This window comes from Nocardia sp. NPDC057227 (assembly GCF_042669725.1).
Lineage (GTDB): Bacteria > Actinomycetota > Actinomycetes > Mycobacteriales > Mycobacteriaceae > Nocardia > Nocardia asteroides_A.
In genome coordinates this window covers 55,120-101,395 of the sequence record NZ_JBHUXA010000025.1, presented here as the reverse complement: position 1 = coordinate 101,395, position 46,276 = coordinate 55,120, and the positions used below count along the sequence as shown (strand labels likewise).

The following is a 46,276-nucleotide window of genomic DNA, read 5'->3' as shown; positions in this document are numbered from 1 at the left end:
GCGGGAGACGAACCGGACACCCTCGCAAGCCGGGGGCGGGGGGGGGGGGGGGGCGGGGCGCCCGGCGGGGGGGCCCCCCGCCCCCCCCCCCCGCTGCCGTCACGTGGCGTTGATCACTCCGTGCTCTCGGTGCCGTACGGCTCGTCCTCGACGAGCTCCGAGGACGGCTCCTCCTCGGCCGGTGTGCTCGGCTCCAGGGTGAGTGTGCGGGTGCGCGTGGTGGTCGGCTCGGCCTCGCGGGGACGGGTGGTCGGGGTCCTGGTCCTGGTGGCGGACTCGGTGGCCGACGGGTCGTCGGACGGGTCGGCCGATGGGTCGACGACGAGGGTGTACCCGGCCGGGCGGCGCGGCGGCCCGGCGGGGGCGATCTGCCAGCTCGGCGAGGGCGGAATGGTGATCCGCGGGACGCCGCTGCCGGTCTCGCCGCCGTCGTCGCGCACCGGTGCGCCCGCGTACGGATCCGACTTCAGCGGCGGCGGGGCGACGTAGGTGTCCTCGCGCTCGATGCCGAACATGCCGATCAGCACCAGCCCCACCGAGACCGCGCCTGCCGCGACCGCGGGACCGGCGATCCTGGCTCTGCTGCTCTCCATCGGTGACGCTCCTGTGGCTGGATCGGATGGCCTCACCCTAAACGAGGCCGGTGGGTGGAGCCAGGTGAGCAGCGGCACCCCCGGGGCAGAAACACAAAACTAAACGCTAGCATTTCAGATATCGAAATGGTATCGGAGGCGTGTCGCGGGCACGTGTCGTAGTAGAACAGCCGAGTGTGGTCGTAGCGTGATCGAAGTTACGCGTGAGGCGCCTGTAACCACATGAGAGACGTGAACGGTCGTCGCGCACAGCGACTTCCGGCGTCGGATTGTTCTCTGATCGGCGTCAACGAGGAGTAGATGATGGGAGCTTACTCGGCCATTCCGCTGGATGCCTCGTCCAACGGCGCCGAATCGGTCACCGCGATATCCGCGGTACCGGACTCCGCCGCCGGCGAATCCACATCCATCGCGACCGAATCGGCAGCCGCCGATCCGGACGGCACGGGCACCGGGGAATCGGTGCCGCCCTACGCGACGGCCCCCCGCGAACGCACCCCCGCCACCACGCTCGCGCGTGGCCTCGGCTGGCTGTTCTTCGTCGGTGGCCTCGTCGGTGCGGTACTCGGCATCGCTGGACTGCATGTCGAGATCACCGTGGCCGGCCTCATCCTGGCCTGCACGGCCGGGCTGATCCTGCTGAAACTGCGCTCGGACAGCGTCGTCCGGGAACCGGATTTCTGACGATCGGAACTACCGTCCGGAAAGGGCGGTTCACCGCAATGGCGCGGTGCTCCACCAGTTCATGAATTCCGTACGCGTGGCGATGAATCCGATGCTGTGCAGCACGAACCGCGAGCGCTCGGAATCACCGGAGAACTCCGTGACCATGCGCGGCCGCAGCGACGAGAAGTCCTCCAGCACGATATTGCTGTAGGACTGCCCGCTATTGGTGTCGCTCTGCCTGGTGCCCGTGGGCAGCGCCGCCACCGCCGCGGCGGCCTCCGCCGGGTTGGCGTAGGCGTAGAACTCGTAGTTGGCCTTGTTCTGGCCGCCGAAGCAGTACCAGACGGCGGTCCACGCACCGAAATCCGGCCCGGTCGCGTCCAGCCCCGAGCCGTCCGAGCGGTCCTTGCCGAAGCAGGTCGCGCCGTTCCAGCCGGGGTCGCTGAAGACGATGTCGTCCTCGTCGGCATCCGGGACCATGCGGGGAAAGCTGTTGTGCAGTGCGGCGAGGCCCTCGATCATCGCGGACTCGTCGCTGGCCGTCGTCGTCGTGGTCGGCCTGCGGGTGGTGGTCTCCTCGTCCGCGATGTCCTGCGGTTGTTCGTCGGTGCCGGTCGGCAGGGTGGTGCGGGTCGGGGCGGCGGTGGGGCCGGCCGAGCCGCGGTCCGCGCCGACGAAGGCGATGCCCGCGATCAGCGCGGCCGCGAGCAGGGCGCCGACGCCCGCGCCCGCGAGCCCGCGGTAGCGGCGCGGCGGTTTGCCGCCCAGGCCGCCGTGCGGGGCCGCGCCGTGCCCGGCGTAGTTCGTCGGGGTGTGCTGGATCGAGTGGCCCGGTGCGGAATACGGTCCCGCGTGCATCGGGTGCCCCGGAGCGGACGGGCCGTACCCGCCGCCGCCGGCCACGCCGTACCCGCCCGCAGGCGTACCGCTGCCGGCCACGCCGTACCCGCCTGCGGGCGTGCCACTGCCGGCCACGCCGTACCCGCCTGCGGGCGTGCCGTAGCCGGGTCCGCTGTACCCGCTCGCGTACGTGCCGGGGCCGCTCGACCCGTACCAGGCCCCGGGCGGACCGCCGGGGAATCCCGTTGCCACCGACGGCGTCCCACCGGACCCGGGAACGGCGTGCGGCCCGCTCGCGACCCCGGCGAGTGCGTGCCGCGCGGCCGTCGCGAACTCGGCGCAGCTCGCGAAGCGATCACCGGGGTGCTTCGCCAGGGCCCGCAGCAGCACGGCGTCCAGCGCCGCGGGCAGCCCGGGGCGCACCCTGCTCACCGGCGGCGGCGCGTCGTTGAGGTGCCCGTGGATCACCGCGACCGGATTGCTCGCCTCGAACGGCACCGTGCCGGTGAGCAGCCGGAACAGCGTCACGGCGAGCGAGTACTGGTCCGAACGGTGGTCGAGCGACCCGCCGGAGAGCTGCTCCGGCGAGGCGTAGGCGAGCGTGGCGGTGAAGGTGCCGGTCCTGGTCAGGTGCCCGGTGTCGTCACGAAGCCTGGCGATCCCGAAGTCGGTGAGGAAGATCCGCTCCTCGGCGCCGTCGCTCACCCGCTCGATCATGATGTTCGCCGGCTTGACGTCCCGGTGCAGCACACCCTTGCCGTGCGCGTAGTCCAGCGCCGCCGCCGTCTCCGCGACGATCCGCACCGCGCGGGCAGGAGGTAGCGACCCCGGCTCCAGCGACGCCGCGTCCATGCCGTCGACGTAGCGCATGGAGATCCAGAGCTGCTCGTCCTCGACCCCGCGGTCGTACACCGGCACGATCCCCGGATGGTCGAGCCGGGCGACCAGATCGGCCTCCCGCTCGAAACGGGCCCTGATCTCCGCGTCCGCGAAGAGCTCCCGGTTCAGCAGCTTCATCGCGGTCAGCCGGGGCAGCCTCGGGTGCCTGGCCAGGTACACCGAACCCATTCCGCCCCGGCCGAGCAGACGTTCGATCGTGTACCCGGCGAATACCTCGCCGGTTCTCAGCATGACATCAGTTCAACGGCGCCGAACGCCACCAGCTGAGCACTTCCTCCGGTGTGCCGTACCCGTCGGTGAACATCAGGAACTGGCTCCGGTCCGGATCGCCGCTGAACACCGTGATGATCTTGTTCCCATTGTCGCTGTACTTGTAGTTCGTGTACTGCTTGCCGCCGTTGGTATCGGTCGACTTGGTGTTCGCGGGCAGCCCGGCCACCACCGACTGCACGTCGGCGGCCGAGTTGTAGGCGTAGATCCGGTAGAACGGGTCGTCGCTGTCGCCACCCCCGTAGCAGCGCCACTGCCAGGCCCACGAGCCGAACTCCGGGTCGCCGTCGTTCGGGCTCGGGGTGTAGCTGGTGTCGGTCTCCCAGCAGGTCGAGTTGTTGTACCCGGTCTCCTCGTCGCTGGTGGCGGGCACCATGCGCGGGAACTCCTTGCTGATCGCGTCCGCGGACGGCGTGATCTTCGGGCCCGAGGCGGCGGTGGTCGTCGTGGTGCCGCCGTTGCTCGCGGAGTTCTGGCTCGCCACCACGCCGATCCCGATCACCGCGGCGAGCAGCACGACGACGCCGACGATGATGCCGACGATCAGCGTGCTGTTGTTCTTCCGCGGCGGCTGCTGCTGCGTCGGGCCGTACTGGGGATAGGTGTTCGGCGGCGGCGGGACCGGGTTGTAGCCGACCGCCTGCTGGTGTGTGTAGGGGTTGCTCTGCTGCGGGTTCTGCGCGGTGAGCGGCGGCGCCATGGCCGGGCCCGCGGTGAGCGGGGCGGCGCCGCTGGCGTACGGGTTGTGCTGGGTCGGGTACGGCGCGCCGGTCATCGGGGCGCCGGTCATCTGGTTGCCGGTGACCGGGCGCGGCCCGGTGCTCTGCGGGTGCGGCACCGGCCCGCCCACCAGCGGCAGCGACGGCGTGCTCGGGTTGCTCAGCGCGTGCTGCGCGGCGGCGGCGAAGGCGGAGCAGGACTCGAAGCGGTCGTCCGGGCGCTTCGCCATCGCCTTGGCCAGCACGCCGTCCAGTGCGTAGGAGAGCCCGGGGCGGGCGCTGCTCAGCGCGGGCGGCGCGGACTGCAGGTGGCCCTGGATCACCTGCGCCGGATTGGTCGCCGCGAACGGCCCGCTACCGGTGAAGAGCCAGAACAGCGTGCAGGCCAGCGAGTACTGGTCCGAGCGGTGGTCGAGGGTGGCGCCGGTGAGCTGCTCCGGCGAGGCGTAGGCGAGGGTGGCGGTGAAGGTGCCGGTCTGGGTGAGGTGGCCGGTGTCGTCCCGGAGCCGGGCGATGCCGAAGTCGGTCAGGTACACCCGCTCGCCCCGGCCCGCGGTGGAGCGGGCGAGCAGGATGTTGGCCGGCTTCACGTCGCGGTGCAGCACACCCATGCCGTGCGCGTAGTCCAGCGCGTCGGCGGTCTCCTTGATGATCTGCACCGCGCGCTCGGGGGGCAGCGTCTGCGGCTCCACCGAGGCCGCATCGATGCCGTCGATGTACTGCATCGAGATCCACAGCTGTTCTTCCTCGATGCCGCGGTCGTACACCGTGACGATGTTCGGGTGGTCCAGCCGGGCGACCAGGTCCGCCTCCCGCTCGAACCGCGCCCGCACCTCCTTGTCGAAGAACATCTCGCGGTTCAGCAACTTCAGCGCGGTCATCCGCGGCAGCCGCGGATGCTTCGCCAGGTAGACCGAGCCCATGCCACCGCGGCCGAGCTGCCGTTCGATGACGTAGCCGGCGAACACCTCACCGTTGGCCAGCATTGTCCGCTCCATCTCCCGCCGCGGACCGGGACCCACCGGCGCACAGGCGTACAGCACGAGAACGCGCGATCAGGCCAGGCCCGTGCGCGGAAACATCGAAACCATAGCAGTAGTCGGGCGGGTGCCCGGCCTCCGCCGAGGCGTGCCGGGCGCGGGATCCGGGGTGCATCTCAGCCGTCCCCCGCAGGGGTCTCGCCGCCCGTTTCGGCCCCGCCGGGGCGCACCCGGCCGCCGGGCGGATCGATCGCCGCCGGCCGCCCGCGCCGCCGCGGCGCCGGGCCCGCGGGCGGCGGTGGAGCCGGGATGACGGTGGGGTCCTCCGGGCGTACCGGTTCGCGGGCGCCCGGGTTCGGCGTACGGCCCGCAACCGGGTGCGCGCCGGAGCGTTGCCCGGGGTTCGGGGTGGCGTTGGTGCCGGATGGCGGTTGGTTGCCCGCTGTACCGGGACGGGCGTGTGTGCCGGACGGCGGTTGGCTGCCCGGTGCGCCGGGACGGGCGTGTGCGCCGGACGGCGGCTGGGTGCCTGGCGCTCCCTGGCGGGGGTTTCCGTTCGGGTTCGCGGCGCCGGGCCGGAGGTTCACGCCGAAGCCCCCGCCGGGGCCGGGGCCTTGCGGTCGCGCGTGGGTGCCGGAGCCGGGGCTTCCGGCCGGCGGCCGGGAAGCGTTGGCGCCCGATGGCGGCTGGGCGCCGTAACCCTGGTTCTGGCCGGAGGGCGGACGGGCGGGCTGCCCCCAGGACTGCCCGGGGTAGGGCGGTTGCCCCTGCTGGGGCCGCGCGTTGGGGTACGGCCGCTGCGGGTTCGAATAGGGGCGCGGCGGCGCCGGGTACTGCGGATAGGGCGGGCGCGGCTGCGCGCTCGGGTACGGCCCCTGCGGGTACGGCCGCGGCTGCCCGGTCGGATAGGGCTGCGCGCCGGGGCGCGGCTGCGCGGTGGGGTACGGCTGACCCGTCGGGTAGGGCGGCACCCCCGGATAGCCGGTCGGCGGCCCGCCCTGCGGCTGCACCGACCGGTGCGGCCCGCTGCGCGCCCCGTCCAGCGCCGCCTTCGCCGCCGCAGCGAAGGCCGCGCAGGTGTCGAACCGCTCGGCCGGATCCTTGGCCAGCGCCCGCATGACGACCGCGTCGAAGGCGGGCGGGAGATCCGGCCGCGCGGTGCGCGCCGACGGCACCGGCAGGTTGAGGTGCCCGTTGATCACCGCGGCCGGGTTCGCCCCCGGGTACGGCGCGGAGCCGGTCAGCATCCAGAACAGCGTGCAGGCCAGCGAGTACTGATCCCCCCTGTGGTCGAGCGAATCCCCGGCGAGGTGCTCCGGCGCGGCGTAGGCCAGGGTGGCGGTGATCGACCCGGCCGAGCCGAGCGTGGTGTCGGCGTCGCGCACGCTGGCGATGCCGAAGTCGGTGAGCAGCACCCGCTCCGGCTGCCCGATCGGGGCCTTGGCGAGCAGGATGTTCGCCGGCTTCACATCCCGGTGCAGCACCCCGTTGACGTGCGCGAAGTCCAGCGCGGCCGCGGTGTCGGCGATGATCCGCACCGCCCGCGCGGGGGGAAGCACCCCGACGTCGACGCAGGAGGCGTCGGCGCCTGCGACGAACTGCATGGAGATCCAGAGCTGATCGTCCTCGGCCCCGCGGTCGTACACGGTGACGATATTGGGGTGGTCCAGCTGCGCGACCAGATCCGCCTCGCGCTCGAAGCGCTTGCGGATCTCGGTGTCCGAGTACAGGTCGCGGCCGAGCAGCTTGAGCGCGGTGAGCCGGGGCAGCCGCGGATGCCTGGCCAGATAGACCGTGCCCATCCCGCCGAACCCGAGCACCCGCCGCACGGTGTAGCCGGCGAAGGTGTCGCCCTTCTGCAGCACTTCCGTCACTCCACCCCCCTCTCCGGGTCGCGCGCCTGGTCCTACCGATCTATCTCCGGGTGGCCCCGGCGCGCAACATCGCTCTCGGCGGCCCCGCGTGTCGGTGCCGATCGTTAGGGTGAGTCCTATGCGCATTGGAGCACACGTTCGCCTGGACAGCGATCCGATCGGCTTCGGTGAGAAGCTCGGCGCCGAGGTCATTCAGCTTTTCGTCATCGATCCGCAGAGCTGGGACAAGCCGCAGCCGCACCCGCGCGCCGAGGAGATCAGGGCAAGTCCGATCGATGTCGTCGTGCACTCGTCGTACCAGATCAACGTCGCGAGCCTGAACAACCGGCTGCGCATGCCCTCGCGCAACGCGGTGGCGCAGCAGGCGAAGGCCGCCGCCGAGCTCGGCGCCTTCGGGCTCGTCGTACACGGCGGGCACGTGCGCTCGGACGCCGAGATCGACGCCGGTATCACCAATTGGCGCAAGCTCTTCGAACGGCAGGAGGAGAAGGGCGGCTTCGCGGTGCCGATCCTGATCGAGAACACCGCGGGTGGCAACCACGCCATGGCCAGGCACTTCGACTCCATCGCCCGGCTCTGGGACGCGGTCGGCGAGTTCGGCGCCGGCTTCTGCCTGGACACCTGCCACGCCTGGGCGGGCGGCGAGGAGCTGGTCGGCGTCGTCGACCGGATCAAGGCCATCACCGGCCGGATCGACCTGGTGCACCTGAACTCCTCCAGGGACGAATTCGACTCCGGCGCCGACCGGCACGCCAACCTCGCCGACGGCACCATCGACCCGGAGCTGCTCGCCGAGGTGTGCCGCACCGCGGGCGCGCCGGTGGTGCTGGAGACGCCGGGCGACAGTCTCGCCGAGGATCTGGCCTACCTGCGCGAGCACGTGGGATGAGCATCCGGCCGCTCGACGGTGTGCGGGTACTGGAACTCGGCAACTACATCGCGGCGCCGACGGCGGCCCGGATCCTCGGCGACTTCGGCGCCGAGGTGATCAAGGTCGAGCGCCCCGGCGTCGGGGACGAGCTGCGCAACTGGCGGCTCTACGGTGGCACCACCTCGATGCTCTACCGCACGGTGAACCGGAACAAGAAGTCGATCACGCTGGACCTGCGCACCGAGGCGGGCAGGCGCACCGTGCTGGCCCTGGTCCGCGAGTGCGACGTGCTGCTGGAGAACTTCCGCCCCGGCATGCTGGAGAAGTGGGGGCTCGGGCCCGAGGAGCTGAACGCGGCCAACCCGGAGCTGGTCGTCACCCGCATCTCCGCCTACGGGCAGACCGGGCCGCTCGCCGCGCGGCCCGGCTTCGCCGCGGTCGCGGAGGCGGTGGGCGGGCTGCGCGAGCTGGTCGGCGACCCGGATCGGCCGCCGGTGCGGGTCGGGGTCTCCATCGGGGATTCGATCGCCGGGATCTACGCCGCCTTCGGCACCGTCATGGCGCTGTTCCAGCGGGAGCGCGCGAGCGGTGCGGTGCCGCTCGAGCAGCGGATCATCGACGTGGCGCTGAACGAGGCCATTCTCTCGGTGATGGAGTCGCTGGTGCCGGACTACCTGGCCTACGGCATCAACCGGCAGCGGGTCGGCGGGCGGATGGAGGGCATCGCGCCGAGCAACGCCTACCCGTGCGCCGACGGCACCAGCGTCATCATCGGCGGCAACGGGGACGCCATCTTCCAGCGCTACATGAAGGTCATCGAGCGCCCCGACCTCGCCGCCGACCCGGAGCTCCAGGACAACGCGGGCCGCTGGCGGCACCGCGAGCGGCTGGACGCCGCCATCGGCGAATGGACCGTCCAGCGCACCCGCCCCGCCGCGCTCGCCGTCCTCGAGGAGGCGGACATCCCCTGCGGCCCGATCTACACCGCCGCCGACATCGTCACCGACGAGCAGTACCTGGCCCGCGACATGATCCAGCACTTCCCCGTCGACGTCGGCGAGCCCGAACCCAAGCAGGTCGGTTTCCCCGGCATCGTCCCGGTCATCGGCGCCCAGTCCCTCCCCATCCGCACCATCGGCCCCGACCTCGGCGAACACACCGACGAAGTCCTCACCGCCCTCGGCCTCACCCCGGACGAGATCGCCGAAGCCGCAGGCATGTCCGCCCCGCGCGAAACCGCCGATCCCACCCCCGCCCCGGGCAAAACCGCCGGTTCCACCCCCGCCTCGGGCGAAATCGCCGGTTCGTCGCTTGCCTCGGGCAAGACGAGTCGAGCCGCCGCAGGCGACGCGAGAGTCACCCCGACGGAGCCGCAGCGATGAACGACATCATCCTGAGAGACGTCACCCTCAGAGACGGCCTCCAGCTCACCGGCAAACTCCTCACCGTCGAACGAAAACTGGAAATCGCCAGAAAACTCCTGGCCCTCGGCGTTCCAGCCCTGGAAATAGGCTCCCTCGCCAGGGGCGACCTGGTCCCACCCATGGCCAACACCCTGGAACTGATAGCCGAACTGACCCCGGAGGAACGCACCCACTGCTGGGTGTGGGTAGCCACCCCCCGCCACGTGGAAAAGGCAGCCGAAGCAGGAATCACCCACTTCCAGTACTGCTTCTCCGTCACCGACGAACACAACCGCGCGAACATCGGCCGCGACACCGAGGCCAGCATCGCCGCGATGCCGGACGCCGTCCACCTCGCCGAACAGGCGGGCGGCGACATCCAGCTCACCCTGGCAACCAGCTTCACCTGCCCCTTCACCGGCCCGGTCGACCCGGCCCGAGTCCTCGCCATCGCCACCGACCCGCGCACCGACGGCGCCGCCGACATCGTCCTCGCCGACACCCTCGGCCAGGCGGGCCCGGCCGAGGTCGCCACCCTGGTCGGCGCGGTCCGCGAGCACACCCCGCACCGCCGCATCGTCTTCCACGGCCACGACACCTGGGGTATGGGCGTCGCGAACACCCTGGCCGCGATCGAAGCGGGCGCCACCGTCGTCGACGGCGCGCTCGGCGGCCTCGGTGGCTGCCCGTTCGCCCCCGGCGCGGGCGGCAACACCGCCACCGAGGACATCCTCTTCGCCACCCGCCCGTCCTGGTTCACCCCCGCCACCCTGGCCGGGCTGGCCGATCTCACCGACGGCCTGCTCACCGAACTCGGCGAGCCGAACCGCTCCCGCACGGTCACCGGCGCCCGCTCCACCACCACCGCCTTCCCCTGGGTGGCACCCGTCCCCGGCTGACTCAGCAAGTCGGGCCCCATCAGGCGGCGCGGAGCAGCATCACCGCGCCCACGCCTCGGTCGGCGATCTCGGTGAAGAACCGGGTCAGTGCGCGGAGGGATGCGAGGAGTACCGCGGCGTCGGCGGGATCGATGCCCTCGTCCGCCATGCGGATCGGATCGTGCAGTTCGGCAAGCGCTTCCGCGCCGACCGAGGACAGCGCGGCGGCGACCTCGGCGACCAGCTCCGGGTACCAGGCGGCGAGCGTCTGCCCGGCGTCCAGCGGGTCGCCGTCCACCCGCAGGTCCACCGGCACCCCGGCCGCGTCAAGCAGATATTGCACGGCGACCCAGCGGGCTCCGAGATCACAGCCGACGCGCACGGAGCCGCGCAACCACTCGGGGTCGGCCACCCCGTGGTCCAGCTCCATGCTCGTCGCCGCGGCGAACGCCATCCTCGTACCCATCCGGGCGGACGATACCGCCGCGGGGCATACACCCGGAGGTGGTCCCTCCGCTCCGGGGATTCCCCGATGGCGTGCGCGCCCGAACGCGGGAACACTGGTTGCCATGACATCGCACGCCGTGAGCGCCGAACCGACCGAGCCGGGCACCGCGACCTCCGTCGCGGCCCGCGCCGTTGACCTGAGCAAGGTCTACGGCGCCGGAGACACCAGGGTCACCGCGCTCGACGAGGTGTCCGCGGATTTCGCCAGGGGTGAGTTCACCGCCATCATGGGGCCGTCCGGGTCCGGCAAGTCCACGCTCATGCACTGCCTCGCCGGGCTGGATTCGGCCAGCTCCGGCACGGTCCGGATCGGTGACACCGACCTGACCGACCTCTCCGACGCCGAGATGACCAAGCTCCGCCGCGATCGCATCGGCTTCGTCTTCCAGGCGTTCAACCTGGTCCCGACGCTGACCGCGCTGGAGAACATCACGCTGCCGCTCGACATCGCGGGCCGCGAGGTCGACCGCGGCTGGCTGGAGACGGTGCTCGGCAGGCTCGGCCTCGCGGACCGGCTGGAGCACCGCCCCAGCGAACTCTCCGGCGGGCAGCAGCAGCGGGTGGCCTGCGCCAGGGCGCTGGCGGGCAAACCGGACATCATCTTCGGCGACGAGCCCACCGGCAACCTGGACTCCCGCTCCTCCGGCGAGGTGCTCTCCATCCTGCGCGCCGCCGTCGACGACTTCGGCCAGACGGTCGTGATCGTCACGCACGACCCGCGCGCCGCCTCCTACGCCGACCGGGTGATCTTCCTGGCCGACGGCCGGGTCGTGGACGAGCTCCGCGACCCCACCGCCGACTCGGTGCTGGACCGGATGAAGGCGCTGGAGAACTGATGGCGGGCAGTCCCATGCGCAAGGTCGCCTTGCGCAATCTCGCCGCGCACAAGGTGCGGCTCGCGCTCACGCTGCTCTCGGTGGTGCTCGGCACGGCGTTCATCGCCGGCTCCTTCGTCTTCACCGACACCCTGCAGCGCACCTTCGACGGCATCTTCGCCAGCCAGGCCAAGGGCGTCGACGTGCGGGTGAGCCCGAAGAACCAGCAGTCCGTCGGGCTGCCGCAGACCGTGGTGGACAAGATCGCCGCCCGCCCGGACGTGCGCGCGGTCGCGCCGGGTGTGAACGGCCCGGTCGTGCTGCTCGACCCGGCGGGCAAGACCGCCGTGCAGACCGGCGGCGCCCCCAGCTTCGGCGAGTCCTATCTGCCGCCCGAGCGCGCGGTGGCCGAGCCGCTGGACTTCACCAGGGGCGGGCCGCCGACGCAGCCGGGCCAGTTCGCGATCAACACCGGCGGCGCCGAGCGGGCCGGGCTCCAGGTGGGCGACCGCACCAAGGTGCTGATCCCGTCCCGCGGCGAGCCGATCGAGGCCACGCTGAGCGGCGTCTACGAGCTGCCTGGCGGCACCGGCGGGCTGGTCGCGCTGCAGTTCCCGGAGGAGCAGGCGAAGCAGCTGTTCACCGACGGCACGCACGTCGCCTACCTCGACATCGCCGCGGCCGGGGTGCCCGCCGACGACCTGCGCGACCGGCTCGCGCTGGAGTACGGCGGCGAGTACAAGGTGCAGAACGGCGACCAGGTGCGCGAGGACATGAAGGCGCAGGTCACCGATGCGCTCAACTTCCTCAACTACTTCCTGCTCGCCTTCGGCGCGATCGCGCTGATCGTCGGCACCTTCATCATCTACAACACCTTCTCCATGATCGTGGCGCAGCGGCTGCGCGAGCTGGCGCTGCTGCGCGCGGTGGGAGCCAGCAGCGGGCAGGTCGGGCGCTCGGTGGTGGCCGAGGCGCTGGTGATCGGCGTGCTCGGCAGCGTGATCGGGCTGGCGGGCGGGGTCGGGCTGGCGTACGGGCTCTCCGCGCTGCTCAATGCCTTCGATGTCGGGCTGCCGACCGGGACGCTCACGCTGCAGCCGCGGACCGTGCTGATCGGGCTCGCGCTCGGGCTCGCGGTCACGGTGATCAGCGCCTACGCCCCCGCCCGGCGGGCGGCGAAGGTGCCGCCGGTGGAGGCCATGCGCGCCGAGTTCGCCAGCTCGGGCGATTCGCTGCGCAACCGGACCATCGCCGGCGCGCTGCTCGCCGTCGCCGGGGTGGCGCTGGTGGTCGGCGGCGCCCAGTACACCGGCGGCACCGCGGCATCGACGGTCGGGGCTGGTGCGCTGGCGCTGATCCTCGCGGTGCTGCTGGCCGCGCCCGCGCTCTCCCGGCCGGTGGTCGGCGCGCTCGGCGTGCTCATGCGCCCGTTCGGCGCGGTCGGCGCCATGGCCCGGAACAACGCGCGGCGCAATCCGCGCCGGACCGCGGCGACGGCCTTCGCGCTCACCCTCGGGCTCATGCTGGTCACCGCGATCGGCATGCTCGGCGCCTCGGCGAAGGCCAGCATCGGCGGCCTCGTGGACAAGGACGTGACCGCCGACTTCGTGCTGGCCGGGCCGCCGCAGATCGGGGTGCCGCTGGGCGCCACCGCCGCGGTGCGCGACGGGGTGCCCAGCGCCGAGCAGGTGGTCGGGTTCCGCGGCGCGGTGGTGCGGATCGACGGCGACCAGGTGCCAGGCTCCTCGCCGGAGGGGCCGTTCGACCGGGTCATGCGGGTGAACCTGACGGCGGGCACGAACACGCTCGGCGAGCGCGACATCCTGGTCTCCGAGAAGGAGCGGGAGGAGCGCGGCTGGCGCCCGGGCCAGGAAGTCACCATCAACGGGCTGGACGGGACGGCGCTGCCGGTCACCGTGCAGGGCGTCTACCGGAACAGCCCGCTGCTCGGCGAGGTGATCCTCTCCCCGCAGCTCTACGAGCGGACCACGCCGGTCGCCTTCCGGGCCAATGTGGTGCTCCTCGTGCAGGCGAAGCCAGGCACCGACCCGGCCGCGCTCCGCGCCGACCTGGAGCGCGCCACCGAGCAGTTCGTGGTGGTGCAGGTGATGGACCGCGAGGAGTTCAAGGGGGAGCAGGGCAGGCAGATCGACACCCTGCTCGCCATCCTCTACGGCCTGCTCGCGCTCGCCGTGGTGATCGCGGTGCTCGGCATCGTGAACACGCTCGCGCTCTCGGTGGTCGAGCGGCGCAGGGAGATCGGCATGCTGCGCGCGGTCGGCATGCTCCGGCCGCAGGTGCGCCGCACCATCTACCTGGAATCCATGCTGATCGCCATCTTCGGCGCGGTGGTCGGGCTGCTGCTCGGGCTCGGGCTCGGCATCGGGTTCCTGCGCACGCTCCGCGATTTCGGGCTCGATCAGATCGCGATCCCGTGGGGCCAGCTGGTGCTGGTGCTGGTCGGATCGGCCGTGGTCGGGGTGCTCGCCGCGCTCTGGCCCGCGGTGCGGGCGGCGCGCACGCCGCCGCTGGCGGCGATCGCCGACGTGTGACGCCGGGGCGGCGCGGGCTTCCGGCCCGCGCCGCCCCGCTCAGCGCGTGGCGCCCGCCCAGCGGCTGATATCCCTGCGGTCGAGGGCGTCGGCGAGCAGGTCGGGGAAGTGGTCGGGGGTGCAGGCGAAGGCGGGGACGCCGAGCGCGGCGAGCGCGGCCGCGTTGTCGTGGTCGTAGGAGGGCGCGCCCTCGTCGGAGAGCGCGAGCAGCACCAGCACCTGGATCCCGGCCTCGGTCATGGACCGGACCCGGCGCAGCATCTCCTCGCGCACCCCGCCCTCGTAGAGGTCGGAGATCAGCACGAAGAGCGTGTCGGTCGGCTTGGTGATCAGCGACTGGCTGTACGCGATGGCCCGGTTGATGTCGGTGCCGCCGCCGAGCTGGGTGCCGAACAGCACGTCGACCGGATCGTCCAGGTGTTCGGTCAGATCCACCACCTCGGTGTCGAACACCACCAGCGAGGTGCGCAGCGAGCGCATGGAGGCGAGCACCGCGCCGAAGACCGAGGCGTACACCACGCTGGCCGCCATCGAGCCGGATTGGTCGATGGCGAGCACCACCTCGCGGTGCACCGCCTGGCTGCGCCTGCCGTAACCGATCAGCCGCTGCGGCACCACCGTCCGATGCTCGGGCAGGTAGTGCGCGAGATTGGCCCGGATGGTGCGGTCCCAGTCGATGTCCCGGTGCCGGGGCCGGGCGATCCGCGCGGCCCGGTTCAGCGCGCCGGAGACGGCGGCGACGGTCTTCGCCGCGATCCGCTCCTCGATCTGTTTCACCACCGCCGCGACCACGGTGCGCGCGGTGGCGCGGGTGGTCTCCGGGATCACGCCGTTGAGACTGAGCAGCGTGCCGACCAGGTGCACGTCCGGCTCCACCGCCTCGAGGAGCTCCGGCTCCAGGAGCAGCTGGGTGAGGTCGAGGCGCTCGACCGCGTCCCGCTGCATGATCTCGACCACGCTGGTCGGGAAGTAGGTGCGGATGTCGCCGAGCCAGCGGGCGACCCGTGGCGCCGAGGCGCCGAGCCCGCCGGAGCGCGGGCCGGACGGGTCGCCCGCGTCGTACAGCGCGCCGAGGGCGCGGTCCATGGCCTGCTCGTGCTGCCCGCCCGGCGAGCCGAGTTCGGACTCGGCGGCGGCGCCGAGCAGGAGCCGCCAGCGGCGGGCGTGCGCGTCGTCGGTCATGGGATGGCTCCTGCTGGTTCGGCGGCGTCCGCGGGGCGCGGGGCCGCCGCGAGAATGGCGAGGGCGGCGCGCAGCGCGAGTTCGCCGCGTTCGAAATCTATGGCGCCGCGCACGCCTTCGGCGCGGGCTCCGCCGCGGATCGCGCGGCCGATAGCGCGCCGCTCGGGTTGCTCGAAGGCGCCGAAGGTGCGGCGGAGCAGCGGAAGTACCTCGGTGAACTGGTCGTCGCCGAGGCCGCGGACCCACTCGTCGACCAGGCGAAGCAGCTCGCGGTCGTGCACGAGCAGCAGCCCGCGCCCGCCGAGGAAGCCATCGATCCAGGCCGCCTTCGCCTGCGCGGTGCGCCCCACCGAGAGCGCGGCGCCGAGCCGAAGCGCGGACTCCGCGTCGTCGATCTCGCCGACATCGGCGAGCAACCGGACCGCGCGGCCGGCCAGCGCGCCGTGCACGTCGTCCCGGTCGGCGACCACGCGCAGCGCGGCCTGCCACCGCTCGATGCCGTCGGTGCCGGTGCGCAGCGCGGCGTTGGCGGCGTCGATCTGGTCGCGCAGGTTCTCGGCGGCCTCGGTGTCCAGCCCGGTGACGGCGCCGGGCAGCCCGGCGCAGATCCGGACCAGCAGGCCGTCCGCCACCCGGCCGAGCGCGCTGACGTCGGTGCCGCGGACGTCGCCGTAGCGCCGCGTGCGCAGCAGGCCGGGCAGCACGCCGAGCAGGTGTGTGACGTCGTGGTCGAGCGCGGCGACCTCGTCGAGCCGGGCGATCAGCCCGTAGGTGGCGGCGCCGAGGTCGGCGAGCAGCGCGGTGTCGAGCGCGGTGGCCAGGTCGGCCAGGGTGATGTCGGCGTCGCCGACGTGGTCCAGGATCCTGGCCTCTGCGGCGGTGCGCAGGGTGGTGCCCCAGCGCGAGGCCTCGATCACCGCGAGCGCGTACTCCGGCTCCCAGCACAGGGTCCAGGTCTCCCGGAAGGTGCCGGTGCCGCGGACCTGGCTCTGCGCGGGCACGCCCCACTCGATGCCGAGCACGCGGAGCCGGTGCAGCAGGTGCGAGCGGCGCAGCTCGCGCTCCTTGCGCAGGTCGAGGTCGAGGCTGCGGGCGCTCGGCTCCTGCTTGAGCCGGAGCGAGCGGGCGGTGGCGGCGAGGTCGGCGGCGAGCGGGACCGTCGGGGTGTCCGCGGGGACGGCGCCGAGCGCCTCGCCGATCACCAGCTCCTCGGCGATCAGCCGGACCAGGGTCTCCTCGCCGCCGCACAGCACCGCGCGCACCGCCTCGGTGACCTCGGAGAGCCCGGCCAGCGGGCGGGCGCGGAGCGCGGCGAGGGTCTCGGCGAGCCGGGCCGCCTCGATCACGTGCGCGCTGGATACCGGGAGGTCGTGTGCGCGGAGCACATTCGCCACCCGGGTCAGCCAGCGCACCACCGGCTGCTCGGTCTCGGTGAAGAGGTGGTGGTACCAACCCGGCGAGGTGATGCCTGCGCCGTAGCCGGAGGCGGTGGCGAGGCGGGAGTGTGTCCACGGCACCCAGGTGCTCGCGGTCTTGACCTTCGGCAGGCCGGTGAGCAGGCGGGTGTCCGGGGCGGCCGGGCCGAGTGGGCCGTCGAGGGCGGGGGCGTGCCAGGCGCCGCAGACCACCGCGAGGCGTTGGGCGCCTTCGCGCAGGGCCTTGCGCATGGTCTGGCGCATGTACGCCTCGCGGCGCAGGGTCTGGGTGTCCACCGGGATGGAGTGGAGAACGCGGGGCTCCGCCCCGCCCCCCGGCGCCTCTGCGGCGCCCGCAGGTGCCTCGGCGCCACCCGCGGGAGCGGCGGCGCCACCCGCCGGAGCGACGGCCTCGACTGCCGGAGCGGCGGCCTCGGCGCCCGCGGGCGATTCGGCGGGGCCACCGGACGTGGTCGCGCCCGTGTGTGTGGAGGGCTCGGCGACTTCCGCGCCGGGCGGGGCGGGTTCGCGGAGGGCGCGCATGGCTTCGGTGATGGCGTCGAAGGCGCCGGAGTCGGCGGCGGACTCGACGACCGCGTCCCACCAGCGCTCGGCGTCGTCGTAGCCGGCGGCGGCGGCGAGTTCGGCGAGCGGGTCGCGGTGTTCGGCGGGTTCGTGCTCGCGGGCCGCGAGCACGTGGGTGGAGGGCAGGTCGCAGAAGCGGACCGGGACGCCGTGCTCGGCGCCGTGGCGCAGCGCCTGCCACTCGGGGGAGAAGGAGGCGAAGGGCCAGAAGGCGGCGCGAGCCGGCTCGCCCGGCACGTAGGCGAGCAGCGCCACCGGCGGCGCCATGCCATCGGCGGCGACGTAGCCGACCAGTGGATCGGCGTCGGCGGGCCCCTCGATCAGGATGATGTCCGGCCGGAACTCGGCCAGCGCCGCACGCAGCGAGCGCGCGGAGCCGGGCCCGTGGTGCCGGATGCCGAACACCCGGGTCACGGCGGCGCTCACCCGGACACCTCGCGGCAGGCGCGGTAGAAGTCGGCCCACTCCGGCCGCTCCCGCACCACGGCCTCCAGGTACTCGGTCCACACCACCGAGTCCGCCACCGGATCCTTGATCACCGAGCCGAGCACCGCGCCCGCGATGTCGGAGGCGCGCAGCACCCCGTCGCCGAAGTGCGCGGAGAGCGCGATGCCGTTGGTGATCACCGAGATCGCCTCGGCGGTGGAGAGCGTCCCGGACGGCGACTTGAGCTTGGTCCGCCCGTCCGCGGTCACCCCGGCGCGCAGCTCCCGGAACACCCGGACCACCCGGCGGATCTCCTCGGCCGCCGCGGGCACCGGCGGCAGCTCCAGCGCCGCGCCGAGCTCGGCGACCCGCCTGGTCACGATGGCGACCTCCTCGTCCTCGCCCGCGGGCAGCGGGAGCACGACGGTGTTGAACCGGCGGCGCAGCGCGGAGGAGAGGTCGTTGACGCCGCGGTCCCGGTCGTTGGCGGTGGCGATCACCGTGAAGCCCTTGGCCGCCTGCACCTCGCTGCCCAGCTCGGGCACCGGGAGCGTCTTCTCGGAGAGCACCGTGATCAGCGCGTCCTGCACATCCGACGGGATGCGGGTGAGCTCCTCGATCCTGGCGATCTTCCCTGTGCGCATGGCGGTCATCACCGGTGACGGCACCAGCGCGGCCTCGCTCGGCCCCTCGGCCAGCAGCCTGGCGTAGTTCCAGCCGTACCGGATGGCCTCCTCCGCGGTGCCCGATGTGCCCTGCACCAGCAGCGTGGAGTTGCCGGAGACGGCGGCGGCGAGATGCTCGGAGACCCACGTCTTGGCGGTACCGGGCACGCCGAGCAGGAGCAGCGCGCGGTCGGTGGCGAGCGTCGAGACCGCGACCTCGAGCAGGCGGCGCGGGCCGATGTACTTCGGGACGATCGCGGTGCCGTCCGGCAGCACGCCGCCGAGCAGGTAGGTGACGACGGCCGAGGGCGAGAGCTCCCAGGACGGCGGGCGCGGTCGGTCGTCGGCGGCGCCCAGCGCGGCCAGCTCGGCCGCGTAGGTCTGTTCGGCGTGCGGGCGGAGCAGGCCGGTGTCGGTCGTCGGTGCGGTCATTGCAGCTCCTCGAGCATGGTCGAGCGGATGGTCAGGTCGCGGGCGAGCCGCTGGAAGGCATCGCCCCAGGCCGCGTCGGTACAGCGGTGCGCGGTGGCGGCGACCACCGGGGCGGCATCGGGTGGCAGGTGCGCGGCGGCAACGGCGAGCAGCGAGCGGAACGCGGTCGGCATGGCGCCGGAGGCGCCCGGTCTGCGGGCGGCCGTCCGTGCCCGCTCGTGCAGCAGCAGCAGGACGTGGTGCGACACCTGCTCCGGCCACGGGTGCTCGACGGCGGGCAGCAGCGCCTCCAGCTCGGAGAGCCAGGCGCCGTCCAGCCGGAGCAGCCGGGTGATCCGCTCCGCCGCGGGGAGCAGCGCGAAGAGTTCGCGCCTGCGCAGCAGCGCCTGGTCGGTCGGCACCCCGGCGTCGAAGAGCGCCGCGGCCCACGCGCCGTCGCCCGCGGCGAGCGCGGCGTCCATCCAGCCGTCGAAGAGCGGCCTGCGGAACCGGTCGTCCAGCACGGTGGCGACGGCCCGCACCGGCGAGCCGAACGCCTTCTCCCAGTGTGCGAGCGGGGTGGCCGCGACCAGCCTGCGCAGCAGCGCGGCGGTGTCGTCCGGGCCGCCGGACCAGCGGTAGCCGAACTCGGCGCCGCTCTCGGCGAGGCCGTCCCGCTTGGCGTCCGGCGGGAGCTCCGCAGGCAGCGCCGGTTCCAGCTGCGTGCCGCCGCGGACCGGTAGCCACAGCTCGGCGCGCTGCCGCATGCGCTCGGTGAAGGCCGAGCCGGGCAGCCGGGCCAGCAGCGCGGCGGCGGTGCGCCGGACGTCACCGCGGCGCCCGGCCAGCGCTGTCTCCAGCAGCCCCTCGTCGGCCGGGTCGAGCCCGTCGCCGATCACCGCGAGCAGCTCGGCGGCCTGCGCCCCCGACTCGGTGGCCCAGGTGCTCGCGAGCAGCTCGCGCGCCCGCACCGGGTCGTCCCGGCGCAGTTCGCGCAGCAGGTTCCGCCGCGCCGCGGGCTTCCCGTAGGCCCAGACCTCGGCGACCTCGGCCGACGAGGTGCGGAAGTCGTTCCAGCCCGGGTGCGCCGCCGCCAGCCAGCGGCCGCGCGGCCCGGCCAGCCGGAGCAGCGGGCCGCGGTACTCGGGCAGCGTGCGGGCGTACTCGAGCAGCTGGACGCCGAGCGCGTCCGGCGCGCGGAAGTCGTGCGGCGCCGCCGCCGCGAACCACTCCGGCAGGAAGGGGGAGCGGCTCCCGAGCAGCTTGGCCAGCCGGTCGGCGGCCGCGCGGGGCAGCAGTGGACGCTCGTCCTCCGCCGCCGGTACCGGCAGCACGGCGGTGCCTGCCCTGACCCCGCCGCGCTCCAGCAGGTCCTGCAGCGCGGCGGCCGCGAGCAGCGCGGCGGCCGGATCGTCGACCCGGGCGACGGCCCCGGCCACCGGGGCGGGCAGCCGCCCTGAGTCGAGCCCGCGCTGCGCGGTGCCGAGCAGCGCCACCGAGACCAGCTCGGCCGTCTCCGGCGCGGGCTGCGGCGGCTCCGGCGACGGCACCGACGGGCCGAGCGGCTCGTCGGCCCGGTGCACCTCGCCCGCCGCGAAGACCGCGACCGGGACCAGCCCCTCCGCGGTCCAGTCGCCGATCACGGCGACCGGATGCCCGCCGGAGATCGCGAGCAGCCGCCACGGCTGCTCGCCGGGCGCGATCGGCAGCGCGGTGCCGTCCGATTCAGCCAGCCACCAGCCGGTCTCGCCGGGCACCGGGACCACCTCGGTGAGCAGCACGGGCTGCGCCCGCAGCCACGGGTCGTCGGCCAGCGCCGCCGCGTACGCGCGCAGCGTCGCGTCGATCCGGCCCGCGCCGTCGGGCAGCGGCAGCGAGGTGACCGGGGTGTCGGCGCCGTGCCTGGTGCCCCACTGCACCCTGAGGTTTCCCGCGCCGGGGTAGTAGTGCAGGCTCGCGTCGGCCATGGAGCCGAGCCGCGGCGCCGCGCTCGCGAACACCTGGCCGCCGAAGTTGTGCTCGACCAGCATGGCCCAGCGCCCGGAGTGCCTGCCGCGCAACCAGGTTCGCCTGGTGTGCAGCCGCTCCTCCTCGGTCGCGCGGGTGCCGAGCACCATCCAGTCGTCGCGCACCGCGGGGCCGGAGCGCACCAGCTCGGCGGCCATCGGGTAGCCGATGTGCGCCCTGACCCCGGCGGCGAGCGGCTCGGGCAGCTCCGCGAGCCCGCGGTGCGCGGTGGCGAGCAGGTGCAGCCTGGCGTACTCGCGCAGCACCAGCCGGGGCCAGTCCGAGCGGCCGGCGGCGACGGCGGGCAGCCGGCGCAGCGCGGACGCCACCGCAGGCGCCTGCGCGTCCACCATGCGGGCCGCGATGGCCTCGAAGCCGCGCACCCGATCGGCCCTGGCCAGCCCGGTGCGTACCTGGTCGGCGAGCCAGACCTCCAGCTCGGCCAGCCCGGCGGCCACCCGCGCACGGCGCTGCTCGGTGCCCTCCGGATCGGCCGGGCGGGCGGGCGCCGCCGTCGCCCGCGCGGCGCGGCCTGCCAGCCACTCGGTCGCGAAGGGCGGCAGCTCACCGCCGTCCGGGACCGCACCGGCGGACCAGGCAAGCAGCAGCGCCAGCGCGTGCTTGCAGGGGAACTTGCGGCTGGGGCAGGAGCAGCGGAAGGCCGGACCGGCGAGATCGACAGCGACCCGGTACGGCGTGCGCCCGCTCCCCGCGCAGGTGCCCGCCAGCGCGCTGCCCTGCGCGACGGCGTCGCCGAGCTTGCCTGCCAGCTTCCGCGCGGCGGCGAGCGAACTCTGGTCCGGCGCCGCCGCGGCGACCTGCTCCTCGCTCCAGGGCGTCGTGCCCACGCGGCTGCCTCCCGTGATCGTGCTCATCGGTATCCCCCCGATCCGGCCGACCGGCGGGTGCCGATCGCGTCGTCGGAAGCAGTTCTATACCAGTGCACCGACAGGCCGCGGAGCTCAGTACGCGCGGCCGAAGATCACCCGTTTGCCGTACGCCGACGGCGCCCCGCAGCGCACGCAGACCCCGCTCGCGGGCTCGCCGTCGAGCGGGACACAGCGCGGGGTCGCGGCGGTCTGCGCCTTGATCTCGTCCTCGCAGGCGGACGTGCCGCAGTGCAGTGCGAGCGCCCAGCCGGTGCCGACCGCCGCGGCGAAATCGGCCCAGCCGTCGACCGCGTGGGTGTGCTCGTCCCGGAAGGCGGTGGCCCGCGCCAGCAGGAACTCCTGGAACTCGTCCAGCACGCCGGGCAGCACCGCGGGCAGCGCGTCGATCGGCACCGCGCGCTTGCCCCGGTCGCCGAGCCGCTCCACCAGCACGGCGCTGCCCGACTCCAGATCGCGCGGGCCGAGCTCCAACCGGATCGGGACGCCGCGCAGCTCCCACTCGTTGTACTTGAAACCGGGGCTGAGCTGCGGCCGCGCGTCCACGTGGGTGCGGATGCCAGCGGCCCGCAGCCGGACTGCCAGCTCGTCGGCCGCCTGCTCGACGGCGGTGTTGCCGCCGCGCGTGGTCGGCACGACGACCACCTGGTACGGCGCCAACCGAGGCGGAAGCACCAACCCCCTGTCGTCGCCGTGCGTCATCACAATGCCGCCGATCATCCGGGTGCTCATGCCCCAGGAGGTGGTGTGGCACAGCTCCTCCCGGCCCGCGTCGCCGGTGTAGCGGATGCCGAAGGCCGAGGCGAAGTTGGTGCCCATGTAGTGCGAGGTGCCCGCCTGCAGTGCGCGGCCGTCGCGCATCATCCCCTCGATGGTGTAGGTGGCCACCGCGCCCGCGAAGCGCTCACCCGCGGTCTTCTCGCCCGCGATCACCGGCATGGCGGCGAGATCGCGCGCCACCTCCTGATACAGCCCGAAGGCGAGCAGCGTCTCGCGCCTGGCGTCGGCCTCGTCGACGTGCGCGGTGTGCCCCTCCTGCCACAGGAACTCCGTGGTGCGCAGGAACATCCGGGGCCGCAGCTCCCAGCGCACCACGTTCGACCACTGGTTCAGCAGCAGCGGCAGATCGCGGTGCGAGGTGATCCACTTGGCCATCATCTCGCCGACGATGGTCTCCGAGGTCGGCCGGACCACCAGCCGCTCCTCCAGCTCCTTGCCGCCCGCGTGCGTGACCACCGCCAGCTCCGGCGCGAAGCCCTCTACGTGCTCGGCCTCGCGGGCGAGGAAGCTCTCCGGGATGAACAGCGGGAAGTAGGCGTTCTCGTGGCCGGTGTCCTTGATCCGGCGGTCCAGCTCCTCCTGGAGCCGCTCCCAGAGGCGGTAGCCGTACGGTCGGATGACCATGGTGCCCCGCGCCGGGCCGCGGTCGACGAGTGCGGCCTTGACGACCACCTCGTTGTACCAGGCCGCGAAGTCCGCACTCTGTGCGGTCACACCACGCTCATCCCGTGTCATGGACGCACAGACTAGCGCCCGCGGCGGGCGCCGCCGCGGGCCTACCGGAAACGGCTGCGCACGAGCGGGTTTCGGCGGCGATCGGTGATCTTGCATCCGGACGGCCGCTCTGGCATTCTGACCTGTTCGGCTGTGCCGGACCACCCGGTATCTCTCGGCCCGGGTGCGGACACATCGAGCTGCCCGCCGGGGCTGGCGAGGGGTGGACATCGAGCGCGGTCGCGTCGTTCGATGGCCAACTCCAGCTCCGCGCGGGCGGGTTCGTCCCCGCGCATCGCCGCTCCCCCCATCGGGTAGCGTTCGGCACGATTCCGGTCGTGCGGGAGGGGGCGGGATGCGAACCGAGACGGACGACGCCACGGGGTCGCTCGCGCGCCTGCTGGAGGACGGGCCCGCTGCCGACCCCGAGGTCGTCGCCGTCGTCCGGACCGCGCTCGACGACATCGAACAGCCGGCCCCGGCGGCGGGAGCCCCCCGGCACGACGGAATCTACCTGCGCGGCATCGCCGTTCGCGGGTTCCGCGGGATCGGCAGGGAGAGCGTGCTCCGGCTCTCGCCCGGCCCGGGGCTGACGCTGGTGGTCGGGCGCAACGGCAGCGGCAAGTCGAGCTTCGCCGAGGCCGCCGAGCTCGCGCTGACCGGCGCCAACCGGCGCTGGGAGGGGCGCTCCGCGGCCTGGCGCGAGGGCTGGCGCAACCTGCACGCCCCCGGCGAGACCCGGATCGCGCTCGACCTGCTCACCGCGGGCAGCCCGGCGGAGATCCTGGTGCGCGCCGCCTGGCCCGCCGAGGCCGAGCTCACCGCGCCGGAGTGGACCGAGCAGCGCGGCGCCGCCGATCCCGCGCCGTTCGATGTCGAGGCCTGGTCGGCACTGCTCGCGCTGCACCGCCCGTTCCTCTCCTACAGCGAGCTCGGCTCGCTCATCGACGGCAGGCCCAGCGACCTCTTCGACGCGCTGCACCGGCTGCTCGGGCTGGACGAGCTGACCGCCGCGCAGGAGCGCATCCGCGCCCGCAGGCTGACGCTGGAGCGCGCGGCGCGGGCCTCGCGCGCGCTGCGCACCGAACTCGCGGGCGCGCTGGAGCGCACCGCCGATACCAGGGCCGTCGAGCTCGCCGCGCTGCTGCGCACCCCAGACCCGGAGGTCGCCGCGGTGGAGGCCGCGCTGACCGGCGCCGACGACACCGCCGACGTGGCCGGGCTGCGCGGGCTGGTCCGGCTCGCGGTGCCCGCCCCGGTGGTGGTGCGCGCGGCGGTGCAGCGGCTGGAGCGGGCGGGCGCCGAGGTCGCGCGGTACGCCACCGGGAATGCCGAGGCCGACCTGCGCACCCTGGAGCTGCTGCGCCGGGCGCGCTCGCACGCGGGGGACGCGGACTGCGTCTGCCCGCTCTGCGGCGCCGGGCAGCTGGACGCCGCCTGGCGCGCCGCCACCGACATCGCCGTCGGCGAGCTCGCGGCCAGGGTGGCCGGGCTCGCCGACGCCCGCGCCGAGCTGCGCCGGGCCGCCGCGGCGCTGCGCAGCCTGCCGCAGCCGGTGCCGGACGAGCTGGTCGCGCCCGGCCGCCGCCCGGTGGACACCGCCGCGGTCGCCAGGGCGTGGACCCGCTGGGCCGCGCTGCGCTTCGACGACGGCGCGGACGACGACCCGGCGCTGCCGGAGCGGGTGCGCACCGCCTACACCCGGCTGGTGGACGAGCTGGAGCACGTGCGCCGCGGCACCCGCACCGAGCTGGAGCGGCTGGACGAGGTGTGGGCGCCGCTGGTGCCGAGGCTCACCGCCTGGATCACCGGCGCCAGGCTGGTCGAGGCGGACTCCGCCGAGCTGCGCACGGTCAAGCGCGCCGAGGAGTGGCTGAAGGCGGCCGCCGGCGTCCTGCGCGACGAGCGGATGGCGCCGCTGCAGGAGACGGCGCGCTGGGTCTGGCAGACGCTGCGCCAGCAGAGCAACGTCGAGCTGGGCGCGGTCCGGCTGCAGGGCAGCGCGGGCACCGCGCGCCGGGTGCTGCTCGACGTCACCGTCGACGAGGTGGACGGCGCCGCGCTCGGCGTCATGAGCCAGGGCGAGCTGCACGCGCTCGGGCTCTCGCTCTTCCTGCCGCGGGCCACCGCCGAGCGCAGCCCGTTCCGCTTCGTGCTGATCGACGATCCGGTGCAGGCCATGGACCCGGCCAAGGTGGACGGGCTGGCCACGGTGCTCGCCGAGGTCGCGCGGAGCAGGCAGGTCGTCGTCTTCACGCACGACGAGCGGCTGGCCGAGGCGGTGCGGCGGATGCAGCTGGACGCCAGGGTGCTCGAGGTGCAGCGCCGGGAGCGCTCGGTGGTCGAGGTGCGCACCGTGAGCGATCCGGTGCGCCGCTACCTCGCGGATGCCCGCTCGCTCATGCACACCAGGCAGCTGCCGCCCGCCATCGCCACCGAGCTGGTGGCGACCTGCTGCCGCTCCGCGCTGGAGGCGGCCGGGCTGGCCAGGGCGCGGCGCACGCTGCTCGCCGAGGGAATGGGCCATGCCGAGGTGGAGCGCCGGGTCTCGGCGGCGCAGACGACGCGGGCCATGGTCGCGCTCGCCGTCATGGGCGTGGACGGCAAGGTCGACGACCTGAACGCGCACCTGGCCGCCACCGAGGGCGGCTGGGCGGTCGACGTGCTGCGCGACGCCACCGCGGGCGCGCACGTCCCGATCGACCGCGGGATGCGGGCGCTCATCGCCGACACCGAGCGGCTCATCGCCCGGCTCGCCGCCGACCTCGACGGCAGTGCCGACCGCCCGCCCGGCCGCCGGGCAGCGTCGAACGGCGGCGGGCAGCGTGCGGAAGCCCGGACCCGCGGCCGCTCGGAGCGCGTGCAGCCCGAACCGCCTGGCGGCCGGCAGCGGCAGGACCGACGTCCGGGCGCGGAGCAGGACGGTGGCGTTGCGCGCGATCGGGGCGGCCGCGCCGGTGGGCAGCAGGGCCGGGCGGACGCGGGGGAGCGCGGTGCCAACGGTGCGCCGAGGCGAAGGCCGAGCCCGCCGCGGACGCGATGACCGGCGAACCCGCGCGCCGCAGTCGGCAGCGCGCGCGGAACCGGGAGCGCGGTGCGGCCCGGCCGACGATCGCGGAGCGCTTCGAGGCCGCCGACCACCTGCTGGCCGGCACCGTGACGGATGCGGGCGGCGTCTGGTCCCGCGCCACCTCGTGGATCCTGCGGCTCGCCATCGAGCAGGCGGTGGACGAGCTGTGGGCGCGCCGCGAGCCCGCGCTCGCCCGCTGCCCCATGCGCGCGCAGCTGCTCGCGCTCCGGCTGCACGCGGGCTCCGAGCTCGCCGCCCGGATCGCCGCGGTCTGGACCGCGCTCTCCCGCGCCGCGCACCACCACGACTACGAGCTGGCCCCCTCGGTCACCGAGCTGCGCCGCTGGCGCGAGCAGGCGGAGGAGTTCGCCGACGCCCTCGCGGCCCTGCCCGGAACCGCCGCCGTGCGACGATGACCCGCATGGCGAGGCGATGCCCGTGCGGGCGCGGCGAGGCGTACGACCAGTGCTGCGGCCCGGTGCTGGCCGGCGAGCGCGCGGCCGCGACCGCGGAGGCGCTCGTGCGCTCCCGCTACACCGCCTTCGCCGTCGGCGACGGTGCCTACCTGCTGCGCTCCTGGCACCCGCGCACCAGGCCGGACGCGATCGACCTCGACCCGGAGACCCGCTGGCGCTTCCTGGAGATCGTGCGCACCGAGCGCGGCGGCCCGTTCGACGACGACGGCGTTGTCGAATTCGCGGCGCACCACCGCGATCCGGACGGCAGCCACGTGCTGCGCGAGGTCAGCCGGTTCGCGCGGGTGGACGGCGCCTGGCACTACCTGGACGGCAAGGTCGGGTAGCGTCGGGCCGCATGGCGCGCGTGGCGATCGAGTACTGCACCCAGTGCCGCTGGCTGCTGCGCGCGGCCTGGATGGCGCAGGAGCTCCTGAACACCTTCGGCACCGACCTGGACGAGGTCGCGCTGGTACCCGGCACCGGCGGAATCTTTCGGATCACGGTGGACGCCGAGCAGATCTGGGAGCGCAAGGCCGACGGCGGCTTCCCGGATGTGGCGCAGCTCAAGCAACGGGTGCGCGATCGGGTCGCGCCGGACCGTGATCTCGGCCACCTGGACCGCGACCGGAACTCCTGACCCGGCTATCGGCAGCAGCCACCGCCGCAGCACCCGCCGCCGCTCGGCGCGGCGGGGATCGGCGCCGGCGCGCTCGACGCCCCGACGGTCCCGAAGGTGGTGAGCAGCTTGACCGTATCGCCGTGCCCGGCCGGGCACTCGGCCGGATCGCCGGAGCGCGCCATCGGGCGCGAGACCTCGAAGGTGTCCCCACAGCTGCGGCAGCGGAACTGGTAACTCGGCATAGCGCAAGGGTAACGGGTGGCGCGAGTAACCGTTTGGAACTGCCCTCCGGACGTACCCTCGAAAGGACGATCATGTCTTTTCGGTGATCGGCGCAGGTCAGGAGGTACAGAGCATGACAATGGAGATCGAGACCGGCCGGGAGTACGCGGCCGCCGGTGCGTTCGAGGCCACCGTCGACCATCCGCCCGCCGAGCCCGTCGCCCGTACCAGCTACGGCGCGGTCCGCGGCACCACCGCCGGACCCGTCGCCGTCTGGCGCGGCATCCCGTACGGCGCACCGGTGACCGGGCCGGACCGCTTCCGCGCCCCCCGCCCGCCGGAGCCGTGGTCGGGGGAGCGCCCCTGCACCGAAGTCGGCGACGTGGCGCCGCAGGCCATGGGCCCGATGGTCCCGGTCGCGGGCAAGCTGCGCATGGGTGAGAACCCCCTCTGGCTCAACGTTTTCGCGCCCCGCGTCCCGCACCGGGACGCCCCGCCGCGCCCGGTCATGGTGTGGCTGCACGGCGGCGCGTACTGCCTCGGCACCGCGGCCCAGGAGATCTACGACGGCCGCAGGCTGGCCGAATCCGGTGACGTCGTTGTGGTCACGGTGAACTACCGGGTCGGCGTGCTCGGCTTCCTCGACCTCTCCGCGCTCGGCGCCGGCTTCGTCCCGAACCTGGGGCTGCACGACCAGATCGCCGCGCTGGAGTGGGTGCGCGCGAACATCGCCGAGTTCGGCGGCGACCCGGGCAACGTCACGCTCTTCGGCGAGTCCTCCGGCGGCGGCTGCGTCACCGCGCTGCTCACCTCCCCGCGCGCGGACGGCCTCTTCCACAAGGCCATCGCGCAGAGCCCGCCCGCGACAACGGTCTTCGGGCAGGAGCGCGCGGCCAAGGTGGCGCACCGCTTCCTCGAGCTGCTGGAGCTGCCCGCGGGCCGGGCCGCCGAGCTCACCGAGCTGCCCATCCAGCGGCTCGCACAGGTGGCGGGGACGCTCTTCGACGAGGTGCCGGTCGCCGAGCCGGGCAGGCTGGCCGCCGCCCCGGTCGTGGACGGCACGCTGCTGCCCGGCTACCCGGTGGAGCGCTTCGCGCGCGGGGAGTCGCTGCGGGTGCCGCTGGTGATCGGCAGCAACCGGGACGAGTCCTCGCTGTTCCGGCTCTTCCGCTCGCCGATCATGCCGGTGACCCCGGACGCGGTGAACGCCATGCTGCGCGACATCTCCGCGGGCCACCCCGACCTCGGCCCCGAGCGGCTGGCCGAGATCACCGCCGCCTACCCGGACATCGCGACGGCCCGCGGCGCGCTCGCCATCTCCACCGACGCCGCCTTCCGAATGCCCGCGCGCTGGGTGGCGGACGGCCACGCGCAGCACTCGCCGACCTTCGTCTACCGCTTCGACCACGCCACCCCGATGCTCCGCGCGGCCCGGGTCGGCGCTGGCCACGCCACCGAGCTGCCGTACGTCTTCGGCAATTTCGGCACCTTCGACCACGACCCGACCTTCTGGCTCGGCGGCAGGCGCGCGGCGCAGGCGGTCTCCGGCCGGATGATGCGGCGCTGGACGGCCTTCGCCGAGCACGGCGTCCCCGCCGCGCTGGACGGCTCCAAGCACTGGCCGCCCTACCACCCGGAGACCAGGCCGACGCTGCTCATCGACGCCATCGACCGCATGGTCGACGACCCGGACGGCCCGTTCCACACCGCGTGGGGGCCGCAGGCCGTCGGCTTCAGCTGACCGGCTGCGGCACCTCGCGCGGCGCGCGGTGCCCGAGCCGCACCGGCAGCGCCCGGTACCCGTGCAGGGTGTAGAGCTGCCGGTGCCGCAGCGTGCCGTCCAGCGCGAGGTCGGGGAAGCGTTCGAAGAGCGAGCGCAGCGCGAAGACGCCCTCCATCCGGGCCAGGCTGGCGCCGAGGCAGACGTGGATGCCGTTGCTGAAGGTCAGGTGCTCGCGCGCGTTCTCCCGGCTCACGTCGAAGCGATCCGGGTCGGTGAAGACCGCCGGGTCGCGGTTGGCGCCCGCCAGCGAGACGACGACGGTGGCGCCCGCGCGCAGCTGCACCCCGCCGACCTCGACGTCCTCCAGCGCGGTGCGTGCGGTGGTCTGCACCGGCGGGTCGATGCGCAGGATCTCCTCGATGGCGTTCGGCCACAGCTCCGGTTCGGCGCGCAGCCTGGCCAGCTGCTCCGGGTGGGTCGCCAGCTGCACCACGCCGTTGCCGATCAGGTTCACCGTGGTCTCGAAGCCGGCGCCCATAAGCAGGCTCGCGGTGGCGGCGAGCGCGTAGTCGTCCAGGTCGCTCGTGCTCACCAGGGTGCTCAGGATGTCGTCGCCCGGGTTCGCGCGCAGCTTGGCGATGTGCGCGCGGAGGTAGCCGTCCATGACGTTCATGGCGCCGAACGCGCCGCGGTAGTCGCGCCAGGAGATGCCGATGTCGAGCAGCGGGGTCATCCGGTCGCCCCACTCCAGGAAGAGGTCCTGGTCGGAGTCGGGGAAGCCGAGCATCTCGGAGATGATGGCGATCGGCACCCGGGAGGCGAAGCTCGCGATCAGGTCGGTGCGGCCGTCGTCGGGCAGCCCGTCGAGCAGCTCGACGGTGACCTTCTCCACCCGGTCGCCCAGCTTGCGCACCGCGCGCGGGGTGAAGGCCGACGCCACCGGCTTGCGCATCCGGGTGTGCTCCGGCGGGTCGATGACCAGCATGGAGGGCGGCTCCACCGGGTTCGCAGGCACGTGCGCCGCGTCTTTGATCCACTGCAGCGCCCGCGGCGTGGTGAAGCCGACGGGGTTGCGCACGCCGAACCGGCTGTCCCGCAGGATGCTCCGCACCACGTCGTGGTCGAAGCTGGCCCAGGCGATCCGGGTGCGCTGCAGCGGGCCGTCGCCGCGCATCCGCTCGATCAGCGGGTACGGCTCGCTGACCCCGGCGGGGCCGCCGACCAGCTCGGCGAAGCGGTCGCCCTGCTTCGCTGCGGCGCGCACCGCGTAGCGCGGCACCCCGTGTTCGGAAAGCCACCGGAACCAGTACTGGGGCTTCATGGTGCGACCTCGCAATCACCTCGACGTGGTGATCTCCACCGTACGAGAACCGGCAACAGCGCGGAACGTGCCCGAGGCGGACCGCGCTCTCCTACCGGGGGCGGAGAGCGGCGGGTCAGCGGCGGGCGGTGACCCGCTCGGTCTCGGCCCGCCGCTCCTGCTGCGCCGGGTCCGGGTTGACCACCTGCACCAGCGAGGCGCCGGCGGCGAGCACTGCGAGGAAACCGTCGATGAGCTCGGCGGGCGTCTCCCACGGCGTGCTGGAGAGCACCCGGTCGCCCTCGGCGAAGCCCTGCCTGCGCGCGGAGCCGCGCGCCTCGGCCAGCACCTCGGCCACGGTCAGCCCGTCCAGCGCGGTGCCGAGCCCGCCGGGGAGGAACTGGTCGCCGTGCACCCGCACGGAGGTGGCGAAATCGGTGACCCCGATCGGCAGGTCGCGCACCGGTGCGCCGAGCGCGTCCAGCGAGAGCGCGGCCACCTCGGGCACGCCGTCGGCGTCGTCGAGCCGCTGCGCGGTGACCAGCGCCAGATCGGCGTCCGGGTCCGGGCGCAGTACCACCTCGACCCCGGCCCACCAGCAACCGAGCAGCACCGCCGCGGTCTGCCAGTGCGCGGGCAGCAGCACCGCGACCCGCGCGCCCGGTGCAAGGCCGAACTCGTCGCGGATCAGGTTGGCGGTCTTGGCCGCCCAGTTGGCCAGCGTCAGCCCGGAGAGCTCGATCCGGGCGCCGGTGGCGTCGTCGTACCAGGTGACCCGCGGCGCGGCGGGCTCGCGGGCCAGCACCGGGTCGAGCAGGGCCTCGGTGAGGGTCAGGGCGTCTCGCATCAGTTCACGCATTTCGGTCCGGTGTTCCCTGCGGCGATCGGAGGGGCGGGTGGCACGGGCGTCGCGGTCGCCGCCGCCGTCTCCGAGAAGTCGAACACCCCGGCCGCGGACGAGCCGGGACCAGAATAGTCGCTCGCCAGCACCACGCCGATCGCACCGGGCAGCACCGCCGCGTCGGCGCGCACCGGGAGCCCGCCGAGCGCCTCCGCGACGGCGGCGGCCTTCGGGTCGTCCGCGTCCGCGGCGACGACCGTGCTGGCGAGCGCGGTCTCCCCGGTCCAGTTGCCGATCTCGCCGGGGCGGAACCCCTTGCCGGTGAGCGCCTCCGAGACCTGCCCGGCCAGCCCGGCCACGCCGGAGGAGTTGTAGACGTCCACCGTGACCGCGGCGGGCAGCACCGCGGGCTCGCCCGCGCCCTGCTCGCCGACGAGCGAGGCCACGTACTTCTTCACCGTCTTCGGCTCCACCTTCACCACCGCCTCGCCGTACGCGGTCATGCCGTTCAGGTCGGCCACCGGGATGGTCTCGAACCGCACCTGGCCGGCCGAGAGGTCGCGCAGCTGGCGCAGGAAGGCGAGCACGTCCCAGTCCTCGTCCAGCACGACGGTGCGCCCGACGGCATCGCTGAGCTGCTGCAGCCGCCCCGGGTTGCCGAGCGTGCCCGCGCTCAGCATCTGGCCCACCAGCTGCGCCATGAACACCTGCTGGCGCACGATCCGGTCCAGGTCGCCGCGCGGCAGGTCGTGCCGCTGCCGGACGAAGCTGAGTGCCTGCGGCCCGTCCAGCTTCTGCACCCCCGCCGGGAAGTCGGCGCCGGACATCCACTCGTCAACGGCGTTGGTCAGGCACACCTCGACGCCGCCGACCGCGTCGGTGAGCAGCACGAAACCGAGCAGGCTCACCTCGGCGTAGTGGTCGACGGTGATGCCGGTGAGGTTCCCGACCGAGGAGATCAGCGCCTTGCGCCCGGCCTGGGTGGAGCGGTCCTCGGCGGCGGACTCGGAGACGCCCTGGTTCAGCAGCTCCAGCCGCTCGGTCTCCTTGGTTGCGCCGTACGCCGAGTTGATCTTGCCCTTGCCGAACTCGGGGATGTCGACGTAGGAGTCGCGCGGGATCGAGATCGCGGTCGCCGAGCTGCCGTCGTTCGGCACCCGGATCAGCACGATGGTGTCGGTGTTGGTGCCCACCTCGTCTCCGGCGTGCAGCATGGCGCGCTCGTCGTCGGAGAGCGGGTCGCCGTGCGCGTCGGTGCGGCTGTCCACCCCGACCAGCAGGATGTCGACCGCGCCGTCCCGGCCGCCGCCGAGCGCGAGATTGTCGATCCGCTCGATGTCGGAGACCAGGGAATCGACGCCGTGCCAGCCGTAGCCGGTGATCGCGAAGGTGGCCACCGCGACCAGCGCGACCAGCACTCGCACCGGGCCGAAGATGGCGGGCCGTGGCTTGTCTTCCGCGACGGGCGCCGGGGGCCGCACCGTCCCGCGCCGCCGCTCCGACCGCTCCGACCGTGGCTTCCGCTCCGACCGAGGCTTTCGCTCGGATCGCGGCTGCTTCTCCGATCGCTGCGGCCGCTCCGATTGTGGCTGCCGCTCCGACTGTGGCGTCCGCTCCGATTGTGGCTGCCGCTCCGATTGTGGCGTCCGCTCCGAGCGTGGCTGCCGTTCCGGCCACGGCCGCCGCTCGGCAGCAGGCCGTGGCGCGCGCTGACCGGCTGCGCGCCGGTCGCGGCCCGGTTCCTGCTCGTCGTACCCGCGCTGCGACACCTGTGCGTCCTCTCCACGAATCGAGCGCAGTGCTCGCTACCGGCAAGTCTTCCGTACGGCGAGCGCTCCCCGCGCCCCGGCCGCTCGCGCCCCGGTCCGGAGACCTCAGGCTAACCAACGGCAACCGGCACGGCGCCGAGCCACGCCAGCCCGGCGTGCCACACTGGCGGCCGTGACCGACGCGCCGGAAGCAGCCGCCACCGCCCGCACCCCCCTGATCGTGACCGGGGCGAACGGGCAGGTCGGCCGCGAGCTGCTCCGGCTCGCCCCGCACGCGCGCGGATACAGCAGGCACGAACTCGACATCCGGGATCCGGACGCGGTGTCGGCCGCGCTGGAGCCGGGTGCCGTCGTGCTGAACTGTGCCGCCTACACCGCGGTGGACGCCGCCGAGACCGACGCCGCGGCGGCTTTCGCAGGCAACGGGACGGGACCGGAGGTGCTCGCCGCGGCCTGTGCCCGGGCGGGGGCGAGGCTGGTTCATCTCTCGACCGACTACGTCTTCTCGGGTACCCGCTCGGCCTCCGGCGACACCGTGCCGTACGACACCACCGACACCCCCGACCCGGTCACCGTCTACGGCCGCTCCAAGCTGGCCGGGGAGCAGGCCGTGCTGGCGAGCACCGCCCGCGCGCACGTGGTGCGCACCGCCTGGGTCTACTCCGCGGGCGGCGCCGACTTCGTCAGCACCATGCTCCGGCTGGAGCGCGAGCGCGACACCGTCGACGTGGTCGCCGACCAGATCGGCAGCCCGACCTTCGCCGCCGACCTGGCCGCCGGGCTGCTCGAGCTGGTCGGGCGCCCGGAGGCGCCCCGGCTGCTGCACGCCACCAACGCCGGGCAGGCCAGCTGGTTCGACCTGGCCCGCGCGGTCTTCGCCGCCGCGGGCGCCGACCCGGAGCGGGTGCGGCCGGTCGACACCGCGGCCTTCCCGAGACCCGCACGGCGTCCGGCCTATTCGGTGCTCTCCCCCCGCTCCTGGGCCGAGGCGCGGCTCACGCCGCTGCGGGAATGGCAGGTCGCGCTGCGCGCGGCGCTCGCCAGGGCCGGGGCGGGCGCGGGCGCGGCCACCGGCGACTAGGCTGAGCCGCCGTGAGCGCAACCGAATCCGCTGCCCCCGGTGGGCTCGTGGTCGTCACGGTGACCTATTCACCTGGCGAGCACCTCGAGCACTTCATCACCACCCTCGCCACAGCGACCGATGAGAAACCACAGGTCATCCTGGCCGACAACGGCTCGACCGATGGCACACCCGAACTCGCCGCCGAGGCGAACGCGCACGTCCGGCTGCTGCGCACCGGCGGCAACATCGGCTACGGCGGGGCCATCAACATGGCCGTCGCCCAGATCGACCCCTCGGTCGAGTTCGTGGTGATCGCCAACCCGGACATCCGCTGGGGCACCGGGGCCATCGACGAGCTGCTCGCCGCCGCGCAGCGCTGGCCGCGCGCGGGCGCGGTCGGGCCGATGGTCCGCGAGCCGGACGGCAGCGTCTACCCCTCCGCGCGCCGGGTGCCCGGCCTGGCCGACGGCGCGGGCCACGCCATCCTCGGCGCCGTCTGGAAGGGCAACCCCTGGACCCGCCGGTACCGCAGGGAGAACGAGGAGATCTCCGAGCGCACCGTCGGCTGGCTCTCCGGCTCCTGCCTGTTGGTCCGGCGCGCCGCCTTCGACAGCATCGAGGGGTTCGACTCCCGGTACTTCATGTACATGGAGGACGTCGACTTCGGCGACCGCATCGGCAAGGCGGGCTGGCACAACGTCTTCGTGCCGTCCGCCGAGGTCACCCATGCCAAGGGGCACGCGGCGGGCAAGCACCCCGAGCTCATGCTGCCCGCGCACCACGCCAGCGCCTACCGCTTCCAGGCGGACCGGCATCCGCACTGGTGGCAGCTGCCTTTGCGGCTCGCTCTGCGCGCCGGACTTGCGGTTCGCTCCCGGATTGCGGTTCGATCTGCGCTGCGCGCGCAAGGCCGCGAGCGCTAGGAACTCTCGACAGGGGAGCTGATGGCAGGCAACGAAGGTACCGACGCGGTCATCCTGGTCGGCGGAAAGGGCACCCGGCTGCGGCCGCTCACGCTCTCCGCCCCCAAGCCGATGCTGCCGACGGCCGGGCTGCCGTTCCTGACGCACCTGCTGGCCAGGATCAAGGCGGCGGGCATCACGCACGTGGTGCTCGGCACCTCCTTCAAGGCCGAGGTCTTCTCCGATTATTTCGGGGACGGCTCCGAGCTGGGGCTGGAGATCGAGTACGTCTACGAGAGCGAGCCGCTCGGCACCGGCGGCGGCATCAGGAACGTGCTGCCCAAGCTGCGCGCCGACACCGTCGTGGTGTTCAACGGCGACGTGCTCGGCGGCACCGACCTGCGGGAGGTGCTGGCGACGCACCACACCACCGGTGCCGACGTCACGCTGCACCTCGTCCGGGTGAGCGACCCGCGGGCGTTCGGGTGCGTGCCGACCGACGATGCGGGGCGGGTGCAGGCGTTCCTGGAGAAGACGCAGGATCCGCCGACCGATCAGATCAACGCCGGGTGCTACGTGTTCCGGCGGGAGTACATCGAGAAGATTCCGGAGGGGCGGCCGGTCTCGGTCGAGCGCGAGGTCTTTCCCGCGCTGCTCGCCGAGGGGGCTCGGGTGCAGGCGCACGTGGACTCGTCGTACTGGCGGGACATGGGCACCCCGGAGGACTTCGTTCGCGGCTCCGCCGATCTCGTTCGCGGGATCGCGCCCTCGCCCGCGCTGCCGGGTCAGCGGGGAGAGTCGCTGGTGCATCCGGGGGCCGGCGTCGCGCCGGGGGCGCTGCTCATCGGTGGCACCGTGGTCGGGCGCGGCGCCGAGATCGGGGCAGGGGCCCGGCTGGACGGGGCCATCGTCTTCGACGGCGCGGTCGTCGAGGCCGGGGCGACGGTCGAGCGGACCATCATCGGCTTCGGCGCCCGGATCGGGCCGCGGGCGCTGGTCCGCGACGGCGTCATCGGCGACGGGGCGCATGTCGGCGCCCGCTGCGAGCTGCTCCGCGGTGCCCGGGTGTGGCCGGGCGTCGTGATCCCGGACGGCGGGATCAGGTTCAGCACCGACGTCTGACGGTCACGCCTTCCAGATGTAGCGGCTCTTCGGGCGGCCTGCCTTGCCGTAATCCGACCTGCGGTCCACCAGGCCGTCGTCGGCCAGTTTCTCCAGGTAGCGCCAGGCTGTGATGCGGGAGACGCCCACCGTGGAGGCGGTTTCGGTGGCGGTCACCCCCTGGGGGGTGGTGCGGACCGCCTCCGAGATCTCGCGGAGGGTCTGGGGGGCGAACCCCTTCGGGGTGGTGGCGCGCTGGTCGCTGGTGCGGAGGATGCCGAAGGCTCGGTCGATCTCCTGCTGGGTGGCGGCGGATTGGCCCTCGGGGAGGGCGTGCCGGAATTCGCGGTAGCGCTCGAGTTTGTCGCGGAAGGCGGCGAAGGTGAAAGGTTTCAACAGGTAGAGGACGACGCCGGAGGCCACGGCGGTGCGGACCATGGTGAGGTCGCGGGCCGAGGTGATGGCGATGACGTCGGGGCGGGGGGTCAGGCCCGCCATGGCGGTGGCCAGGTCGAGGCCGCTGGCGTCGGGGAGGCCGATGTCCATCAGCACCAGGTCGATGGGGGCATCGTTGGCCGACGCCTCGGCGACGGCCCGCATCCCCTCGCGCGCGGTGTGCGCGACCCGGACCGCGGTGAATCCGGTGAGCCGCTCGACGTAGGCGCGGTGCGCCTCGGCGATGAGCGGTTCGTCCTCGACGATCAGAACTCTGATCACTCCGGCTGATCCTTTCGCGGAATCGTCACCACCACGGCGCTCTCGGGCGCCCGGTCGGTCCGGATTGTGCCACCGTGCCGCGAAACCAAACGATGCACCAGGGCGAGACCGATCCCGTGGTGGTCGCTCTTGGTGGTGTACCCGCGCTCGGCGGCCCGCGCGAACAGCTCCGCCGACATGCCTGGCCCGCTGTCCGTCACCCGGACCTCCAGTACCTCGTCGTGCCGCCCGATCGTCACCTCCACCCAGCGGTCGGAGGAGGCGGCAGCAGCATCAATGGCATTGTCCACCAGGTTGCCGACCAGCGTCACGCCCTCGTGCGCGGAGAGCGGCTCGACGGTCTCCAGCGCGGTCTCGTCGCTCACCGTCAGCTCCACCGAGCGCTCGGCCGCCTGGTTCACCTTGCCGAGCAGCAGCGCCGCCAGCGCGGGATCGCCGACGGCCGTGAGCATCCGGTCCACCAGCGCCTGCGAGAGCTCCAGCTCGGCGGTGGCGAACTCCACCGCCTCCCGGTAGCGGCCCAGCTCCACCATGGTGACCACGGTGTGCAGCCGGTTCGCCGCCTCGTGCGCCTGCGCGCGCAGCGACTCCGCGAAGTTCCGCACCGAATCGAGTTCGCCGAGCACGGTGCGCAATTCGGTGTGGTCGCGGATGGTCATCACGGTGCCGATCGGGCGGCCGGCCCAGGTCACCACGTCCTGGTTGACCAGCAGCACCCGGTCCTCGGTGACGTGCGTTTCGTCGCGCACCTCGCCGCTTCCGGTGCGGCGCAGCGAGACCGGCAGGTCGTCGCGCAGGACCGGCCCCGCCGGCAGGTCGAGCAGCCTGCGCGCCTCGTCGTTCACCACGTCGGCGCGGCCGTCGGCGTCGAAGACCACCAGCCCCTCGTGCACCGAGTGCAGCACGGCGTCGTGGTGCTCGTACATGGCGCGCAGCTCGGCGGGGCCGAGGCCGTGCGTCTGCCTGCGCAGCCTGCGCCCGATCAGGAACGAGCCGCCCGCCGCGGTGGCGAGCCCGGCGATCGCGACGGCGAGGATCGAGCTCAGCTGCGCGCCCACCTCGTCGCCGATCCGCGCCCTGGTGACCCCGGCGGAGACCAGCGCGACCACCGTGTCGCCGTCGTACACCGGGGTGACCGCGCGGATGGAGGGGCCGAGCGTCCCGGTGAAGGTCTCGGTGAAGGTCTGGCCTGCCAGCGCGCGGTCGATGGTGCCGGTGAAGGCCTGGCCGATCCGGTCCGGGTCGGTGTGTGTGTAGCGGGTGCGGTCCGGGGCCATGACCACGATGAAGTCCATCCCGGTCTCGCGCCGGATCTGCTCGGTGACGGGTTGCAGCCGCAGCGTCGGCTCCGCCGAGCGCACCGCGTCGACCAGCCCGGGGGAGCGGGCCAGGCTCACCGCGACGTCCACCACCTCCTGCGCGGTGGCGGAGTCGCTGTCGTGCCTGGCGTCGACGACGGCGAGCACCGCGCCCGCGGCCACGATCAGCGCGACCACCGCGAGCTGCAGCACGAAGGCCTGCCCGGCCAGGGAGAAGCCGGTTCTGTTCCCTTCGTGCCCTTTGTTCCGTTGTTGTCCGCCGTAAAACCGCACCACCTGAACGTAATGCACCAAACAGTGACCCATGTCACTGGCGGGGAACATCCTGAGCACACGGGCGGCATCGGTCGTCATCGCGGGGGCACCGACAGAAGGAACATCGCAATGAGCGACACCACGCATCCGGCGGTCCCGGAGACGGAAAGCCCCCCGGCGGCCCGCAGGGACCGCACGCACTGGCTCTACATCGCGGTCATCGTCGCCGTCGTCGGCGGCATCCTGGTCGGCTGGCTCGCGCCCGGCACCGGCAAGGCGCTCGGCCCGCTCGGCACCATGTTCGTGAACCTGATCAAGATGATGATCGGGCCGGTGATCTTCTGCACCATCGTGCTCGGTATCGGCTCGGTGCGGAAGGCGGCCACCGTCGGCAAGGTCGGCGGCCTGGCCATCGGCTACTTCCTCGCCATGTCCACGGTGGCGCTCGGCATCGGCCTCGTGGTCGGCAACCTGCTCGACCCGGGCAGCGGCATGAACCTCGGCCAGGACGCGGGAGCGGGCGCGCAGTACGCCGACCAGGCGCACGCGGGCGGCGGCACCGTCGAGTTCATCCAAGGCATCATCCCGGAGACGCTGCTCTCCGCGCTCACCGAGGGCAGCGTGCTGCAGGCGCTCTTCGTGGCGCTGCTGGTCGGGTTCGCGGTCCAGGCCATGGGCAGCGCGGGCGAGCCGGTGCTGCGCGCCGTCGGGGTGCTGCAGAAGCTGGTCTTCCGGATCCTCTCGATGATCCTGTGGCTGGCCCCGATCGGCGCCTTCGGCGCCATCGCCAACGTGGTCGGCCGCACCGGGCTGGACGCGGTGCTGCAGCTGGCCACGCTGATGATCGCCTTCTACCTCACCTGCCTGCTCTTCGTCTTCGGCATCCTCGGCACGCTGATGTGGAGCGTCTCCCGGGTGAACATCTTCAAGCTCTGCCGCTACCTGGCCCGCGAGTACCTGCTCATCGTCGCCACCTCGTCCTCGGAGTCGGCGCTGCCCCGCCTGATCGCCAAGCTCGACCACCTCGGCGTCGAGCGCACCACCGTCGGCGTCGTCGTGCCGACCGGCTACTCCTTCAACCTGGACGGCACCGCCATCTACCTGACCATGGCCTCGATCTTCATCGCCGACGCCATGGGCCAGCCGCTCACGCTCGGCGAGCAGCTCGGGCTGCTGGTCTTCATGATCGTCGCCTCCAAGGGCGCCGCCGGGGTCACCGGCGCGGGGCTGGCGACGCTGGCGGGCGGGCTGCAGAGCCACCGGCCGGACCTGCTCGACGGCGTCGGGCTGATCGTCGGCATCGACCGCTTCATGTCCGAGGCGCGGGCGCTCACCAACTTCTCCGGCAATGCCGTCGCGACCGTGCTGATCGGCACCTGGACCGGCACCATCGACAAGGCGCGGGTGACCGAGGTGCTCGACCGCAAGATCCCGTTCGACGAGCAGACCATGCTCGACGACGAGCACGGTGCCACCGGGTCCGCGGAACCGGAACCCACCGCCGACAAGAAACTGGTCACCGCCTGACCAGCCGGAAGGGGACTCCGTCCGCGGGGTTCCCTTCCCCACGTCCGGGGTTGCGCCGCCGTGCACCGGGTAGCGTCTGAATATGGCAGATGTTGTTGTCGTCGGCTCCGGGCCCAACGGGCTCGCCGCCGCCGTCGTACTGGCGCGGGCCGGGCTCTCGGTCGAGGTGTACGAGGCGTTCGAGGCGGCGGGCGGCGGCTCCCGCACCGCCGAGCTGACGCTCCCCGGCTTCCACCACGACGTCTGCGCGGGCGCGCACCCCATGGCGCTGGCCGCCCCCTTCTTCCGCGCCTTCGACCTGGCCGCGCACGGCGTCGAGCTGCTCGCCCCCGAAGTCTCCTACGCGCATCCCCTCGACGGCGGCACCGCCGGGCTGGCCTGGCGCGACCTGGACCGCACCGTGGCCGGGCTCGGCGTCGACGGCCCCGCCTGGCGCCGCCTCTTCGCCCCGCTGGTCCGGCAGTGGCCGGAGGTGGTCGAGCTGGCCATGTCGGACATGCGGCACCTGCCCATCGCCAGGGCGAGCACCATCCGCTTCGGGCTGCGCATGCTGGAGCAGGGCAGCCCCGCCTGGAACCTGCGCTTCCGGGAGACGGCGGCCCCCGCCCTGCTCACCGGCATCGCCACGCACGCCATCACCCCGCCGCGCAAGCTGCCCGCGGTCGGCGCGGCGCTGCTGCTCGGCACGCTGGCACACGCGGGCGGCTGGGTGATCCCGCGCGGCGGCAGCCAGGCCATCGCGAACGCCATGATCGCCGAGCTGGAGCGGCTGGGCGGCCGGGTGATCACCGGCCACCGGGTCGATTCGCTGCACGACTTCCCGGACGCGAAGGCGGTCCTGCTCGACACCGCTCCCGCCGAGCTGCTCCGGATCGCCACCACCGAGCTGCCCGAGCGCTACGCCGCCACGCTGCGCCGCTTCAAGTACGGCGGCGCCGCCTGCAAGGTCGACTTCGCGCTCTCCGGCCCGGTGCCGTGGCAGGCCGAGGGCTGCGACCGCGCCGGCACCCTGCACGTCGTCGGGACCAGGGCCGAGGCGATGGCCGCCGAGCAGGCGGTGGCCGCGGGCAACCACGCCCCGCGCCCGTACGTGCTCGCCATCCAGCCCGGCGTGGTCGACGACACCCGCGCGCCCGCGGGCAAGCACACCTTCTACACCTACGCGCACGTCCCGCACGGCTCGACCAGGGACGTCAGCGAGGACATCATCGCCCAGATCTCCCGCTTCGCCCCCGGCTTCCGCGACCTGATCCTGGACAAGCACGTCTACACCGCCGCGCAGCTGCCCGCGCACAACGCCAACTACGTCGGCGGCGACATCTCGGCGGGCGCGATGAACCTGTGGCAGACCGCCTTCCGGCCCGCGCCGCGCTGGAACCCGTACCGCACCCCGCTGCCCGGGGTGTACCTGTGTTCGTCCTCGACCCCGCCCGGCCCCGGTGTGCACGGGATGTCCGGCATGCACGCCGCCGGCCACGCGCTGCGCGAGCGGTTCGGCATCGAGACCGACCCGCTCGCGCTACTCGGCGATCAGGCCGGCGCCGGCGTCCGGTAGAGGTCCGGCTCCAGGTAGATCACCCGCGCCGCGGGCACCGCGGCCCGCACCCGCTGCTCGGCCGCGTCGATGGCGGCCGCGATCTGCTCGATGTCGAGGCCGGGGGTGACCGCGATCTTCGCCGCCACCAGCAGTTCCTCCGGGCCCAGGTACTGGGTCTTGAGGTGGATCACGGTGTCGATGCGCTCGCCGTCGACCAGCCCGGCGCGGATCGCCCTGTCCTCCTCGGGGGTCGCGCCCTCACCGATCAGCAGGCTCTGCATCTCGATGATGAGCACGATCGCGATCACGCCGAGCAGCGTGCCGATGCCGAGCGTGCCGATGCCGTCCCAGATCGGGTCGTCGGTGACAACGGTGAGCCCGACGCCGCCGAGCGCGAGGATCAGGCCGATCAGCGCGCCCGCGTCCTCCAGCAGCACGACCGGCAGCTCCGGGCTGCGCGAGTTGCGGATGAACCGCCACCAGCTCGCCGAGCCCTTGAGCGGGCGGGACTCCTTGATCGCGGTGCGGAAGCTGAAGGTCTCCAGCCCGATCGCGACCAGGAGGATCACGATCGCCACGATCGGCGAGTTCAGCTCCTCCGGGTGCTGCACCTTGTGGATGCCCTCGTAGAGCGCGTACACCGAGCCGAGCGTGAAGAGCACCAGCGCGACGACGAACGAGTAGAAGTACCGGTTCCGGCCGTAGCCGAACGGGTGCAGCTGGTCGGCCTCCTGCGCGGCGCGCTTCTGGCCGAGCAGCAGCAGCCCCTGGTTCGCCGTGTCGGCGACCGAGTGCACGCCCTCGGCCAGCATGGACGCCGACCCCGTGATCGCGGCGCCGATGAACTTCGCCACGGCGATGCCCGCGTTCGCCGCCAACGCGGCGATGATCGCCTTCCTGCCACCGCCAGCCGACATCGTGGCCCCTTCCCCTCGCGATACCCGCGCCGCTCCGGCACGGTGCGCTGTGCGCGGGACTCAGACTAGGCCAGCCCGGCCCGCTGCTCCGGGCGGACCGGGACCCGGAGCCCGGCGGTGCTGCCGACGCAGGCGCAGAACACCTGGGCCCGGCCCTCCAGCGCCTGCGCGCGAATGTCGATGTCGGCGGCGGAGACCCAGGCCGCGCCGCCGCGCGCCAGGGTGACCGCGGCGCCGTCGCGGTCGTGCAGCCGCACCCGGCCCGCCGTGCAGAGCACGATGCCGGGCCCGGCGTGCGTGAGCGGCACGTGTGCGGCGCCCGCGGCGAGGTCGAAGCGGCGCAGCGCGAACTCCGGCGCCGGGGTGCGGTAGCGCACCGAGCCGTCGCCCGCCGGTTCGGGCAGCACCACCGGCAGCGCGATCGGCTCGAAGTCGAGCACCCGCAGCAGCTCGGGGACGTCGACGTGCTTGGGGGTGAGCCCGCCGCGCAGCACATTGTCCGAGTTCGCCATGATCTCGACGGCCAGCCCGCGCAGGTAGGCGTGCAGGTTGCCCGCCGCGAGGAACAGACCCTGCCCCGGCTCCAGCGTGATCCGGTTCAGCAGCAACGCGGCCAGCACCCCGGCGTCGCCCGGGTAGGCCTCGGCCAGCTCCAGCGCCGTCTTGGCCTCGGCGGTGAACGGCCGCGGCCCGGCGCTGGAGAGGTAGCGCACGCAGCCGTCGAGCACCGCGGGCAGCAGCCCGGCGAGCGCGTTGTGCGGCAGCGTGATCCAGGTGGTGAAGAGCATGCGCAGCCCGGAGGCGTCCGGCTGCGCCGCGAGCAGCTCCGCGTAGTGCGCCAGCTCGCCGACGTCGAGCGCGCGCAGCAGCTCGACCGTCCTGGTCGGCTCCCGGAACCCGGCCAGCGCCTCGAACCGCTCCAGCGCGACCACCAGCTCCGGCTTGTGGTTGTCGTCCCGGTAGTTGCGCAGCGGTGAGTCGAGCGCGACCCCGGTGGCGTTCTCCCGGCCGAAGCCTGCCAGCGCCTGCTCCCGGCTCGGGTGCGCCTGCAGCGAGAGCGGCTCCTCGGCCGCGAGCAGCTTCAGCAGGAAGGGCAGCGTGCCGTCGAACGGCGCCGCGGCCCAGCCCAGTTCGCGCGCCGGGTCGGCGGCGACCAGGTCGAGCAGGGAGCGCCTGCCCGCGCCGTCCAGCACGACGTGCGCCGGGTCGGCCGGGTGCGCGCCGAACCACAGCTCGGCCTCCGGGTGCGCCGACGGCACCGGCCTGCCGCACAGCTCCGCGAGCGCGGTGCGCGACCCCCAGGCGTACGAGCGCAGCGCACCCACCAGTTCGTGCACTAGAAGCGTCCCCCGTCGTACCGGTCCGGCGTGCCGCCGGGGGCGGCGAGCAGCCCGAGGTAGGCCGCGGCCATCTCCAGCCGCAGCGCGAGCACCGCGAGCTGCTCCACCTCGCCGCCGCGGCTCGGCTCCGGCGCGGCGTCGGCGGGCGGGGTGGCGGGGGCGGCCGGGTCGGTGAGCCCGCTGTGCAGCAGATCCAGCTCGGCGTTCACCAGGTCGGCGTCGACCGGGCCCGCGCCGTCGCCGCCGAAGCGCGCGATCCGCCTGCCCGCCGCCGCCTGGTCGGCGTCCGCGCTGAGCACGAAGATCCGCACCCGCTCCACCGGGGCAGGGCCGTCCAGCTCCTCGTCGTGGAAGAGCGGGTCGAAGTCGGGCGCGGTGCCTGCCGCCACCGCGACCAGCCGCGGCTGCGCGGCCACCGCCTCGGCCAGGTTCACCGCCGCCGCGACCTGCCCGGCCGACTGCAGCAGCACCTCGGCCGCGTGCCCGGCCAGCGCCGCCGTCGCGGGGGAGTCGCCGCTGAAGAGCACGCGGTGCTGCCGCATCCGCGCGGCGAGCGTCTTGGCCGGGTTGTGGAAGACCTCGTGCTCGGGGCCGTCGCGCAGCGCCTCGGCGTCGAGGATGTCGGCCAGCTTGTTCAGGTCGGGCACCGCGACCCCGGCGCGGCCGGGGTCGATGGCGGCGAGCACGGCCAGCCCGGCGGCGAAGTAGCGCAGCAGCCGGTTGTGGTCGAGCACCGTGACGCGCGGCTCCAGCAGCGCGGCCCTTCCGCCCGCCGCGGCGGCCAGCGGCCCCTCGATCGGCGCGGCGACCACGACCTCGGCGCCGCGCCGCTGGGCCCGGTCCACCGCCTCCAGCAGCCGCGGGTCGCCCGCGTCGTCGCCCGCCACCAGCACCACGTCCAGCGCGCCGACCCAGGCGGGCAGCGCGGAGACCGGGACGACCGGTAGCCCGGACTGCGGCCCGAGCGCGGCGATCAGCAGCGCGGCGGCCCGCGCGGCGCGGCCGGAGCCGGTCACGATCACCAGGCTGCGGGCGCCGGTCCTCGGCAGTGTGGCGAGCGCGTTCTCCGTGACGGCCGCCGCGGTGGCGCGCACCTGGGCCCCGCCGGACGCGGCGGAGCGCAGTGCGCCGTTGGCGTCGGCGGCCGAGATCGACGCGGCATCATCGAGGTCGAGCACCGGTGTTCCAGCGATCATCGGGCGTCCCACCTCCCCTCATCGCGGTGTGATCGGTCGGGCCGTACCCGCCGCCCCGGCGTCCACACCGAGGGCTCGGGCGAATGCGGTCTCTGTGATTCCACTATTCCAGTCAGGAGCGGACGATGTTCAGGATCTCGGTCACGAGTGCGTCTACTTCGGCCGCCGATCGGGCTTCGACGTTCAGCCGCAGCAGCGGTTCGGTATTCGACGCGCGCAGATTGAACCAGGCGTGCTCGGGCAGTTCGACGGTGACGCCGTCCAGCCGGTCCACCGCGCGGGCGCGATCGGCGAAGGCGTCGAGCACGGCCGCGGTGCGCCCGGCGGCGTCGGCCACCGTGGAGTTGATCTCGCCCGAGGCGGCGTACTTCGTGTACGCGGCCATCAGCTCGGAGACCGGGCGCTGCTGCTCGCCGAGCGCGGCAAGCACGTGCAGCGCGGCCAGCATGCCGGAGTCGGCGCCCCAGAAGTCGCGGAAGTAGTAGTGCGCCGAGTGCTCGCCGCCGAAGACCGCGCCGGTCTCGGCCATCTGCTGCTTGATGAAGGAGTGCCCGACCCTGGTGCGCACCGGGTTGCCGCCGAGCTCGGTGACGAGCTCGGGCACGGTCCGCGAGGTGATCAGATTGTGGATAATGCTGGCGCCCGGCGCCTTGGCCAGCTCCCGCTCGGCCACCAGCGCGGTGATCGCGGACGGCGAGACCGGCTCGCCCCGCTCGTCCACCACGAAGCAGCGGTCGGCGTCGCCGTCGAAGGCGAGGCCGATGTCGGCGCCGCTGCGCCGCACCAGCTCCTGCAGGTCGACCAGGTTGGCCGGGTCGAGCGGGTTGGCCTCGTGATTCGGGAAGGTGCCGTCCAGCTCGAAGTAGAGCGGGACGATGCTCAGCTGCCGCAGCCCGCCGAGCACCTCGGGCACGGTGTGCCCGCCCATGCCGTTGCCCGCGTCCACCGCGACGGTGAGCGGGCGGGAGCCGTCCAGGTCGACCAGCCCGCGCAGGAACTTGGCGTAGTCCGAGAGCAGGTCGGTGCGGACCGCGTCGCCCGCCGCGCCCTCGTAGCCGGGCACCCCCGCGACCACCTCGGCCGCGATGGTGGCGAGCCCGGTGTCCTGCCCGACCGGCTTGGCGCCCGCCCGGCACAGCTTGATGCCGTTGTACCTGGCCGGGTTGTGGCTCGCGGTGAACATGGCGCCGGGACAGTCGAGATCGCCGCTGGCGAAGTAGAGCTGGTCGGTGGAGGCGAGCCCGATGTGCACCACGTCGAGGCCCTGCGCCCGCACGCCGTCGGCGAAGGCGTCGGCCAGCTCCGGCGACGATGCCCGCATGTCGTGCCCGATGACGACCCGGTTCGCCTGCTCGGTCCGCATCAGCCGGGCGAACGCGGCGCCGACCTCGCGCACGAACGCGGCATCGATCTGTTCGCCGACGACACCGCGGACGTCGTAGGCCTTGATCACCGCGTTC

General features: G+C 73.6%; 35 protein-coding genes and 1 pseudogene (1 of these 36 cut by a window edge). 16 read left to right on the top strand and 20 right to left on the bottom strand.

Annotated features, from left to right (window positions below):
* Nucleotides 1-113: 113 nt before the first annotated feature.
* On the bottom strand, nucleotides 114-593 hold the full coding sequence (locus tag ACFUJ1_RS27970) for a hypothetical protein (RefSeq protein WP_378650174.1): 480 nt from the start codon (nucleotides 591-593) through the stop codon (nucleotides 114-116).
* 303 nt (nucleotides 594-896) lie between these two features.
* On the opposite strand from ACFUJ1_RS27970, the gene ACFUJ1_RS27965 reads away from it, so the two are divergent.
* Nucleotides 897-1,277, top strand: coding sequence for a hypothetical protein (locus ACFUJ1_RS27965; RefSeq protein ID WP_233020197.1), 381 nt, complete (start codon nucleotides 897-899; stop codon nucleotides 1,275-1,277).
* A 30-nt stretch (nucleotides 1,278-1,307) separates the two neighbouring features.
* Here the strand turns inward: ACFUJ1_RS27965 and ACFUJ1_RS27960 are convergent, their stop codons facing one another.
* The 3 genes from ACFUJ1_RS27960 to ACFUJ1_RS27950 form a co-directional block, all read right to left on the bottom strand.
* Nucleotides 1,308-3,230 (bottom strand): protein kinase, encoded by a 1,923-nt coding sequence (locus ACFUJ1_RS27960; protein ID WP_378650172.1) that lies wholly within the window; start codon nucleotides 3,228-3,230, stop codon nucleotides 1,308-1,310.
* Between the two features lie 4 nt (nucleotides 3,231-3,234).
* Complete coding sequence (locus ACFUJ1_RS27955) at nucleotides 3,235-4,974, bottom strand: protein kinase (protein WP_378650170.1); 1,740 nt, start codon at nucleotides 4,972-4,974, stop codon at nucleotides 3,235-3,237.
* 170 nt (nucleotides 4,975-5,144) lie between these two features.
* Nucleotides 5,145-6,842, bottom strand: coding sequence for a protein kinase (locus ACFUJ1_RS27950; protein WP_378650168.1), 1,698 nt, complete (start codon nucleotides 6,840-6,842; stop codon nucleotides 5,145-5,147).
* Between the two features lie 118 nt (nucleotides 6,843-6,960).
* On the opposite strand from ACFUJ1_RS27950, the gene ACFUJ1_RS27945 reads away from it, so the two are divergent.
* The 3 genes and pseudogenes from ACFUJ1_RS27945 (at nucleotide 6,961) to ACFUJ1_RS27935 (ending at nucleotide 10,015) form a co-directional block, all read left to right on the top strand.
* Nucleotides 6,961-7,731, top strand: a complete 771-nt coding sequence (locus tag ACFUJ1_RS27945; RefSeq protein WP_378650166.1) for a deoxyribonuclease IV — start codon at nucleotides 6,961-6,963, stop codon at nucleotides 7,729-7,731.
* A pseudogene (locus ACFUJ1_RS27940) lies at nucleotides 7,728-8,915 on the top strand (CaiB/BaiF CoA transferase family protein); the annotation flags it as partial. The gene ACFUJ1_RS27945 and the pseudogene ACFUJ1_RS27940, both read left to right, overlap by 4 nt.
* A gap of 176 nt (nucleotides 8,916-9,091) precedes the next feature.
* Nucleotides 9,092-10,015, top strand: a complete 924-nt coding sequence (locus tag ACFUJ1_RS27935; protein WP_378650164.1) for a hydroxymethylglutaryl-CoA lyase — start codon at nucleotides 9,092-9,094, stop codon at nucleotides 10,013-10,015.
* Nucleotides 10,016-10,034: 19 nt separating this feature from the next.
* Here the strand turns inward: ACFUJ1_RS27935 and ACFUJ1_RS27930 are convergent, their stop codons facing one another.
* Complete coding sequence (locus ACFUJ1_RS27930) at nucleotides 10,035-10,460, bottom strand: DUF1877 family protein (RefSeq protein WP_378650162.1); 426 nt, start codon at nucleotides 10,458-10,460, stop codon at nucleotides 10,035-10,037.
* 103 nt (nucleotides 10,461-10,563) lie between these two features.
* Here ACFUJ1_RS27930 and ACFUJ1_RS27925 point away from each other — a divergent pair, with 103 nt between their 5' ends.
* Both ACFUJ1_RS27925 and ACFUJ1_RS27920 read left to right on the top strand, forming a co-directional pair.
* Nucleotides 10,564-11,337 carry an ABC transporter ATP-binding protein gene (locus ACFUJ1_RS27925; protein WP_378650161.1) on the top strand — a complete coding sequence of 258 codons (774 nt, stop codon included), beginning with the start codon at nucleotides 10,564-10,566 and terminating at the stop codon, nucleotides 11,335-11,337.
* Complete coding sequence (locus ACFUJ1_RS27920) at nucleotides 11,337-13,868, top strand: ABC transporter permease (RefSeq protein ID WP_378650160.1); 2,532 nt, start codon at nucleotides 11,337-11,339, stop codon at nucleotides 13,866-13,868. Before ACFUJ1_RS27925 ends, ACFUJ1_RS27920 begins: the two co-directional genes overlap by 1 nt.
* A 39-nt stretch (nucleotides 13,869-13,907) precedes the next feature.
* Here ACFUJ1_RS27920 and ACFUJ1_RS27915 read toward each other — a convergent pair whose 3' ends face one another.
* The 5 genes from ACFUJ1_RS27915 to proS form a co-directional block, all read right to left on the bottom strand.
* Nucleotides 13,908-15,050, bottom strand: coding sequence for a VWA domain-containing protein (locus tag ACFUJ1_RS27915; RefSeq protein ID WP_378650158.1), 1,143 nt, complete (start codon nucleotides 15,048-15,050; stop codon nucleotides 13,908-13,910).
* Nucleotides 15,047-17,494 (bottom strand): DUF5682 family protein, encoded by a 2,448-nt coding sequence (locus tag ACFUJ1_RS27910; protein WP_378650188.1) that lies wholly within the window; start codon nucleotides 17,492-17,494, stop codon nucleotides 15,047-15,049. Before ACFUJ1_RS27910 ends, ACFUJ1_RS27915 begins: the two co-directional genes overlap by 4 nt.
* Nucleotides 17,473-18,573 (bottom strand): AAA family ATPase, encoded by a 1,101-nt coding sequence (locus tag ACFUJ1_RS27905; protein ID WP_378650156.1) that lies wholly within the window; start codon nucleotides 18,571-18,573, stop codon nucleotides 17,473-17,475. The genes ACFUJ1_RS27910 and ACFUJ1_RS27905 overlap by 22 nt, the downstream gene beginning before the upstream one ends.
* On the bottom strand, nucleotides 18,570-21,407 hold the full coding sequence (locus ACFUJ1_RS27900; protein WP_378650154.1) for a DUF5691 domain-containing protein: 2,838 nt from the start codon (nucleotides 21,405-21,407) through the stop codon (nucleotides 18,570-18,572). Before ACFUJ1_RS27900 ends, ACFUJ1_RS27905 begins: the two co-directional genes overlap by 4 nt.
* 114 nt (nucleotides 21,408-21,521) lie before the next feature.
* A complete protein-coding gene (gene proS / locus ACFUJ1_RS27895) occupies nucleotides 21,522-22,961 on the bottom strand; it encodes a proline--tRNA ligase (protein ID WP_378650152.1) in 1,440 nt (479 codons plus the stop codon).
* Nucleotides 22,962-23,295: 334 nt separating this feature from the next.
* On the opposite strand from proS, the gene ACFUJ1_RS27890 reads away from it, so the two are divergent.
* From ACFUJ1_RS27890 to ACFUJ1_RS27875, 4 genes are read left to right on the top strand one after another with little or no spacing between them, the layout of a single operon-like run.
* Nucleotides 23,296-25,983 (top strand): AAA family ATPase, encoded by a 2,688-nt coding sequence (locus ACFUJ1_RS27890; protein WP_378650150.1) that lies wholly within the window; start codon nucleotides 23,296-23,298, stop codon nucleotides 25,981-25,983.
* Nucleotides 25,980-26,426: a hypothetical protein gene (locus ACFUJ1_RS27885; RefSeq protein WP_378650148.1), complete on the top strand. Its 447-nt coding sequence runs from the start codon at nucleotides 25,980-25,982 to the stop codon at nucleotides 26,424-26,426. Before ACFUJ1_RS27890 ends, ACFUJ1_RS27885 begins: the two co-directional genes overlap by 4 nt.
* Nucleotides 26,427-26,431: 5 nt before the next feature.
* Nucleotides 26,432-26,812, top strand: a complete 381-nt coding sequence (locus tag ACFUJ1_RS27880) for a YchJ family protein (protein WP_378650146.1) — start codon at nucleotides 26,432-26,434, stop codon at nucleotides 26,810-26,812.
* Between the two features lie 11 nt (nucleotides 26,813-26,823).
* A complete protein-coding gene (locus ACFUJ1_RS27875) occupies nucleotides 26,824-27,105 on the top strand; it encodes a SelT/SelW/SelH family protein (RefSeq protein WP_378650144.1) in 282 nt (93 codons plus the stop codon).
* A gap of 5 nt (nucleotides 27,106-27,110) precedes the next feature.
* Here the strand turns inward: ACFUJ1_RS27875 and ACFUJ1_RS27870 are convergent, their stop codons facing one another.
* Nucleotides 27,111-27,329, bottom strand: a complete 219-nt coding sequence (locus tag ACFUJ1_RS27870; protein ID WP_378650142.1) for a zinc ribbon domain-containing protein — start codon at nucleotides 27,327-27,329, stop codon at nucleotides 27,111-27,113.
* 113 nt (nucleotides 27,330-27,442) lie between these two features.
* Between ACFUJ1_RS27870 and ACFUJ1_RS27865 the strand changes: the two genes are divergently transcribed.
* Nucleotides 27,443-29,050 (top strand): carboxylesterase/lipase family protein, encoded by a 1,608-nt coding sequence (locus ACFUJ1_RS27865; protein ID WP_378650140.1) that lies wholly within the window; start codon nucleotides 27,443-27,445, stop codon nucleotides 29,048-29,050.
* Here the strand turns inward: ACFUJ1_RS27865 and ACFUJ1_RS27860 are convergent.
* From ACFUJ1_RS27860 to ACFUJ1_RS27850, 3 genes are all read right to left on the bottom strand, one after another.
* Nucleotides 29,043-30,353 carry a cytochrome P450 gene (locus tag ACFUJ1_RS27860; protein WP_378650138.1) on the bottom strand — a complete coding sequence of 437 codons (1,311 nt, stop codon included), beginning with the start codon at nucleotides 30,351-30,353 and terminating at the stop codon, nucleotides 29,043-29,045. The two genes, ACFUJ1_RS27865 and ACFUJ1_RS27860, sit on opposite strands and share 8 nt — an antisense overlap.
* Nucleotides 30,354-30,468: 115 nt before the next feature.
* Nucleotides 30,469-31,179 carry a TIGR03089 family protein gene (locus tag ACFUJ1_RS27855; protein ID WP_378650136.1) on the bottom strand — a complete coding sequence of 237 codons (711 nt, stop codon included), beginning with the start codon at nucleotides 31,177-31,179 and terminating at the stop codon, nucleotides 30,469-30,471.
* Nucleotides 31,179-32,597, bottom strand: coding sequence for an LCP family protein (locus ACFUJ1_RS27850; protein WP_378650134.1), 1,419 nt, complete (start codon nucleotides 32,595-32,597; stop codon nucleotides 31,179-31,181). The genes ACFUJ1_RS27855 and ACFUJ1_RS27850 overlap by 1 nt, the downstream gene beginning before the upstream one ends.
* 517 nt (nucleotides 32,598-33,114) lie before the next feature.
* On the opposite strand from ACFUJ1_RS27850, the gene rfbD reads away from it, so the two are divergent.
* The 3 genes from rfbD to ACFUJ1_RS27835 are packed head-to-tail and all read left to right on the top strand — an operon-like array spanning nucleotide 33,115 to nucleotide 36,029.
* A complete protein-coding gene (gene rfbD, locus ACFUJ1_RS27845) occupies nucleotides 33,115-34,023 on the top strand; it encodes a dTDP-4-dehydrorhamnose reductase (protein ID WP_378650132.1) in 909 nt (302 codons plus the stop codon).
* Between the two features lie 11 nt (nucleotides 34,024-34,034).
* A complete protein-coding gene (locus ACFUJ1_RS27840) occupies nucleotides 34,035-34,928 on the top strand; it encodes a glycosyltransferase family 2 protein (protein ID WP_378650130.1) in 894 nt (297 codons plus the stop codon).
* Between the two features lie 21 nt (nucleotides 34,929-34,949).
* A complete protein-coding gene (locus ACFUJ1_RS27835; protein WP_378650128.1) occupies nucleotides 34,950-36,029 on the top strand; it encodes a sugar phosphate nucleotidyltransferase in 1,080 nt (359 codons plus the stop codon).
* A gap of 3 nt (nucleotides 36,030-36,032) precedes the next feature.
* Here ACFUJ1_RS27835 and ACFUJ1_RS27830 read toward each other — a convergent pair whose 3' ends face one another.
* The gene (locus ACFUJ1_RS27830) at nucleotides 36,033-36,725 is read right to left on the bottom strand and encodes a response regulator (protein ID WP_233020168.1); all 693 of its coding nucleotides are present in this window, start codon (nucleotides 36,723-36,725) and stop codon (nucleotides 36,033-36,035) included.
* Nucleotides 36,722-38,236: an ATP-binding protein gene (locus ACFUJ1_RS27825; RefSeq protein WP_378650126.1), complete on the bottom strand. Its 1,515-nt coding sequence runs from the start codon at nucleotides 38,234-38,236 to the stop codon at nucleotides 36,722-36,724. The genes ACFUJ1_RS27830 and ACFUJ1_RS27825 overlap by 4 nt, the downstream gene beginning before the upstream one ends.
* A 192-nt stretch (nucleotides 38,237-38,428) precedes the next feature.
* Between ACFUJ1_RS27825 and ACFUJ1_RS27820 the strand changes: the two genes are divergently transcribed.
* Both ACFUJ1_RS27820 and ACFUJ1_RS27815 read left to right on the top strand, forming a co-directional pair.
* Entirely contained in the window at nucleotides 38,429-39,826 is a 1,398-nt protein-coding gene (locus ACFUJ1_RS27820) for a cation:dicarboxylate symporter family transporter (RefSeq protein WP_378650124.1), read from the top strand.
* 82 nt (nucleotides 39,827-39,908) lie between these two features.
* Nucleotides 39,909-41,381 carry a phytoene desaturase family protein gene (locus tag ACFUJ1_RS27815; protein ID WP_378650123.1) on the top strand — a complete coding sequence of 491 codons (1,473 nt, stop codon included), beginning with the start codon at nucleotides 39,909-39,911 and terminating at the stop codon, nucleotides 41,379-41,381.
* Here ACFUJ1_RS27815 and ACFUJ1_RS27810 read toward each other — a convergent pair.
* The 4 genes from ACFUJ1_RS27810 to ACFUJ1_RS27795 form a co-directional block, all read right to left on the bottom strand.
* Nucleotides 41,357-42,280, bottom strand: coding sequence for a cation diffusion facilitator family transporter (locus ACFUJ1_RS27810; RefSeq protein ID WP_378650121.1), 924 nt, complete (start codon nucleotides 42,278-42,280; stop codon nucleotides 41,357-41,359). The genes ACFUJ1_RS27815 and ACFUJ1_RS27810 overlap by 25 nt on opposite strands.
* A gap of 65 nt (nucleotides 42,281-42,345) precedes the next feature.
* On the bottom strand, nucleotides 42,346-43,617 hold the full coding sequence (manA, locus tag ACFUJ1_RS27805) for a mannose-6-phosphate isomerase, class I (protein WP_378650119.1): 1,272 nt from the start codon (nucleotides 43,615-43,617) through the stop codon (nucleotides 42,346-42,348).
* Nucleotides 43,617-44,816: a tobH protein gene (locus ACFUJ1_RS27800; protein WP_378650117.1), complete on the bottom strand. Its 1,200-nt coding sequence runs from the start codon at nucleotides 44,814-44,816 to the stop codon at nucleotides 43,617-43,619. The genes manA and ACFUJ1_RS27800 overlap by 1 nt, the downstream gene beginning before the upstream one ends.
* Before the next feature lie 112 nt (nucleotides 44,817-44,928).
* Nucleotides 44,929-46,276, bottom strand: the 3' portion of a protein-coding gene (locus ACFUJ1_RS27795; protein WP_378650115.1) for a phosphomannomutase/phosphoglucomutase. Its footprint extends 29 nt past the window's final position; only the last 1,348 of its 1,377 coding nucleotides appear in the window; its start codon lies beyond the right edge, outside the window; its stop codon occupies nucleotides 44,929-44,931.

What these genes read in the sequence shown, in the direction of transcription:
- ACFUJ1_RS27970 (WP_378650174.1), bottom strand. Translation starts at nt 593, where the DNA reads ATGGAGAGCAGCAGAGCCAGGATCGCCGGTCCCGCGGTCGCGGCAGGC.
- ACFUJ1_RS27965 (WP_233020197.1), top strand. Translation starts at nt 897, where the DNA reads ATGGGAGCTTACTCGGCCATTCCGCTGGATGCCTCGTCCAACGGCGCC.
- ACFUJ1_RS27960 (WP_378650172.1), bottom strand. Translation starts at nt 3,230, where the DNA reads ATGCTGAGAACCGGCGAGGTATTCGCCGGGTACACGATCGAACGTCTG.
- ACFUJ1_RS27955 (WP_378650170.1), bottom strand. Translation starts at nt 4,974, where the DNA reads ATGCTGGCCAACGGTGAGGTGTTCGCCGGCTACGTCATCGAACGGCAG.
- ACFUJ1_RS27945 (WP_378650166.1), top strand. Translation starts at nt 6,961, where the DNA reads ATGCGCATTGGAGCACACGTTCGCCTGGACAGCGATCCGATCGGCTTC.
- ACFUJ1_RS27935 (WP_378650164.1), top strand. Translation starts at nt 9,092, where the DNA reads ATGAACGACATCATCCTGAGAGACGTCACCCTCAGAGACGGCCTCCAG.
- ACFUJ1_RS27930 (WP_378650162.1), bottom strand. Translation starts at nt 10,460, where the DNA reads ATGGGTACGAGGATGGCGTTCGCCGCGGCGACGAGCATGGAGCTGGAC.
- ACFUJ1_RS27925 (WP_378650161.1), top strand. Translation starts at nt 10,564, where the DNA reads ATGACATCGCACGCCGTGAGCGCCGAACCGACCGAGCCGGGCACCGCG.
- ACFUJ1_RS27920 (WP_378650160.1), top strand. Translation starts at nt 11,337, where the DNA reads ATGGCGGGCAGTCCCATGCGCAAGGTCGCCTTGCGCAATCTCGCCGCG.
- ACFUJ1_RS27915 (WP_378650158.1), bottom strand. Translation starts at nt 15,050, where the DNA reads ATGACCGACGACGCGCACGCCCGCCGCTGGCGGCTCCTGCTCGGCGCC.
- ACFUJ1_RS27905 (WP_378650156.1), bottom strand. Translation starts at nt 18,573, where the DNA reads ATGACCGCACCGACGACCGACACCGGCCTGCTCCGCCCGCACGCCGAA.
- proS (WP_378650152.1), bottom strand. Translation starts at nt 22,961, where the DNA reads ATGACACGGGATGAGCGTGGTGTGACCGCACAGAGTGCGGACTTCGCG.
- ACFUJ1_RS27890 (WP_378650150.1), top strand. Translation starts at nt 23,296, where the DNA reads ATGCGAACCGAGACGGACGACGCCACGGGGTCGCTCGCGCGCCTGCTG.
- ACFUJ1_RS27885 (WP_378650148.1), top strand. Translation starts at nt 25,980, where the DNA reads ATGACCGGCGAACCCGCGCGCCGCAGTCGGCAGCGCGCGCGGAACCGG.
- ACFUJ1_RS27880 (WP_378650146.1), top strand. Translation starts at nt 26,432, where the DNA reads ATGGCGAGGCGATGCCCGTGCGGGCGCGGCGAGGCGTACGACCAGTGC.
- ACFUJ1_RS27875 (WP_378650144.1), top strand. Translation starts at nt 26,824, where the DNA reads ATGGCGCGCGTGGCGATCGAGTACTGCACCCAGTGCCGCTGGCTGCTG.
- ACFUJ1_RS27870 (WP_378650142.1), bottom strand. Translation starts at nt 27,329, where the DNA reads ATGCCGAGTTACCAGTTCCGCTGCCGCAGCTGTGGGGACACCTTCGAG.
- ACFUJ1_RS27865 (WP_378650140.1), top strand. Translation starts at nt 27,443, where the DNA reads ATGACAATGGAGATCGAGACCGGCCGGGAGTACGCGGCCGCCGGTGCG.
- ACFUJ1_RS27860 (WP_378650138.1), bottom strand. Translation starts at nt 30,353, where the DNA reads ATGAAGCCCCAGTACTGGTTCCGGTGGCTTTCCGAACACGGGGTGCCG.
- ACFUJ1_RS27855 (WP_378650136.1), bottom strand. Translation starts at nt 31,179, where the DNA reads ATGCGAGACGCCCTGACCCTCACCGAGGCCCTGCTCGACCCGGTGCTG.
- ACFUJ1_RS27835 (WP_378650128.1), top strand. Translation starts at nt 34,950, where the DNA reads ATGGCAGGCAACGAAGGTACCGACGCGGTCATCCTGGTCGGCGGAAAG.
- ACFUJ1_RS27820 (WP_378650124.1), top strand. Translation starts at nt 38,429, where the DNA reads ATGAGCGACACCACGCATCCGGCGGTCCCGGAGACGGAAAGCCCCCCG.
- ACFUJ1_RS27815 (WP_378650123.1), top strand. Translation starts at nt 39,909, where the DNA reads ATGGCAGATGTTGTTGTCGTCGGCTCCGGGCCCAACGGGCTCGCCGCC.
- ACFUJ1_RS27810 (WP_378650121.1), bottom strand. Translation starts at nt 42,280, where the DNA reads ATGTCGGCTGGCGGTGGCAGGAAGGCGATCATCGCCGCGTTGGCGGCG.
- ACFUJ1_RS27800 (WP_378650117.1), bottom strand. Translation starts at nt 44,816, where the DNA reads ATGATCGCTGGAACACCGGTGCTCGACCTCGATGATGCCGCGTCGATC.